Source organism: Streptomyces sp. NPDC048504 (genome assembly GCF_043200035.1).
GTDB lineage: Bacteria > Actinomycetota > Actinomycetes > Streptomycetales > Streptomycetaceae > Streptomyces.
The window spans coordinates 337,234-393,388 of sequence record NZ_JBICXA010000009.1 but is presented as its reverse complement, the minus strand read 5'-3'; the positions used below and the strand labels follow the sequence as shown (position 1 = coordinate 393,388).

Below are 56,155 nucleotides of genomic sequence, written 5' to 3'. Positions count from 1 at the left end.
CCGGCTGCGCCCGGCGCTGGAGGAGGCGCTGGCCACCACCCGTCGCCTGCACGGCACGGTGGAGGAGGTGCTACGACTGTCCCGATCCCCTGGCATGCCCGGCACTCGGGCCCCTTCCGTGCCGGTCGCACGGCTGCTGAGGGAGACCGAGAACCACTGGCACGGGCTGTTCGCCCGCGACGGCAGGCGGCTGCTGTGCACGACGGGTGACACGCCGGACGACGCCCGCGTCCCCGGTGCCCCGGTCGCCGAGATCCTCGGCATCCTGCTGGACAACGCGCGCGTGCACGGCCGAGGCACCGTCCACCTCACGGTCCGCGACCTCGGCAATGCCCTCGCCTTCGACGTCGCCGACGAGGGCGGGATCGAGACGACCCGGCCCTTCGAGCGCGGACACACCCGTGACGGGGAAGGAGAGGGCATCGGCCTCGCCCTGGCCCGGGACCTGACCGTCGCCCTCGGCGGCAGACTCTCGCTGACCAGCCGCCGCCCCACCACCTTCACCGTGCTGGTGCCGGTCCGTCAGGACGAGGCAGGGGACGGCAGCGACTGACGACGCCGGTACGACCGGAGCGATGGAGCTGTGGTGCCTGTGGGTCGCAGTGAACGGCCGATGCTCGCCCGGCGCTTGGTCGCCGTCCTCGCACGCTGTCCGCACCCCCACGCTCGAAAACGGCGGCCCCCTCGAACCACACCTGTCGGGCACGCCGGTGCGATATCACGGTCCCGCGCAGACGTCCGCGATACGGTTCCGCGGAAGATCACGCCACGGGAGGAGGCTCGGCACCCGTGCGTCCGGTGAACACAGCGGATGAGGCGGACACGAAGCGCATGGAGCATTCCGCGCTGCTTCGGGAGGTCGTCAGGTTCGGTGCCGTCGGCGGGCTGGGCGTCGGGGTGAATCTCGCCGTGTTCAACCTCAGCCGAGCGGTCACGTCGATGCCTGTGGTGCGATGCAGCGTCATCGCGACCAGCGTGGCGATGGTCTTCAACTACCTGGGTTTCCGGTATTTCGCCTATCGGCACCGGGACCCCCGGGGCCGTGCCGTGGAGTTCGGTCTCTTCTGTCTCTTCAGCGTCGTCGGCCTGGTCATCGAGAACGGGGTGCTGTACGTCGCGACGTACGACTTCGGCTGGGACTCGGCGCTTGAGAGCAACCTCTTCAAGATCGCGGGGATCGCGTGCGCGACCCTCTTCCGCTTCTGGTCCTACCGCACCTGGGTGTTCCGGGTGCAACGCTGAGGGCGGCCTCGTCGGGCCGCACCCGACGCCGCCGTCAGCGCAGCTGCGGGTGAGCGGGCGTCGGTGGAACGCCGGCGACGTGCCTCGGGGGAAGGCGGGACGGATGCCTTCACCACCGCAGGGCCGCCGAAGGTGCCGAAGCTGTCCGCCGACCAGTTCGCAGGGTGAGGGAAGGAGTTGGCCCTCGGATCCGCCGGACACGGCTGGTAGGACCAGCGGCGGGCCCTGGCAGTCTCCCGCGTGCCGGGCCATGGAGTGCGACGAACGTGTGGTTGAACTATCGCCCTTGCGGAGGCACTTGGTCCGTCTCCCTGGAAGGAGCACGGAGGGGCCGACTACTCCCGAGGGAGGAGACCAGCCCCTGATTCACGCGCGGGACATCAACTCAGGCCGAGGTCGGACAGTGCGGTCGTCCAGTCGGTGACGATCGCGTCCTGGGCGTCGGTGAGGGTGACGGTGCCGGCGCAGACGGCCTTCTTGAGCTTGTTCTCGACGGTGTCCTTGTTGGCGGCGGTCTTGGTGCCGTACTCCGGCTCGGGCCAGAGGTTCAGCGCGCTCTTGGGGGAGCCGCCGAGTTCGAGGGGAACGAAGTGGTCCTCCTCGTAGTCCGAGGTGCTGGTGTCGGTGTAGCCGTACTCGACGATCTGCGTCTTCTTCAGCGCGGTGGTGTACGAGCTGGACGGCCGGACGGTCGCGGTCCACCCGGAGACGCAGATCGTGGTGTCGATGGTGGACTGGGTGACGTCCGCGTTGAAGGCACCGGGCTGGCAGGTGGGGTCGGGGAGAGGGAGGTAGGCCTGGCTGCAGCTCTGCGCGTGCGCGGTGCCGGCCGCGACCGCGAGGCCGGCGGCGGCGAGGGCCAGGGAGGAGAGGGCGGTGACCAGGGAGCGGGATATTCGGGGCATGGGGGGATCTCCCGGAGCGGTGCCCGGCAAGGATTCCGGGCGGTCGTGAGCATGACAGCACCGGGATCATCTATGCGGGTAGAGCCTTTGCCGGGACCGAAGATCCCTTTGTTGAATGTTTTAGTACAACGGGACTGGCGGAGGGGAAGTCATGGCCCGCGCTTGGTTGTCGGCATCGCGCGCCGGGCCCGGTGACGGCCCCTTGTCACGTGAGCCCCATGACCACGTCGACGCATCTGCGGCCCTGCGCCATGGGCGCGAATGACGGCGGCCAGGCGACCCGTACGGACGCCCGCGTGCGGTACGTCCCCACCGGCCGAAGCCTCGTCGGCCTCGAACGGGCCAGGGCCGCAAGCGACTTCGTCCTGTCGGCCTGCCCGCCGCATACAGCGGAGGACGTGGCGCACGAGGTCCTCTCACACCCCTTCCGAGGCGTGTACGTCGAGGCCGACGCCATCGGCCCGGACCGCACCCAGCGCATCGCCGCCGCCTGCGCCGAGCGTGATGTACTCATGCTCGTACGGCCGCATACCACTGGCCTGCCGCACGGATCAGCACTCGACAACAGCCCGAAAAGATCAGTAGGCCACAGCCGCGCACCCCCAAGGCACAGCGGCGGCAAGGGGCGCCATCGGCAGACAGCCGCGGTCGGCCGCGGCCCGTCGCTCGGTGCCGGCGTCGACGACGGCCCGGTGCAGGGCCGCGAGCGCAGCTACGGCGGACAGCATGAGGAGGGTGGCGGCTGTGTGCCGGCGGACGCGTCGGCCCGCGAGGAACGGGGCCGGGGTGGAGCGGTCAGTCACCGTGATCTTGTCGTGCGGTGGGGGCGATGTAGGCGTACCCGGCACCCTCCAGCCGGACGAGTCTCCAGCCGCGGGCGTAGGACGGCGGACGGGTCGCGCCGGTGGTGAGGACGGCGATCGGCATCCGCTGGGCCGCCCGGGCGATGGCCGCGGCGTCGGTGTTGGCGTTGGGGCCGTTGGTGCTGGCGGAGCCGCACCCGGCGGAGAAGGCGATCGGGAGGGCCGACGGCCCGGTGAGCAGACACGGTGGGCGTACGCCCACCCGGCGCAGCGCGGTGGCGGTGCGTTCCCAGCCCTTGTGTGCGGCCGTGGTGCGCTGAACGGTGTGTGCCAGCACCGCGTACTGCACCGCCAGATGCCCGGCCAGACCCACCGCCACCAGCGTCACGGCGACCGGCCGCCAGGCCCTGCCCGGCGCGGTGACCAGCCAGACGAGCGCGTCAGCGACCGGGATGGCCAGCAGCGCGTAGGTGGGCAGCAGGAAGCGGGGCGCGGCGTAGCCGATGAGGAACAGATACGGGATCGCCGCCGTCACCGCGCAGGCCAACGGCAGCGCGGTGGACGGCGTACGCCGGCCCCGCACGGCCACTGCCAGCCCGATGGCCGCCAGCACCGGCAGGGCGAACCACCAGGCCGTCACCACGGGGTTCGGCATCGCACCGGTGCACGGGCGGCACAGCGAACGGCCGCCCAGGCTGCGCAGTTGGTCACCGATGGCGATGTGCCAGCCCAGACCGCCCTGGATGTCGGATCCCTCGGACAGCCGCTGACTCAGCCCACCGAAGCGGACGTACGCCTCGATCACCCATTCGGCCGCCCCGGCCACCAGGCCACACAGCAGAGCGATGAGCAGCCGCGCATGCCGCCACCGGCGAAGAACCACCAGGACGAAGAGCAGCGGCAAGGTCACCCACACCGCGTCCGTGGGCCGCATCCACGCCATCAGCAGGGCACTTGCCCCCAGCCCCCACACCGGACCACGCCGGGTGCGGTCGGTCTGGGCCTGAAGGAAGCAGCCGACCCCTGCCAGGGCGCCGACCGCCACCCAGTAGTTGGGCATGGCCTGGGGACCGTAGAAGACGGTCACCCACAGGCTCGCGAACAGGGCGCCGCCCAGCGCGAGCACCCGGACCGGGAACAGGCCGCGCCAGGCGCGCAGCGCCAGGAACAGCCCGAGACCCGACAGCAAAGCCAGGTAGACCCGCAGGAGCGGGGTGGACGACGACCATCCGGCGACCGGGGCCACCAGCAGCGAGATGCCACGGGCGCGCGGGGCACTGAAGAACGATGCCGGGGCGTGCGAGCTGACCTGGCTGACGTACACCGACTCGTCCCAGCCCAGCCCCATCCCCGGTCGTACGACCACCAGTTGGGCCAGGATGAACGCGCCCGCGACCCCCGCCAGCCACCACTGGCCCTTGCGGCCCCGTCCCGTGGGCGGGCCGAGCGGCTCTTGGCCGCCGATGCGGTCGAGGGGCACGGTGTGCACGGGTCTGGTCATCGTCCGTCCCTCGCCCCTGACGGTGTGTAGGCTGGCCCTTACCCTACAGGCTGTAGGGTCATCTGCAGGAGCTGGGCCAAACATGGTCAAACTAGCTCGCACGCATCCGGAGCGCACCGCGGAGGTCGACGAGGTTCGGCCGCGCCGGGGATGGATCGTGCTGCGGCTGTCCCTGGTCGGAATCGTCGCCGACAAGGCCACCCTGATACTTCAGGCCCGCGACGGAGGCCAGGCCGAGATGCGGCTGCCCGCCGACGGTTACGGCGACCGGTTCCAGGTACGGATTCCGCTGGGCGCCCTCGCTACCGCGTGCACCGCACGGGATTGGACCTGGGACCTCTATCTGGACGCGGGGACGGAGGAGGAGCCGCTGCGGCTGGGCAGGCATCAGGACGGCATCGGCGGCGGGAAGAACGTCTTCCTCTGTCCGGCGCAGCATGCGGCCGGGGTGCGGGTGCAGCTGTACTGCACGGTCTCGGACAACGTGTCGATCGCCTGCGCGCGGGAGGAGAAGCGGTGAGACCAGCCGCCATGCCGGCTCCAGCGCCCCCGACTCCGCCCGGTGTGACGCCCCTTCGGCGAACAGGACGGCTTGAGCGCGACTTCCTCGACGCACCGTGGGCCACCGGCGGCCCCTGGCACCGGTCGATATCCAGCAGGGCGCGGCGGCTGTGTCCCCGTCGGCCCGGCGCGGGCCGTCCTCCGGCGACTTCGCGAGGGGGACCTGGTCCAGCCCGCCGCCGACGACCGCCGTGCCTGGGAACCCCTACGATCCGCAGCCGGGCGAACAGCCCAGGTCATGCAGCGGATCCTCTTGTCCTCCCCCGCCGACTCGGCCTCTCCTCCGTCCCCGTCCACGCCGGTGACCCCGGCCTCCCTCCGAGGTGAACCTCCACGGTGCCCGCACACCTCTCGCCCTCGAACCTCCGACAGCACACGCCCACGGACCGCGTTCCCTCCCCGACCGGGCCACCGCGCCCACGCACACGGCTCCGAGGGGCCGCGGCGTCGGCCACGGTCTGGTACCTCCGGTTGCTGGCCGTGCTCAACCTGGCCGCCGTGGTCTCTCTGTCGTTCCGCGACGAGGTCCAGGAGCACAACGTCGGTGAGTACTTCACCCCGTACCTGGCCACCGCCGGGCTCATCTCGGCGGCGCTGGCACTCTTCCTCGCCATGGTGATGCGGCGCCGCAAACGGGCCGCGTGGATCTTCAACCTGCTGCTGGCCGGCGGGCTCTTCGCGCTCTACACGCTGGCCATGACCCAGGAGGCGTACCGCGAGCACGTCACCAACTGGGGTTCCCTGCTGCTCACCGGTCTGTTCGTGGCCGCGCTGCTGGTCGGGCGGGGGGAGTTCACGGCCATCGGGGACCGCTCCAACCCGAAGCTGGCCTTCGCCGCGGGAGCGGGCGGTCTCCTCGTCAGTGGCACGATCGGCACGCTGCTGGTCGCCGCCACCAACAAGCTGCCCGGCGCCACGCCGACCGACGAGATCGCCTACACCCTGCTGCGCGGTATCAGCGTCGGTCCGCTCGCCGACCGCGTCGACGCCGTGCACGCACCGCGCTGGGTCGACGTCCTCGTCAACATCCTGATCGCCGCGACCTTCCTGCTCGTCCTGTACGCCTGCTTCCGTGCCCCGCGCGGTCGCGCCCTGCTCGGCGAGGACGACGAACAGCGGCTGCGCGCCCTGCTGGCCCGGCACGGTGAGCGGGACTCCCTCGGCTACTTCGCCCTGCGCCGCGACAAGGCCGCCATCTTCTCGCCCAGCGGCAAGGCGGCCGTCACCTACCGGGTGGTCGGCGGCGTCAGCCTGGCCTCCGGCGACCCCATCGGCGATCCCGAGGCATGGCCCGGTGCCATCGACGCCTGGCTGGAAGAGGCCCGCCGGCATGCCTGGACCCCGGCGGTGATGGGCGCGAGCGAGGAGGCCGGCACCATCTACGCCCGGCATGGGCTCGATGCCCTGGAGCTGGGCGACGAGGCCATCGTGGAGATCGCCGACTTCACCCTCGAAGGACGTGCCATGCGAGTCGTACGGCAGGCGCACAACCGGGTGCGCCGGGCCGGATACACGGTGCGCATCAGGCGCCACGAGGACATCGCGGACGACGAGATGGCGCTGCTGATCGACAAGGCCGACCACTGGCGCGACGGACCGACCGAACGCGGCTTCTCCATGGCGCTGGGACGGCTCGGCGACCCCGGCGACGGCCGCTGCGTGATGCTGGAATGCCGCGACGCCGACGGCGAACCGCGCGCCCTGCTCAGCTTCGTCCCCTGGGGCGAGCACGGCCTCTCCCTGGACCTGATGCGCCGGCAACGCGCCTGCGAGAACGGCCTGATGGAGTTCATGGTCGTAGAACTGCTGCTGCGTGCCGAGGAGTTGGGCGTACCGCGGGTGTCGCTGAATTTCGCCATGTTCCGCTCGGTCTTCGAACGCGGCGCGCGCCTCGGCGCGGGCCCGGTACTGCGGCTGTGGCGCTCGATGCTCACCTTCTTCTCCCGCTGGTGGCAGATCGAGTCGCTCTACCGCGCCAACGCCAAGTACCGGCCCGTGTGGGAGCCCCGCTTCCTGCTGTTCGCCAAGAGCGGCGACATCCCCCGCATCGGCCTGGCCAGCGCCCGCGCCGAGGGCTTCCTCACCCCGCCACCCCTGCCCGCCCTCCGGCGCCGCGGGCGTTCCTCCGCTGCGGACACGGCCTAGGACACCGCGGGGGCCGCGGGCCGGAGTCTGGCGACGACCCGGTTGGCGGCCGTCTTCTGCAACAGCCCGTAGGCGAGCACCGGCAGCAGCAGGTGGGGCTTGTCGGGCAGCGAGGCCGTGATCAGTACCGCGCTCGCGCTGCTGTTGTTCATGCCGCAGGCCAGGGTCAGCGACGAGGCCACCGGGGCGTCCAGCCGCAGGACGCGGGCGGCCAGCCGGCCCAGCACGAAGGACAGCACGCACACCAGGGCGGCCACGGCGAGGGCGGCGGTGAACAGCAGCGGACGCGGGTGGGCCAGGAAGGAGCCGAGGGCGCCGCTGGCGTTGACGTAGGTCAGGACCAGCGAGCCGGCCAGGGCCGCGGGCACCACGGCCCGCAGGAGACGGGCCTGCCACGACGGCGGCAGCACGAGCGCGCACAGGAGACCTGCGGCGCAGGGCAGGACCACGGTGGCGAGGGTGAATCCGCTCTGGGCGGAGCCGCTCGTGCTGGTGAGTGTCTGTGCGTAGCCGCCGCTGAGCAGCGGTGCCAGGGCCGCCAGCAGGAGTGGTGTGGTGAGGGGACTGAGCAGGGTGGAGGCGAGGACGAGTCCGACCATGGTCGGCTGGTCCCCCTCGCCCTTGCTGGTCCATACGGTGGCTCCGGCGGCCACGGGCATGGCCACGATCAGGATCATCGCGGTGAGCAGTCCACTGCCGCCGTCGGAGTCGGGGGTGCCGCGCAGCAGGAAGGCGACGAACGGCACGACGAGCAGCGGAATCGCCAGATGCAGGGCGAGGCCGGCCAGCATGGCCTTGGGGCGCCGCAGCACGCGGCCGAGCGCGCGGACGGGTACCTGGAGCCCGGCCGAGAACAGCACCAGGGACAGCAGGAGCGAGGTGGTGCGCAGCGTCAGGTGGGCCGGTCCGCCGAGCGGCACGGCGTGCGGGCGGCGCAGCCACAGGCCCGCCCCCGGCAGGAGCAGCGCGGTGACGTAGGAGACGAGGACGGCGCGGCCGAGCCGACGGCGCAGCCAGTTCGTCGCACGGTCAACAGGTGAGTGGGAAACAGCGGGAGGGTTCACGGCGGCCTTCTTCCGTCACGAGGTCAGGGGCGGGACGGGACGCCGATATACGCAGGTGGGACAGGTGGATGTACATGAGGGCATCCTTCTCGGACGGTACGTGTGGGGCGGGTGATCAGCACGCGCAGTCAGGATGCGTTCAGGTATCCACTGGCACGGTCGTGTCTCATGACCTACGAACTGTCCGACACACCGGAAGCCGAACGGGACGCCAACGGCCCCAGCCGGCACGCACACCGCCTTCGCCTGAACAAAGTCCCCGAGATCACCGTCTACTTCTGGATCATCAAGGTCCTGTGCACGACGGTCGGCGAGACCGCGGCCGACCTGCTCAACGAGAAGGCCGGGCTCGGCCTGACCGGCGTCTCGGTGCTGATGAGCGCGCTGCTCGCGGTCGTCCTGGTCGTCCAGTTCCGTACGACCGCCTACCGCGCGGGCGTGTACTGGCTCGCCGTCGCCCTGATCAGCGTGGTCGGCACCCTGATCAGCGACAACCTGACCGACAACATGGGCGTCGCCCTGGAGACCACCACCACGGTGTTCGGGATCATCCTCGCCGTCGTGTTCGTCGTCTGGTACCGGCGCGAGCGGACCCTGTCGATCCACAGCATCGACACCACCAGCCGCGAGGCCTTCTACTGGCTGGCCGTGCTGTTCACGTTCGCCCTCGGCACGGCGGCCGGAGACCTGGTCTCCGAGCGCATGAACCTCGGCTACTGGCTGTCCGCGGTCCTGTTCGCTCTCGCCATCGCCGCCGTGGGCATCGCCCACTTCACCCTCGGCCTGGACGCCGTGTGGAGCTTCTGGATCGCCTACATCCTCACCCGCCCCCTGGGCGCATCGATCGGCGACTACCTCTCCCAGCCGACCGGTGACGGCGGCCTCGGGCTCGGCACGGTCGTCACGAGCGTCCTCTTCCTGGCGGTCATCCTCGGCATGGTGGTGTATCTGACGGTGACCCGAAAGGACGTCATCGACCGCGAGCCCGTCGCGGGACAGGTGGCCTGAACAGCGCGGAGGCGTTCAGGAAGCGTTCAGGAATTGATCGACAGAGTCGGACATCACGGCTGTCTTCCGCGGCCGGACCATGCGTTGACAGGGCGCCTGTTTCCTTCACGGGAACGGGCGCCCTTCCACACCCCCGACACAGAACACAGGAGTGTCCGTCACCTTGGAGATTCCGGAAGCCCTCACCGACACCTGGATCATGAAGATCGCGGCGACGACCCTGGGCGAGACGGCTTCGTGGTCACCCTGGTCGTGCAGTTGCGCTCCCGGCGCTACCACCCGTTCTTCTACTGGACGGTCATCCTGTCGACCAGCACGGCCGGTACCACGATGTCCGACTTCATGAACCGCGACGCCGGCACCAAGTACCTTGCGAACGGCGCCACTTCACCGGGCTGGGGACCGCAGGGCCTCGACCTCGGCACGCCGGGTTCGTCGGCCGTACTCCTGACGGTCCTGATCGGTCTGATGGCGTACGCCCATGTCCAGGAGCGTCGGCGCCCCGCCCCGTCTCCGTCGTAGCCTCCGCGGTTCGGCGGGCGCGGCTGAGGCACTCGGCGGCCGGGCTGACCGGCCCGGCGGGTGGGCCGTGGATCGCTGCTTCCCCGGCAGGCGCCGAGTTCCCCGTTCGGCTGCTCCTCACCGGTTCAGGGGCCTACGTGGTGACCTCGATGCGTGCGGTGCTGATCGTCATGGGTGTGCCGGTCACGGCGATGAGGTACATGCGTCGGTTCGCGCCGGGCAGGGCGCGGTGGCCGCCGGCCGGTCGTACGACGTACACGGCCGTGCTGTGCGGGGCGAGGGTGGCGGGGCCCGAGGTGACGGTCCACCAGTCGGAGGCGCCCTGGCCGAGGCGGCTGGCGAAGTGCGGGGTGAGGGCGGTGCCGGTGGTGTTGGCCGCGCGCACCGTGACGGAGGTGACGGCGGGGTGGGATCGGCCGGTGAGGTGAGTGGTGAGGGCCATACGCAGGGGCGGCGGGCTGGCTGCGGCGATGCAGGCGCACAGCAGCGCCGGGGTCACCAGCGCCAGCGCCACGGCGGCCTTCGCGGGGCGGCCGATGAGGCGAGGGATACGTGGTTGCCAGGCATGGGCCAGGGCCGAGGAAGGGACCGTCGCGGCGGCGGCCAGCCACAGCGGGGTCATCATCAGGAAGTAGCCGTCCTGGGAGCGGGTGGCGAGGTAGAAGGACAGCCAGGGCAGGACGGTCAGCGCCGTTCCCAGGCGGCGGGCGAACAGCAGGGTCGCGGCGAGCAGGCCGACGAGGAGCAGCTCGCTGGCGTAGGAGTAGTAGTCGAGGCGGCTGCTGCCGTCGGTGAAGTAGTAGGAGATGCCCATCAGGCCCTGGCCGTGCAGGATCGCCTTCTGGGTGAGGGGCAGCAGCAGTCCGTGCAGCCAGGCGGAGAAGCCCTGGGCGGCGAAGTAGGCGTTGATGCCCGCCCACGTCAGTGCGGCGACCCCGGCGAAACGGGCCAGCACGGCGGCCGCGGGACGGGCCCCGAGTTCGCCGCGCCGTACCGCGTACAGGCCGATCAGCAGGAACGGGGCGTAGAACCAGGCCAGTTGCTGGGTGGCACAGGCGGCACCCAGGCACACGGCCCGCAGCACGCCGCTCCGTCCCAGGCGTCCGCCCGCTCCGGTGGTCGGCCAGTAGACCGTCACCGGGATCAGCAGGGCCAGGGCGACGATCGCCGGGTAGCCGGAGCGGGCGTAGCCGGGGAGGATGCCGAAACCGAGGCACACGGCGGTGGCCGCCGACCGCCACGGGGCGGGCAGCAGCAGCCACAGCGTGACCGTTCCGGCGATCAGCGCCCCCGTGGTGACGAGGGTGGCGGCTGCCGGAGTGTGCAGCAGGGCGTGGACCGGCGCGGCGAGCAGGGCGGTCAGCGGTGGATAGCCGTACGTGTAGTCCGCCGAGCCGGACATCGTCTTGGTCAGGCCGGAATGGGGCGTGCCGAACAGCCAGGGCCAGGGCTGTCCGTAGACGGGGCGGCCGTGCGCGATCTGGTTCGCGGCCTGTGCGGTCAGTACGCCCTCGTCGGTGCCGATGTGGTTCAGCCAGTAACCGCAGACCACCAGGGCCACCGCGAGGACGAGAACTCCGGCGTCCACCCGGACCAGGGCTCGTCGGCCTCGTACGGCCAGCGCGAGCACCCCGCACACGAGGATCCCGGCGTAGCAGACGGAGATGACCGCGGCGACGGGCGGATCGGAGAGCATCGCCTGGGTCCAGGCCGAGCGCGTGCCGATGAACAGGCTGATCGTGCCGATCAGCGTCATGCCCCGGTGCCATTGCTGGGGGCTGTCAGAGTCGCCGGAAACCCGCGGCCGGCCGGCGACGGGCGGGCGCGTGTAGCGCCGCCACACTCCCGTGTCGACGGTATGAGCGGCCATGTCCACCTTCTCCATACTCAGCTACTACATCATGTAGAAGGAAGGTTGGCACTCCAGGTTCGTCCGAATGAGGTGAGAGCGTCATAAGAAAGTGGCCCGGTGTTCAGGAGCGGTCGAATCCGCCATGGATCAGTCGGGCGTCTCTTCTTGGGGAAAACCAGGCCTGCTTGGTGAAGACCCGACCGCTCATTCCGGACGTGTTCACACATGCGCCGCATCCGGTACACAAGGCGCGACTCTGATGAGCGCGGCACCCGCCGCCCGCCCCGAACACCCGGGAGAGACCAGATGTCCAGACGCCACGTCAGGCCCGCAGCCGTCCTCGCCGCCACCGGAGTCCTCGCCGGGGTGACCGCCGCCCAGCCCGCCGCGTTCGCGGCCTCCCACCACCCGGCCGCCACCCGGCACGTCCTGCTGGTGTCGGTCGACGGGCTGCACCAGTCGGACCTGGCCTGGTACGTCGCCCGGCACCCGAAGTCCGCGCTGGCCCGACTGGTCGGCGGCGGTGTGGAGTTCACCCACGCCGCCACGACCACGCCGTCCGACTCCTTTCCCGGCATGGTCGCCCAGGCGACCGGCGGCAGCCCCGGCACCACGGGCGTCTACTACGACGACACCTACAACGCCGCGCTCCTCCCGGCGGGAACCACCAGTTGCAAGGGCGTCAAGCCCGGAGTCGAGGTGGACCTCACCGAGGACCTGGACAGGAACCAGGCCTCCATCGACGCCGGCCAGGGTCTCGCGGGCCTGCCGGACAGCATCCTGTCGATGACCGGCCACCCGGAGAGCCTGATCAACGCGTCGAAGCTGCCCGTCGACCCCAAGACCTGCAAGCCGGTGTACCCGCACTCCTACCTCAAGGTGAACACGATCTTCGAGGTGGCCCGTCAGGCAGGTCTGCGCACCGCCTGGTCGGACAAGCACGCCGCCTACGAGATCCTCGACGGCCCCTCGGGCACCGGCGTCCAGGACCTGTTCACCCCGGAGATCAACAGCGACGCCCTCGGCTACGCCGCCGGCAACGACTGGACCACGGACAACAAGGCCACCGAGCAGTACGACGGCTACAAGGTGAAGGCCGTCCTCAACGAGATCGACGGCTACGACCACAGCCGCACCCACAAGGTCGGCACCCCGGCGATCTTCGGCCTCAACTTCCAGTCGGTCTCCACCGCGCAGAAGCTGCCCGCCTCGGACGGCCTCACCGGCGGCTACACCGCCAAGAACGTCCCGGGCCCGCTGCTGGTGAAGAACCTCGACTTCGTCAACACGGAGATCGGCGCCCTGACCGCCGAGATCGGCAAACGGCACCTCTCCGGCAGCACCACCGTCATCCTCTCCGCCAAGCACGGCCAGTCGCCCACCGACCCCGCCGCCCTCACCCGCGTCGCCGACGGCCCGCTCCTTGACGGCCTCAACGCCGCCTGGAAGAAGCTCCACCCCGGCGCCGCCGACCTGGTGACCCACGCCGTGGACGACGACGCCATGCTGCTGTGGCTCTCCGACCGCTCCCCGGCCGCCACGGCCTTCGCCAAGAAGTACCTGCTCGCGCAGAACGGCACCGGCACCGACATCAACGCCAGTCCCAAGGCCTACACCCACAGCGGGCTCAGCAAGGTCTACGCCGGCAAGGCCGCCGCCGACTACTTCCACGTCAAGGCCGGCGACGCCCGGGTCCCGGACCTGTTCGGTGTCGCGCAGTACGGCGTCGTCTACACCGGCGGCACCAAGAAGATCGCCGAGCACGGCGGCGGCCACTCCGACGACCTCGCCGTACCCCTCGTCGTGTCCGGCGCCTCCGTCCCGGCCGGTGTGCGCGACTCCGCGCACGTGCAGACCAAGCAGATCGCCCCGACGATCCTGAACCTTCTCGGCCTCGACCCCCGCTCCCTGCAGGCCGTCCGCGAAGAACACACCACCGTGCTGCCGGTCCGCTGACCCGTTCGGCGGGGAAAGCCGTACGGCCGCCCAACTGGCAGTCAGCTGGGCGGCCTTGGGCATGGCACACGCTCAGCCGTTCGGCCCGGCCGGGGTCGTGGTCGTCTTGAAGCCCTCGGTCTTGTTGGCCTGGACGGCGAAGTCATTGGTGAAGGTCTTGCTCAGGTCCACCGACCCCTTCACGTTGCCGACCAGCTTCTCCGTCGCCAGAGAGGTCCTCGGGCCGCCGGCCGGCATGAGACCGTCCGGGAGGAACTGGCCCTTGTCCTCGTTCAGGGCCGCGATGTAGTCGGCCTTGGTCACCAGTTGGTTCTGCACGAACGACTGCGGCAGCTTGTTCGCGATGTCGGCCGCGCTGTGGGTGCTGATCCAGTGCATGGTGGCGACGAGCGCGTCGACGACCTTCTGCACCGTGGCCTTGTGGGAGTCCACCCAGTCGGTGCGGGCGAGCACACTGGCGGCGGGATAGGCGCCGCCCATCGCCGCCGTGGCGCCGGAGGTGGTGGCCAGGTCGATCGCCGACGTGCCGACGCCCTTCTTCTGGATCGCGGCCACCGTCGGCTGCGTCGTCATCACGCAGTCGACCTTGCCGTTCTGCAGCGCGGCGATGGCGGTGGAGCCCGCGCCGACCCCGATCCGGTGGAACTGGCTGGTCTTCATGCCCTTCTTGGCGGCCAGGAACTGGGTGAGGGTGTCGGTGCCCGACCCCAGGTCGGTCACACCGAGGGTCTTCCCCTTGAAGTCGGCGGCCGAGTGGACGCCCGACTTGGCGGTGCACATCTCGCGCTCGCCCGGCGCGCCGGAGAGCTGCACGACGTCCTCTACGGCCTTGCCCTTCGCCTGGAACTCGATCGTGTGGTTGTACCAGGCGCCCGCCATGTCCACCTGCCCCGAGGCCATGGCCTCCTCGGCGCCCACGCCACCGTCCTGCTCGGTGCTCAGCTGCACGTCGACGCCGTACTTCTTGTAGAAGCCGAGCTGCTGGGCGAGCTGGTACGGCAGGTAGATCTGCTTGTCGAGGCCGCCGGCCATGAGCTTGACGGTCGGCGTGGAGCCCGAACCGCCGGTCGAGGCCGACGAGTTGCCGGAACAGGCGCTGGTGGCGCCGAGGGCGAGAACGGTGAGCAGAGACGCGGCGACGGCGACGGGTCGTCTGGACATGGCTGACCACATTCCTTTGCTGAGGGAGTTCTGGGGGTGAAGTAAGGGGTGCGGGGGAGGAGGCGTCAGATGGTGTTGGCGGCCTCGGACGGGGCCGGCGGACGCCAGGACAGCAGCCGGTGTTCGAGCTTGCCGATCAGCCACTCGGCGCCGAGCACGATGACCGAGATCACGAGCATCGTGGCGAACACACCGTTCGGGTCGAAGTTGTTCTGCGCGGTCTTGATGACCAGGCCGAGGCCGCTCTGCGCGCCGAGCACCTCGCCGACCAGCGCGCCGACGATGGCGAAGCCGAAGGCGCTGTGCAGGCTGGCGATGATCCAGGTGAGCGCGGAGGGCACGGTGACATGCCGGATGATCTGCAGCTGCGAGGCGCCCAGGACCCTGGTGTTGGCGAGGATGTTGCGGTCGACCTCGCGGACGCCCTGGAAGGCGTTGAAGAAGACGATGAAGAACACCAGCACCGCGGCGAGCAGGATCTTCGGCAGCACGCCGATGCCGAACGCGACGATGAAGATCGAGCCGAGGACGATACGCGGGATCGCGTTGACCATCTTGATGTAGGGGCCGAGCACGTCGGCGAGGAAGCGGCTCTGACCGAGAGCGACGCCGAAGACCACTCCGGTGACGGCCCCGAGGGCGAAGCCGACGAGCGCCTCCTGGATCGTTGTCCAGATGTTCGAGTAGAAGGACCCGAACTCGGTGCCGTGCCGGAAGAGGTCGACCAGCCGCTTGGCGATGCCGGACGGCTGCCCGAAGAAGAACGGGTCGACGATCCCCCAGGCGGTGAAGGCCTGCCAGCCGCCGAGGACGAAGACCGCGAGCCCGATGCGCCCCGCCCACACCAGCGCGGTGCGCCGCCGGACGGCGCTCCTGGCGGCAGCCGCGGCCGAGACCTGCGAGCCGTTCGCGGCCAGGGCGGTGGAAACAGCGGACGTCGTACTCATGCCGTACCTCCTGCGGTGCGTGCGTAGGCGCGCTCCACCTCCTCGCGCAGGCAGTCCCAGATCTGGTGCTGGAGTTCGATGAAGCGGGGCTGGAAGCGGATCTCCTGGACGGCGCCGCGCGGGCGCGGCAGGTCGATGTCGAAGACCGCCTTGACCGAGCCGGGGCTGGACGTCATGACGACGACCCGGTCGGCGAGCGCCACGGCCTCGTCGAGGTCGTGGGTGATGAAGATGACCGACGGACGGATCTGCTCCCACAGGCCGAGGAGTTCGGTCGACATGATCGCCTTGGTCTGCACGTCCAGGGCGCCGAACGGCTCGTCCATGATCAGGATCTTGGGTTCGTTGATCAGCGCCGCGGCCATCGCCACGCGCTTGCGCATGCCGCCGGAGAGCTGGTGCGGGTAGCGGTCCTCGAACCCCGTCAGGCCCACCCGGCGCAGCCAGTCGCGTGCCGAGGCCTGGGCCTGCTGCTTGGGTACCCGGCGGAAGACGGGGCCCATCAGGACGTTGCCGAGAACGGTCTTCCAGGGCAGCAGCGCGTCGGTCTGGAACATGAAGCTGACGCCGTCGGTGACGCCGTCCACCTCGCGGCCGCCGACCTTGACCGAGCCCTCGCTGGGCCGGTCGAGCCCCGACACCATGCTCAGCGTCGTCGACTTGCCGCAGCCGGTCGGGCCCACCACGGCACAGAACTGGCCCGGCTCCACGGTGAACGAGACGTCCTGGAGTGCCGTGAACACCTCACCCGCGGGAGTCAGAAATCGTTTGGTGAGCCCTGAGATCTCGACTCGGGCGCTGTCCTGGCCGGTCGTCTCGGCGACGGGGCCCGTCGCGACGTCGTTTCGCGAAGCCATCTGAGGCTGTCTCCTTCCCCTCTCGGAGGTCCTCGGAGGTCGAGGAAGGCAGACGCTAGAGGCCGTGCGGTGTTACGTCGCTGTTTCAGACGTATCCCGCGTTAGTCGTGTTAACAGGGGTTCTGCGCATTCTGCTCAGCGGTTCGGGGGGTGGGCAGAATGTCCGCGGTGGGACACAATCACGCCACCACGGGTACGGCGAAGGGGCCGGGCCCGGCAGCACGACAAGGGCAAAGACACCTGTGACGCCCATCCGCATCCGGATCGGCCGCGGCGGGAAGGGGAGGCTCTCCGCGCGGATCCTGGCCAATCAGCTCGCCATCCTGGCCCTCACCGGAGCCATCGGCTTCGTCCTGTTCGCGTTCGCCCAACGGGCCGAGATCGACCGCGCCTACGAGCAGCGGGCACTGGACATCGCGCAGACCACGGCCGCCGACCCGCAGATCCGGCAGGCCATGGCGCACGGGGGCGGCGACGGCATCGTGCAGACCGTCGCCGAACGGATGCGGAAGGCGTCCGGGGCGTCGTACGTGGTCGTGATCGACCTGCGCGGCATCCGCCACTCGCACCCCGACCCGGCGCTGATCGGCGAGCCGGTGGGCGATCCGATCGTGGTGCTGGACAACCGTCCTCACGTCGGCTCCGACCAGGGCGCGACCGGGCGGTCCGCCAACGGCAAGGCTCCGCTGTACGGGCCCACGGGCAAGCTGGTCGGCGAAGTCTCGGCCGGCATCCCGGAACGCGATGTGCTCGGCGAGCTGTGGCGGGAGCTGCCCACCTTCGGCCTGTACAGCGCGATCGCCGTCGCACTCGGCTCGGCCGCCGCGTTCCTGCTGGCCAGGCGGCTGAAGCGGTCCACCTTCGGGCTTGAACTGGAGGAGATCGCCGGACTGTTCCAGGATCGCGAGGCCATGCTCCACGGCATCCGGGAGGGCGTGCTCGCCTTCGCTCCCGACGGCCGGATCACCGTGGTCAACGACGAGGCCCGCACTCTGCTCGGCCTCGGCACGGCGCTCGGCAGCCGGCTCGACGAGGTGCTGCCCGACGGGCGGCTGCGCCGCGCCCTGGACGGCACCCTGACAGGCACCGACCTCAACGTGCTGACCGACGACCACTGCCTGGTGGTCAACCGGATGCCGGTGACGCTGCACGGCCGCGAACTGGGCGCGGTGGTCACCGTGCGCGACCGCACCGAGCTGATCGGGCTGTTGCGCGAACTGGACTCGGTGCGCGGGCTGACCGATGCCCTGCGTGCCCAGCAGCACGAGTTCACCAACCGCATGCACACCGTGGCCGGGCTGCTGGACATCGGCGACCACGACGCCGCCTTCGAGTACGCCGTCGACTCGGCCGGCGCCGACCAGGCGCTGACCGAGTCCGTGCGCGAACGGATCGGCAACGCGCTGCTCGTGGGGCTGATCGTCGCCAAGACCACGGTGGCCGCGGAACGTGGGGTACGGATGGTGCTCAGTGAGGACTCCGCGCTCGGCGAGGACCCGCCGCATCTGCGTCGGCTGCTGACCATCGTCGGCAACCTGCTGGACAACGCGATCGACGCGGCGTCCGGCGGACCGCCCCCGGCAGGCGGCCGGGAGGTATTGCTCTCGCTGGTCGAGGCCGTCGACCTGGTGATGGTGCGGGTCGCCGACAGTGGCCCGGGGATTCCGCCGGGCGCCACCGAGTCGATCTTCGAGGACGGCTGGTCGACCCGGCCCGACCGGGGCACCGCCCGGCGCGGGCTGGGCCTGGCCCTCGTCCACCGGCTGACCCAGCGGCACGGCGGGACGATCACGGTCAGCGAGGGGCCGGGCGCGGTCTTCACCGTCGTACTGCCCCTGCCGGACGCCACTCCCGTACCACGCGACGCACAGTTCACAACGGCCTCGCCGACAAGAGGTGACCGCGGATGATCCGGACCCTGGTGGTGGACGACGACTTCCGGGTCAGTCACATCCACTGCGACTACGCGTCCCGCATCGAGGACTTCGAGGTGGTCGGCCGGGCGGCGACCGTGGCCGAGACGTTGGACGCGGTGCGCACCCTCCACCCCGACCTGCTGCTGCTCGACGTCTTCCTGCCCGACGGCAGCGGACTCGACGTGCTGCGGCGGCTCAGCTCGGACGAGGGCGGAGCCCGCCCCGACGTCATCATGATCACCGCCGACCGGGACATCACCTCGGTACGGACCGCCATGAAGCTCGGCGCCGTGGGCTACCTGGTCAAGCCGTTCGGCTCCGCCGACCTGGCCGAACGGCTCACCGCCTACCGTGAACTCCAGCACCGAGTAGCCGCGTTGGGCCTCGCCCCACGCACCGACCAGGCCGACGTGGACGCCCTCTTCAGCGCCGCCCGGCCGCCGGCCGTCCCCCGGGTCCCGGCCAAGGGGCACTCCGCACCGACCCTCGCCCTCCTGCACCAGGTCCTGCGCACCGCCCACGACCCGCTGTCCGCAGCCCAGGCCGCCGAACTCACCGGCGTCTCCCGCGCCACGGCCCAGCGGTATCTCTCCTATCTCGTACGGGAGGGCATGGTCCGGCTCGAACTCCGCTATGGAGCCACCGGCCGCCCCGAACACCGCTACCGGATCGCCCGATGAGCCTTTGGGGTGAGCCTCTTCCATCGACCCCGGTTCCGGCCTGGAGTGCGAATCGTCTCCGGCGTTCCCGCGAAGTGGACAGTGCCGCAGCGCACTCGGCCCTCGAAGGCCGTACTGAACGGAGCCAGGCTCCCCGACTGTCGGAAGAAGCCCGGCGAGCCGAGCCGGCGGATGCGGCGGAACCCGCCGTTCAATCCTGCTGGCCGAGGGGAGTTACTCGGACTCTTCCGCCGTGACGTCACGGCTGTTGATCGCGTCGGCGATGGCGTAGGCGATGCGGACGAAGGACTCCGCCTGCTGCGCCGACAGGTCCCGCGCGGAGGTCTCCTCCAGGGTCTGCCACATGGCCGCGATGGGCTCGCGCATGGCACGGCCCTTGTCGGTGAGGTGGACGACCATGACGCGCCGGTCGTGTTCGGCCGGCTCGCGCACGAGCAGGCCGGCGTCCTGCATGCGGCGCAGGGACTTGGAGACCGTGGAGTGGTCCAGACCGACGCTTTCGAGCAGCTCGGACTGGGTCTGGCCGTCCCGGTCGAGGAGTTGCATCAGCAACAGTTCCTGACCGGGATGCAGGTCCACCTCGCGGAGCATGGCGGCGGCGCGGGCGCGGTGAGCGCGGGCGAGCTGGAAGATCGCGTAGCTCATCGGACCCTCGCTGGCCGTGGAGGGGGTGCGGTGGGTGGGCGCAGACATGAATGAGGTTCCTCAGACGGTGTGGGTGGGGTAGTCGGTGTAGCCGGCCACTCCGCCGCCGTAGAAGGTCGCCGGGTCGGGGGTGTTCAGCGGCGCGTCAGAGCGTAGCCGCTCGACCAGGTCCGGGTTGGCGAGCGCGAGGGCGCCGACGGAGACGAGGTCGGCCGTGCCGTGGTCGATGTCCTTGGCACGGGTGGGCAGGTCGGTGCCGGCCCGGTTGAGGATGAGCGTGGTCGGCCACAGCGCGCGCAGGGTGCCCAGCAGCTCCTCGTCGCCCGCGTGCATCACGTGGAGGTAGGCGAGGCCGAGCGGACCGAGGGCGCGCAGGAGCGCCGGATACAGCTCGGCGGTGTCGGACTCGGCGATGTCGTTGAAGGGGTTACCGGGGGAGATGCGCAGGCCGGTGCGGTCGGCGCCGATCTCGTCGGCCACCGCGGTGGCGACCTCGACGGCGAAGCGGATGCGGTTGTCGATGGAGCCGCCGTACTGGTCGGTGCGCTGGTTGGTGTTGTCGGCGAGGAACTGGTGCACGAGGTAGCCGTTGGCGCCGTGGATCTCCACGCCGTCGGCGCCTGCCGCGACGGCCGCCGCCGCGGCGCGGCGGAAGTCGTCAACGGTCGCCACGACCTCCTGCGTCGACAGCGCACGCGGCGTCGGCATCTCCTGGGGCCCGGACGCGGTGAACATCGCGCCCTGCGGCTGGACCGCCGAGGGGGCGACCGGCTGACGGCCGTGAGGGGTGTTGTCGGGGTGGGAGATGCGTCCGGTATGCATCAGCTGGATGACGATCCGGCCGTCGGCCGCGTGCACGGCGTCGGTGACCTTGCGCCACCCGGCGATCTGATCGTCGTTGTGGACGCCGGGGGTGAGGAGGTAGCCCTGGCCGTCGGCGTTGGGCTGAGTGCCCTCGGTGATGATGAGCGCGTGCGAGGCCCGCTGGGCGTAGTACTCGGCGTTCAGCTCGGTCGGTACGCCTTCGGGGGTGGAACGGTCACGGGTCATGGGGGCCATGACCAGGCGGTGCGGGAGAGAGATGTCACCGACGGTGGTCGGTGTCCACAGGGCGTTCAGCATGAGTGGTCCTTCGGTGCGGTGGTGATCGGAACAGGAGGAAAAGGCGGGCGTGATCAGTCGAGGGTGAGGACGAGCTTGCCCCGGACATGCCCGGCGTCGCTGACCTGCTGGGCCGTGGCGGCCTGATCGAGCGGGTAGGCGGTGACGGTGGTGACGAGCTTGCCGGTCGCGGCGTCCTGGGCCAGCTCGGCGAGGCGGGCGGGCGAGCGTTCCCGGCCACCGCTGGAGAAGGTGATGCCGAGCTGGTGCGCGCGGAAGTCGGCGATGGTGACGATGCGCTCGGTGCCGCCGCGCAGGGCGATGGAGTCCTCCAGGGCTCCCTTCCCGGCCAGGTCGAACACCGCGTCCACGCCGTCGGGGGCGAGCGCCCGGACCCGCTCGACCAGGCCCTCGCCGTAGACCGTCGCGGTGGCGCCGAGCGAGGTGAGGTAGTCCTGGTTGGCGGGGCCGGCGGTGGCGATGACACGCGCTCCGCGGGCCGTGGCGAGCTGGACCGCCAGGGTGCCGACCGCTCCGGCCGCGCCGTGCATCAGTACGGTCTCCCCGGCGGCGACGCCCAGCAGGTCCAGGACCCGCTCGGCCGTCTCGCCCGCCACCGGCAGCGCGACCGCGTGCTGCCAGTCGAGGCCCGCGGGCTTGGGGGCCACGGTGGTGGCCAGCGCGTACTGGGCGTACGAGCCGGTGTCCGACCAGCCCAGCACCTCGTCGCCCACCTGCACGTCCTGGACGCCCTCACCCAGGGCGTCCACCACGCCGGCGAGCTCGGCACCGGGGACGGCGGGGAGCGGCGTGGGGAACGCGGCCTCCATCGCCCCGGAGCGGATCTTGCCGTCCAGCGCGTTCAGCCCGGCCGCCCTGACGCGGACGCGGATCTGCCCGGGGCCGGGCTGCGGGACCTCGATGTCCGCCTCGCGCAGCACGTCCGTGCCTCCGAAACGGTCGAACAGGATGGCTTTCATGACGACTCCTCTCGTGTCGCCACCCATTTAGGTGGCTGGACACATAACTACCGTAACAGCAAACATGTGGCTAGCCAAGTATTTGCCGTCGCTCGGGCTGCGCAAAGAGCGGTCGTGGTCGCGCCGGTCTCTTCGGGGCGGCGGTCGACGTGGGAGGCGCCCCGCCGGAGTGCACCTTCCGCGGCCAAGGGCTACCTCGACTGGAAGCTGGAAGACGGGCCGGGCGGCCCCTGGTCGGCGGTGCGCGGCTTCCTCCTGGCCCAGGGCCCAGGGCTCAGGGCGGCTCGCGGTTGGCCGTCGGACAGCCTCCAGCTCCGCGTCCTTCTCCTCCAGTCGAGCCAACGGCTCGGTGTCCGGCTGTTCCGGCAGGAGGCCTGGCGCCCCGTACGGCCCGGTCTGGTTGTGAAGTTCCCTGCTGACGAGCGGTCGTTCAGGGCCGGTACCGCCACCTGTCCGCTTCCTGTGCTTGCGTGACGACCTCACGGTCCAGCAGGTTTCGCCCTTCGACGGCCGACGTGACCCGGGTCGCCCTTCTCGCGGGGAATGTGGCCGCGTGACTGAACGGCTCCTGGGCCATGAGGGGGGGCCGTAGTGCGTCGTCGGCCATTCCGCGTGAGTCCTGTACGCGTGGCCCTCCGTACTGGGCGAGCGGCGCGGCGGCCCGGAGGTGTCGCGGTACGTCGCGCCGGCCCGCGCCGAGGACCTCAGCCAGCCTGATCTGCGCCGGCCGCTTGTCCGAGGCGGGCGTGGGCGTCGATTTCCCCATGTGGGGCGGAGGCTTCCACGGGTTCGGCATGTCGGTGGGCCACGCGGCTGTGTCGTGTGCCTCCAACGCGATCCGCGAGGAGTTCATCCGGCGGGCTCTCGACAAGTGAGCGGTGCGACAACGCGCAGACCGCGAAGGCGGCCATCTCCTCCCGACGGGCAAGGCGCCTCCGCCGCGTTGCGTCACGCGTCGGACCTCGCTTCGCGGGCCGCGAAGGCGGCCGGGGTGAGGCCGGTGCGGTCGCGGAAGAAGCGGCCGAAGTTCGCGGGGTCGGTGAAGCCGAGGTGGACGGCCACCGTCCGGGCATCCCACCGGGCAGCTCCCAGCAGGCGCCGGGCTTCGAGGAGGCGCCGCTCGTCGATGAGTTCACGCACCCCCTTGCCGGTGGCGTCCCGGGCTGCACGGCTGAGGGTGCGGACCGAGCAGCCGAGCAGCTCGGCGTAGTCCGCGGCCTGGTGCAGCTCGCGGAAGTGCAGTTCCAGGGCGTCCAGGAAGCGTCCGTACCGGTCGGTGCGGCCCGTGCCGGCCGCGGCCGTGCCATCGAGGGCAATGTCCGGGGAGTTGGCCAGGCGCAGCAGCAGAGATTCGAGCAGGCTGCGACGCAGGGCGTGGTGGACGTCGAGGGGGCGGCGTCCCAGTGCGCGGTGTTCGTCCAGGAGCTGGAGTGCCGTCTGCTGGAGCCAGGCGGTGTCGTCGGGGTGCGGGCTGAGCACGGCGGGGGCCTCGTGCGCGGTGAGCGGGGCCAGGAGACGGGCGAGGTCGGGCCGCAGCACGTCCGGTTCGAACAGGATGAACGGGCCGCGGGCCGCGCCGGGCGGATGCCAGCACTGCGCGTGCCCAGGACGCACCCACAGCCACTGGCCGGGGGCGACCGTCCGAGTGACGTAGTCGACGTCATGCCGCAGCTCACCCTCCGTGACCGCGATGAGGTAGTGGAAGGTGGCACGGCCCGGACGGGGCGGGTTCCACGGCCAGTCGTCGTGCTGGCCGAAGAAGTCCTCGACGGTACTCACCTCAAGGCCGTAGGGAGTACCGACCGGGGGCTGGAAACCGTACCGCGGAACCGCAGCTGGTCCGGCCCGCCTGCTCGGCCCGGAGTGTCGCTTGTCGACCATCACGTGTCCGCAGCCTACCGCCCTCCCTGTCGGGTTCGAGGGAAGGATGGGACGTGCTGCCGCGACCACCCTCTTGAGGAAGGCACCGCCCCATGAACGGAACGGACCTGCACAAGACCGCCGTCGACTGCGCCGAAGGGCTTCCCGGAGCAGCGCTGGAGCATCCCTTCGGCCCCGACTGGGAGGTCTTCAAGGTGCGCGGCAAGGTGTTCATGCTGATGACCGAGGTCCCGGGGCGTTCCGTAGTGATCCTCAAGGCGGACCCCGGTGAGGCCCAAGCCCTGCGGGAGCAGTACAGCCACATCACCCCGGGCTACCACATGAACAAGAAGCACTGGATCACGCTGGAGGGCGGGGAAGGCGTCGACGAGGAGCTCGTCAGGGAGCTCCTCACCGACTCCTACCTGCTCGTCGTCGCTCAACTCCCCCGGGCCGAGCGGCCCGTCGACCCGCACACCTACGGCACCGGCGCACGGGCGGCCCGGTGAGCGCGGCCGGTGACCGGCTCCAGGACACCGCCCGCCGGGCGGCCCTGGCCCTCCCCGACGTCAGCCACGGGTACCCCTTCACCCCGGGACTCGACGTGTACAAGGTCGCGGGCAAGGTGTTCCTGATCGTCACCGACGACCCGGACGACCAGATCATCACGGTCAAGTGCGAACCCGAACACGCCCGCGCTCACGTAGGCGGCTACGCCTCGATCACACCGGGCCGCTATCTCGACAAACGGCACTGGATCTCCCTCGGTCCTGGTCCTGGCATCACCGAGCGACTGGTCACCGACGCGGTCGAGAACTCCTACGACCTGGTCACCAAGCGGCTGCCGCGACGCGACCGCCCCGGTGCCCGATGAGCGCCGCGAGCTTCCCCGAGAGCGGCTGAGCCCCCGCCTGTCAGTGTCCCGTGCAAGGCTCGTCACATCCGCAGACGCCCGCCTCCCACCACTCGAGAGACCGATGGAACCGACCGAAGCGACCCTGCCGCTCTTCGACGAGGAGCCCTCCCGGCCCCTCGCCGACCGCCTGCGCCCCACCCGGCTGGACGATGTCGTCGGGCAGGACCACATCCTTGCCCCAGATGCTCCACTGGGCCGCGCTGTCGCCCAGCAGCACCTCGGCTCCGCCATCCTGTGGGGGCCGCCCGGCGTCGGGAAGACCACCATCGCCCGGCTCCTCGCCGACGGCAGCAACCTGGCCTTCGAGCCGGTGTCGGCCACCTTCTCCGGCGTGACCGAGCTACGGAAAGTGTTCGCCGCCGCACGCAGCCGACGGGGCATCGGCCAGGGCACCCTGCTGTTCGTCGACGAGATCCACCGCTTCAACCGCGCCCAGCAGGACAGCTTCCTGCCCTACGTCGAGGACGGCACCGTCACCCTGATCGGCGCCACCACGGAGAACCCGAGCTTCGAACTCAACGGCGCTCTCCTCTCCCGCACCCAGGTCCTCGTCCTCAAACGCCTCGACGAAGCCGCCCTGTCCACGCTCCTCGACCGCGCCGAGCAGCTCACCGGCCAGCGTCTGCCCCTGGACGACGACGCCCGCCGCGCACTGATCGCCATGGCCGACGGTGACGGCCGCTACCTCCTCAACATGGCCGAACAGCTCCAAGCCCTCCCGGTCACCGAAACCACCCTGGACACCGCCGGGCTCGCCCATCACATCCAGCAGCGCGCCCCGCTGTACGACAAGGCGCAGGAGGGCCACTACAACCTGATCTCCGCGCTGCACAAGTCGATGCGCGGCTCCGACCCGGACGCGGCCCTGTACTGGCTCGCCCGCATGCTCGACGGCGGCGAGGACCCGCTGTTCGTCGCCCGCCGCCTGGTCCGCTTCGCGAACGAGGACGTCGGCATGGCAGACCCGCACGCCGTCCAGCAGGCGCTCGCCGCCTGGGACGTGTACGAGCGACTCGGCTCCCCCGAGGGCGAGTTGGCGATCGCCCAGGCCGTCGTCTACCTCGCCACCGCCCCCAAGTCCATCGCCGTCTACCGCGGCTTCAACGCCGCACACCGCGCTGCCCGGCACACCGGCTCACTCATGCCGCCCGCCCACATCCTCAACGCCCCGACCCGGCTGATGAAAGACCTCGGCTACGGCAAGGACTACCAGTACGACCCGGACACGGCCGACGGCTTCTCCGGCGCCGACTACCTCCCCGACGGCATGGACCGCGAGACGTACTACCAGCCCACCCGCAACGGCTACGAAGCCCAGATCACCGAGCGCCTGCGCCACTGGGCCGCTCTGCGCGCCCGCCGGCAACGCGGCTGACCACCCGGCCTCCGTTGGATCCGGAGCTCGCGCCCGTCGAGGAGGCGCTGGGTGCTGTTTTCCGACCCTGTCGGAAGTCGGGAGGACGGGAGGTCGTCGCTTTCAGCATGGAGCACCAGGGGTAGTGAGCGTCGAGGGCCGTCTTCAAGTGGGCGCGGCCCGTAGCGGAGCGGGCCGAGTAGAGGACCTCCAGTTCGTGGGGCGGTATACGCGCTTGTCCAGCAGTAGGCTGATGTCCAGAGCGCCCACGGCCACCAGTTCGCGGGCCTCGCCGAGTGCCCGCAGGCCCCGGTAGCGGGCCCTGGCTGCCCGCAGCGCGGTTGTGGGTGTCGCGGCGGGTGGACGGCATGGCGGCGTCGGTCCTTGCGCCGGATTACCGGCGGATCGTGGCGGTGCTGGAGTCGGAAGCCGGCCGGGAGGGCATGCGCTGCCGGCAACTGGCCGCAGCCCTGGGGCTGGAGGCCGTCCCGGCGAGGTGGAGGGGCTGCGTCACCTGGTGCGTGACTACGAGACGCTGCCGTCCAACAGCCAGGCCGGAACCGGTGGCAGCGGCCGCACCACCCGCCACTCCGCCTCCGTCATGCGGAGCCATGACTCGGGATGTGGTCCGGTCCGTCCGCCGCGATGCCGGACCTGTGCGCGAGGCAGTCACACGACAGGGACGCCGAGTTGGAGTCCACGCGCGCGGATGCGAAAGACTGCGGTAGCAGGGCCTCCTGGTGATCGGTTTGGTTCGCAACCCCGAACTGTCAAGAGGCCCTGCTGTCATGCATCGGCCCTCACGCGATCACCCGATCAGGAGTTCCGTTCGACCAGGCCAGTCCTGTGACCGACAAGCGGATGACGTCTCAGCACAGACAAGGATCCGTACCCCACCCCAGGCCCGAGATGTCGCCGTCCCTCAGCGCGCCGGAGTAGGCCTGTACCTCGTCCACGGCGCCATGCAGGTACTCGCCCCAGCCGTCGTCGGACCTGGCCCTGCCGATCTGGAGGGCACCGGTGCTGTGCCAGCCGTTGGGGAGGCTCGCGGTCGCCTGGGCGTTGGTGTAGCCGTCGAGATAGAGCTTGATCGTGTCGGTGGCGTCGTCGTAGACCACGGCGAGGCGATGGCCTTGGCCCTCGCCCCCGTCCGCGCCCACGATCTGGGACACCACCTTCTCGGGGGCTCCGGCCTCGTCCTTCTCCGGCATCACCAGTTGCCAGGCGTGCGTGGACGGCTCGTAGCGCACCTTGAAGGCGTCGGTGTGCTCGCCTGCCTGCGAGAGTACGGCCATCGGGTGGGCGGGCTCGGAGTCGGCGAGGCGTACGACGACGCCGAGAGTGAAACTGTCCCCGGTGTCCACGACGGGCCCGTCGGCAGCGGCGTACCCGCTCTCGCCGTCCAGCAGGAGATGCCCGTCACCGACGAGTGGCGGCGGCACGTAGGTGCAGTCCGGGTCGATGTCCGGGATACAGGAACTGTCGGAGCCCCGGTAGATCGAAGCCCCCGCGCCGAGCCGCAGCGGCGCGCCGTCCGACTGCTCGGGGCTCACACCGTCCGTCGCGTTCTCCAGCGACCAGTGGCCGAGCAGCTTCGGCTTGCGGTAAGCCAGTTCGGCTACCTCGTCCGGCACCACGACCCGGTCGTGAACCTGTACGTCACCGATGTCCCCGTGCCACTGGTCCCCATAGCCGGCAGCCCCGAGGGCGCGCCCGATCTGGAAAGCGCCGGCCGCCTCGGCGGGAGTCGCGTCGGCCGCGGTCCCGGCCTCGTGGCCGTTGACGTACAGCCGCGCCTTTCCGGTCTCGGCGTCGTACAGCCCCAGCAGATGGGCCCACTCGCCGGTCTCGGGGGCGCCGCCGGACACCTGCGCGCCGCCGATCGCGAACGACCAGGCGGGCCCGGAGTCCTGGTGGCGCAGCCCGAGGCCGAAGCCGGGCGCCCCGTCGGCGTCCTGGCTGACGACGGTCATGTTCCGGTCGGTTTCGGCGGGCCGTACCCACGCGCTCACCGCGAAGGTCTTACGGATGTCGGTCGCCGGGGCGTCCGGGGTGAGAAAGGCGTCGTCGCTGCCGTCGAGGCCGACCGTGGTGGTGGCCGTGGTGCCGGTGGGCGCCGGGCCGCCGAAGGTCACGCCGGTCCCGGCACGGGCGGCGGTGCCGGTCTCGGCGGCGGCCGAGCTGGAGTCCGCCGGGTCGTCCAGCTTCCAGCGGGCGACGGGAGCGTGGCCGGCCTTCACGTTGAAGTCGTAACGCGACTCCCCGCTGCTTCGGCCCGACCGGTCGATCGCGCGGACCGTCAGCGACTTGGGTCCCTCGGAGAGCGGCAGGTACGGAATGGTCACGGCCGCGCCCGGCCGTTCCGCGGAGACGGTGCCGTAAGGGCCGCCCGTGAAGCCGTACGTGTACGACACCACGTCGTCGGAAGGCGAGTCCATGGTGAAGTGGCCGTAGACGCCCACTCCGTCCACCCAGAACACGTCCTCCGGGTTGGGGTATTCGGGAGAGGTGATCGTCGCCTTCTCCGGGCTCACGTCGTCGTACACGAAGGAGCAGACCGAGCCGTCACCCTCGTCGCTCCAGGGGGAGGTCGCCTTGCCGTCGTTCGCGCGGACATGCCAGGAGACGACGGTGTTCGCTGGGATGTCGTTCGGCATCGTCCAGTACTGGCGCGACCCCGAGGAGAGAGTGATGGTGGTGTAGGTACGCTGCTGTTCCACTCCGGCCGCGTCCGTCCACCAGGCTTCGAACTCGCCACTGAGCGGGCTGGATTCGGAGGGCTGGTTGTCCTCCTCCGGGTCGTACAGCACCGCACTGAGCCTGGGCGGCGTCGAAACGTAGGGCGTGTTGTCACCGGTCGCGCACGGCTTGCCTCCCGACTGGAGGTCTTGGACAAGCGGCTGATTCGGCGGCAGGTTGTCCACCGCGTACGCCGTCCCGGCAGCCGTGGCCAACAGCGCCGCCGCACAGCTCCCCACCACCGTGCGTCTGCGTCTGCCTGTCCTTGTGAACCTGGTCAAGTGGCCCTCCCCTGTGAGTACTTGATGCTCGTGGATCACACGAGTGCCTGAAGCTAACAGAGCCCACTGACAGCACGGAAAGGGTTTCCTGGCCTCCTGGCCGACCTGTTCCAGAACCTCGGTGTCGTCGAAGCGGAACAAACAACAACGCCGGGGAGGCTCGGCAGGGGCACGGAAGTGCGGTTGCTGTTCGTGTTCGACCATCATCTCGTTGGACAGGGAATCCGCTCAATCCGCTGCTCGCTGGTTTGGCGGTTTCGGCGTACTGCTGACGGAGACGGGAATGCGGTTCCGCGCTTTGGTCAGCAGGCGCTCGATTTCGTGGTGCGAAGTCGCTGGTGTCGAGTCGCGGAAGCGAACGCGAGACGAAACGAACGGTCATCAAGGAAGAGAACGATACGGAGCGTGCGCGAATCGCTGCCGATATTGAGCGTGAGCGGATTCGGCGTGGCGGGACAGGGCAAGAGGAATTTCCTGACCCCTCATGCCGCACAGCGGTACCCAGGCAGTCGAGGCCACGTCCGCGCGGCCCCACGGCTCGACGGCGCCCAGGGGTGCGGCCGCCGCCCCGCGGGAGCGCCCTGCCGATTGCCTGTCTGTTCCGCTTGCTTGGAGTGCACGCCAAGGCCATAGCGTTGCGGGCATGCCGGTATCGCCAGGGTCTCGCCGGTGTCCCGGAAAGCTGCCTGACCTCTATACCGGCTGCATGGGCATGAGTTTCTTCTGAACCGAACCCCCGACGCGTCGACGCGTCATCCCGCACGACCAACGAGAAAGACGGAAAGTGGTAGACAGTCAATTCACAACGCACGCGGAACTTTTCGATCTGAGCGGAAAGCGCGCGCTCGTCACCGGTGGCACCAGAGGCATCGGGATGATGATCGCGCGTGGCCTTCTCCAGGCGGGCGTCCGCGTGGTCATCAGCTCACGCAACGCGGAAGCGTGCGCTCAGGCACAGGAACAGCTGTCCACATTCGGTGAGGTGCGGGCCATCCCCGCCGACCTGTCCCGCCACGACGAGTGTCGGCGACTGTCCGACCTCGTCACCGCCGACTCGGAGCGTCTCGACATCCTCGTCAACAACGCGGGCGCCCTGTGGGACGAGCCGCTGGCGACGTTCCCGGACGCGGCCTGGGACACGGTCGTCGACCTCAACCTGAAGTCGCCGTTCTGGCTGGTCCAGGAACTGCTGCCCGCACTTCGCAAGGCGGGCACCGCCGACGATCCGGCGCGGATCATCAACATCGGCAGCATCGCGGCCATCCACATCCCGCAGCGGCCCAACTACTCGTACTCCAGCAGCAAGGCCGCGCTGCATCAACTCACCAGAGTGCTCGCCAAGGAACTGGGACCGCAGCACGTCACCGTGAACGCCGTGGCACCGGGACCGTTCCCGTCGGCGATGATGGCTGCAACCCTCGATGAGTTCGGCGAGGCGATCGCGGCGTCGGCCCCACTACGCCGGATCGGCCGCGACGACGACATGGCGGGTGTCGCCGTGTTCCTCGCCAGCCGGGCAGGCGCATACCTGACGGGCGCCGTGATCCCCGTCGACGGCGGCATCGCCACAACCGCGTAGGCCGCCTAGGGGGCGTGTCGAAGCACCCGAACCCGCGGCCTTCGGCCATTTTGTCGAGCAGGCCCATCTGTGCGGCACAGCACGGTCGCCGGGGACCGGGGGGACTCCCGGAGCGGCTTCAAGTCCGCCGGGGGAGTGGTGTCGGTGTGGACGGACCAGTTCCGCACCCTCCGTCAGCTGACGGAGGGTGCTCAGGGTCAGCGGTTCTGGTCGGGCTTCTGTGCGGTCCTGCCCGCCGGGGCAGTGCGGAGCATGGCCTTGTAGAGGGCGTCGTGCTCGGGCGGCGAGGGCAGGGGGGCTCGCGCCGGGGCTTCGAAGGACTGGATCATCAGCGCGACGACGCGTCGCCAGGCATCGGGAGCGGCATCGCCGCAGGCGTTGACGACGCCGAGGTTCGCCATGTGCAGCAGCACCAGATCCGAGGGGTCGAAGTCCTCGCGCAGCCGGCCCGTGTCCTTGGCGCGGCCGATGAGCTCCACCATGCCCTCGTACGCCTCGTTGCGGCGTTCCTCCATGGCCCTGGCGGTGGGAAAGGTCATGGTCAGGACGTCGGCGAAGCCGTTGTCGGCGGCCTGCATCGCGCAGGCGGCCTCGATGTAGCCGGCGAAGCCGTGCCAGGGGTCGGGGTCTTCGAGGGCGGTGGCGACCGCGTCGGCGTAGGCGTCCATGCGGTCGGAGAAGACGGCGGCGACCAGCTCCTCCTTCGTGGGGAAGTGACGGAAGACGGTGGCGATCCCGACGCCCGTTTCGCGCGCCACGGAGGCCATGGACGCGCCCAGGCCGTCGCGTCCGAACACGGTGCGCGCGGCGGCGAGGATCCGGCCGCGGTTGCGCTCGACGTCGCTGCGCACAGGCTGGGCGCCGGGGGCGTCGGGGTGTCGGTGGCCGGGGTTCATGACGGGCAGTCTAGCAATCGGAAAGGCCTATCCATTTCCTGTGCTACGGTGGTCGCACCGAAATGGAAAGGGCTATCCGTATCGGAATCACGAAACGGATAGCCCTTTCCATAACGTCCCGTCCTCTTGACGCGTCCGTCGCCTAGACGGCGTTCTGCGAAAGGATCGCTGTGACCAGCATCGCCATCATCGGAGCCGGCCCCCAGCTGGGCCTGGCCATCGCCCGCACCTTCGGCTCCCAGGGCTACGACGTCGCCCTGATCTCCCGGAACCGCGCCAAGCTCGACGATCTCGTTGGCACGCTCACCGCTGAGGGCATCACCGCTGCCGCGTTCCCCGCGGACGTACTCGATCGCGACGCCCTCGCTCAAGCCCTCAAAGACGCCGCCGCGCAGTTCGGCGGCATCGACGTCCTGGAGTACTCCCCGGTGGGCACCATGGGCTCCACCGTGCTGACCACGCCGATCGAGACCGAACCCGCCCATGTGCAACACGAGGTCGAGTTCCAGCTCTACGGCGCCATCGCCGCCACCCGCGCAGTCCTGCCGGCGATGCGCGAGGCCGGCGCCGGCACCCTGCTCTACACCACCGGCGCGGGCTCGATCGACCCCGTCCCACAGGTCGGCAACGTCAACGCCGCCGCTGCCGCGCTGCGGAACTGGGTGCTCAACCTGCACAAGGAACTGGACGGCACCGGTGTGCAGGCAGCCCATGTCGGCATCGACGTGTCGATCGGCACGCCGGCCGTCCCCGGATTCCCGACCGCCCAGCCCGAGGAAATCTCCCCGGTCTACTGGGACCTGCACACCACCAAGCGCGACCAGGCCGAACTCGTCTTCAGCCGCTGAGGCCGCGCCTGGTCCCTGGTGTTCTGTCGGCTTCACGCCTGGGCGAGCAGCGGGTCGTACGGGGTCGAGCGGCGGCGGCCTGACATGAAGGACAGGAAGTCCTTGACGAACGCGCTGCGGGTGTACGCGCCGCCGGTAATGGTGTCGGTGCCGGTGGTGTCGCGGTGGAACGCCGTCCGGAACAGGGCCCGGTACTCGTCCGCGTCGATGCGCTGGTCGCCGTCCTTGTCGGTGACGTCGAAGAGGACCTCCGCCACTCTGATCAGCGCGGGTCCGGCCAGGGACGGGGCGGCCGCGGCGTACTCCTGGGCGCTGACCCGGCCGTCGCCGTCGGTGTCGAGGGCGCTCTGGAGTTCCCGCCACCAGTCGGCGTAGGCGTTGTAGAGCCTGGTCTCCTCGGGCTCGTCGAGGTCGAGGCGGGTGGACAGTTCGCGGGCCATGGCGGCGAGGTCCGGCCAGTCCAGGCAGCCGTCGCCGGTCTGGTCCAGCACCTCCCGGAAGAACTCCTCCGCGTCGCGCCGCATCCCTCCGGGTGCGGTGGGCTCGGGTCCCGGTTCCGGGGCGAAGGGCGTGACGAGCCGGAGGAAGGCTCCGGCTCGCCTCATCTTCTGGTGCAGGGCGCGGACGGTCCGCGCGCGGGGGTCGTCGCTGTCGGGGGAGAGTGACAGCAGGTCGGCGATGTTCTCGGCGCGGATCCAGCCGTCGGGCAGGAAGCGGGCCAGGCCGACGGTCAGGTAGGCGCTCTGCATCAGCGTCTGGGCGCCGGGCAGTTCGGGCAGTCCCGCCCGGCGGCGGAACGGCTCGGGCAGCGAGGCCACGGTGATGGCTCCGATGACCGGACCGCCGACCGCGCGGCCGAGTGCCCACAGGGTGGGCAGACCGTTCAGCAGTGGCGGAGCGGGAAGGTGGTCGAAGAGCTTGTAGAGGATGATGCGCATCGCCTCCGTGTTCTCCAGCTCCTCCTCCACCACCCGGTCGTAGTACCGCCAGAACTCGTGGAGCGTGGCGGGTAGTTGACCGGCTTCGTCCCCCAAGGCGCCCAGGAACGCCTGGAATTCGGCGTACAGCCTCTCCATGGCCCGTTGTTCCAGGGGCTGTCCGCTCAGCCGGAACATGGTGACGGTGCTCTCGAACAGCGTCGCCACCACCCAGGCGCGCGCCGCGGGGTCCAGCGCGTCGTACGGCCGGTCGTGGGCGTCGGTCCCGTTCAGCCGCGCGTGCAGCCGGTTGAGCCGCGCCGCCTCCCGCTGCCGTACGTCGTCGTCGGCGCCGAACATGCGCTGCAGGCTCAGGAAGGTGTTGTACAGCCTGCGCCAGGGGTGGGCCACGAACGTGGAGCTGTCGATCAGGGCGGCGCCGATCTGCGGATGCGCGGCCTCCAGTACGGTCGCCCGCACCACGGCCAGGGCCCAGCGAGGATCGCTGAAGGACTCGTCGAACTGCGAGCCCGGGCCGAACACCGGCGCCAAGTCTCCAGCCGGGCGCGGCTGTTGGGGGATGCCGGAACCTGTGTCGGTCACGATCGAGGTTCTCCGTTCAGGATGGGAACGACGCCGCCGAAACGGCGTTCGCGCTGCCGGTAGGTGTGCAGGCACTCCAGGAAGTGCGGCGCGCGGAAGTCGGGCCACAGCACCGGCGGGAAGACCCACTCGGCGTACGCGACCTGCCAGAGCATGAAGTTGGAGATGCGCTGTTCACCCGAGGTACGGATCACCAGGTCCACATCGGGGGTGTCCGGGAAGGGCAGATGGGCGGCGAAGGTCTGCTCGGTCACGCCGTCGGCCGGCACGCCGTCGCGGATCAGCGACCGCGCGGCCTCGACGATGTCCCGGCGCCCGCCGTGATCGAAGGCGACGGTCAGCGTGAGACCGCGGTTGCCGGCAGTCAGCGTCATCAGGTCGGCGAAGTCCCGGGCCAGCGCCGGGGGGATGCGGGGATCGGTGACACCGAGGAAGCGACAGCGGATGCCCCGCGCGTGCAGCAGCGGAGCGTGCTTGCGCACCACCCGGCGCACCAGCCGCATGAGGAAATCGACCTCGGCGCTCGGGCGCCCCCAGTTCTCGGTCGAGAACGCGTACATGCTCAGCCACTCGACTCCGGCCGCCCGCGCCGCCTCGATGACGTCGATCGCGGTCGTCTCCGCGGCACGGTGCCCGGACGTACGCGGCAACGACCGCTGAGCCGCCCACCGCCCGTTCCCGTCCATCACGCACGCGACATGCCGCGGCACCGCGCGCGGCCCCTCGCCGCCCGCCCGCCCGGCGCCGGCACCAGAACCCCCGACGGCCTGCCGAACTGTCACGCCCACCCCCCGACAGCGCAGCTCATCGAGCTGATCCGATCACCCCGACCGGTGATCACCTCAACCAGCGTGTCAGCGACCGGGGTTGTGCCAGGTGGGAGTTCGGTGACTTCACCCTTGGCACTTCCGTCCGAATCGGGTCCCCGGCTGAGCGGCCCAAGAGCGTGATCCCCGCCCCGGTCGAGCCGGGGCGGGGATCGGGGCGGAGTCTCCGGTCAGGGTGGTCAGTCGAGTTGGGTGACCTTCGGGGTGTCGCCGGCCGACGCGGCGTCCGCCGGGGGCAGGGCCGTGGGATAGACACGGATGCCGCTGATCGCTCCGTTGGTGTATTCGCCGTAGGCGCCGGAGGACTGTTTGCGGCCGATCTCCAGGGGACCGGTGGCGTTCCAGGGGGTGTAGGTCCAGTCCCTGGTGCCCGTCAGCCTGCCGTTGACGTACAGGCGGATCTCCTTGGCGCCGGCGTCGTAGACGCCGAGCAGGTGGGTCCACTGGCTCGCGGTCGCCTTGCTGCCGTAGACCGCTCGCCAGGCGGCGGCGGTCGTGTCGGTGCTGTGCCGGCCGAAGGCCCAGGACTGGGTGCCCGCGGAGTAGTACAGCTGGAAGCCGTTGTTCACCGAGTAACCGGAGGATGCCCCGGCGTTCACGCCGGGGAGGAATCCGGCTTCCCGCGCAGCGGGGCAGGAGAAGCCGAATCGCCGCCGGGCGATTCGGCGTCCAGCACGCGAGAGTTGAGGGCGACCTCGATGAAGTGCAGGATCTCGGCGTTGAGGGACCGCCGGTCGGCAGCGGCGCGAGCGGTCAGCCGCGCATGAAGTGCGTCGGGGAGTCTGAGGTTCAGTTTGACCATACCCTCAGAATAGGGCCATCATGGGGCCATGGCGACAGTGAAGGAAGCCGAGGACACCGGGCGCGCCCGGTGGACTTTCCGGCTTCGTGTGTCGTCCACCGCGCTCGCCGCCCTTGAAGCGGAACGGGCGCGCTGCCGATGGATCTGGAATGAGAGCTGCGCCAAGTCCCAGCAGGCCCACGTGTGGAACAAGAGCCGCCCTGAAGGCGTGGACAAGCGAACGTGTGGCCCTGCTCAACTCGACAAGATGCTGACCGGGGCGCGCACCGCGAACGCGTGGCTGCGTGAGGGCAGCTCGGTACCGCAGCAGCAGATCATCCGCGACTTCGCCAAGTCCCGTGCCAAAGCGCAGAAGGACATCAGGGCCCGGCTGCCACAGCGGCAGCGCGCGGGGATGCCGAAGTACAAGAAGAAGCACGAGGCCGACCCGAGCCTGAACTACACACAGCGCGGCTTCCGCCTCAAGGACGGGCTCCTGTACCTGGCCGGGGGCATCGCGCTGACCGTGGTGTGGTCGCGGGAACTGCCCGGGCCGCCCAGTTCGGTACGGGTGTTCCGGGACGGTATCGGCCATTGGTATTGCTCCTTCGTTGTTCCCGCCGAGGTCCAGCCGCTGCCCGGGACCGGTTCGGTGATCGGCATCGACTGGGGCGTGACGGAGACCGCGACCACCACATCCGACGCGCACGACCTCCCCCACGCCGAGCACGGCAAGAAGGCGCGGCAGAAGCTGACCCGGTACGACCGGATGATGGCCCGCCGCAAGCCCAAGAAGGGGCAGGCCGCCTCCAAGGGCTACCGCGGGGCGAAGAGGCTGCGGGCCAAGACGTACAAGAAGGCCGCCCGGCAGTGTGAGGACGCCGGCCGCAAGTGGGCCAAGAAGGTGGTCCGCGACCACGACGCCCTCGCGGTCGAGGACTTCAAGCCGAAGTTCCTCGCCAAGTCCACCATGGCCAAGAAGGCAGCCGACACCGCCATCGGCGCCACCAAGCAGGCCCTGATCCAGATGAGCCGCAAGCACGGCCGCGCCGTGCACCTGGTACACCCCGCGCACACCACGATGGACTGCGCGCACTGCGGAGCGAGAGCCAAGCACGCACTGCCGCTGGGGATGCGCACCTACACCTGCACCGCATGCGGAGTCTCCACCCCCAGGGACAAGAACTCCGCACGCGTCATGCTCGTCCGGGCTGGTCTCAACCCGGCTGGTGCCGATGGCAGAAGACCTCCTGGGGCGCCGCTCCAGGAGGCGGCCTGAGCCAGGAATCCCCCTTGTTTACGAGGGGGAGGATTCAATACCAGGTCTTCGTCGACGAAGCGCGCTCCTGGTCGGGCATCCAATGGTTCAGGAACGGGATTGACATCACGGACGAAATGAAGGACTACCGGCCATGACGAAGTTTCCCGGCGCCGAGGTCGGCCGTTCGTTGGCCGCGGCACTCAACGCCGAACTCGGCGCGGATTCCCCACACCGGTTCCAGGCTCCCCAGGAACGGCCGGGCACCTTGGCGTTCATTACCGACGGCCGCGCGAAGGTGAACGTGATCACCGGTAGCGACGCGTACGCTCTCTCGTTCCTCCGGGACAAATGGGGCTGGGCCCACGGAGGTACCCAGGACCGGCACCAGCTAGTGGAGGCGGCCCGGGCCTGGCTCGCCGGGACCGGACTGGAGGAGATGGCCGCGCGTTGGCCCTTCGTGGAGTTCTCGGAGCTGCAACTGGCCTATGAGCGGGGCGACGCGCTGGAGACGCAGTGGCGGATCATCCGCCGTGACGCTACGGAGTACTACCGCGACGTGGTCGAACTCGCCGCGGAGAATCCCACGGTGCGCAGGTTCTTCCCGGGCCTGGGGCACGACTTCCTCTTCATGCCGAACCCGTTCACCCGCGACATGCTGGCGTCGGTGACCTTCCAGAGACCGGGGCACTTCCGGCTCTACGCCCCCGGCCACCCCGACCCCCTCGACGAGGGCCCCCCGTCCACCGTGATCACCAAGCTCGCGGAACTGCTCGAAAACCTGGAAGACTGACGTCATGGCGTATCTGATCATCGGCCTGATGGCCGTGTTCGCCGGTGTCCGGGCCCTCGGGCTGCGGCGCCGGCAGTTGAGCGCGGCAGCGGCGCCGTCCTCGTCGGTGATCCTGCGGCCGGCGGTGCTGGCCGGTCTCGCCGGTCTTGCCTTCGCGGGCGGGGTCTTTCTGCTGTTGGGCGGGATCGTGGTGCTGGCCCAGGGCTGACTGTGAAGGGGTGAACAGGCGGCGCGGCACACCCGTACCCCCTGTCGTGACCCACCAGACACCGCAGTCAACACCCCGAGCCCACACCGCCCGCCTGCGCCGCAGCGCCGCACTCGCCCTGCTCCCGCTGGCCGTGGCCTGCGGCGGGGGCGAGGACAGAGCCGAAGAGAGGCGGAAGGCGACTCCGACCGCAGTGACCGCCGCCCCCGAGGCCGGAGTTGTCGCCCCCGCCAAGGTCGAGGTGATCGCCGGGCTGACCGGGTGCACCGCCGAGATCCGGATCGAGGCGGAGGAGTTGCGCGAGGGCCAGTGCCGGACCGAGCAGGGCGAGTACCGGATCACCACGTTCCCCGAGGAGCGCTTCAAGGAGACCTGGCTCGACACCGCCGCGATGTACGGCGGCAAGTACCTCGTCGGCACCCGCTGGGTCGTCAGCGCGTCGCCGGAGCTGCTGGACGGGTTCCGTTCCCGACTCGGCGGGACCGTGCGGGAGTTGCGTCCCGTCGCGCCCACGACGGCGCCCTGAGTCACCCCTCCGTCCTGAGGTGGGCCAGTACCTCCTCCAGCGGCAGGTCGTAGGCGTCCTTGTCGTCCGTCCACCGGCGCAGCACCGCCGCCGCGCCCTGCGCCATGTCCGCCGGCAGTCCCGCCGTGCGCAGGGTGGCCGCGATCTCCTCCAACTCCGGTGCCCAGCGCCAGGCGCGGGCGGCGACGCTGGGGAGCTGGTCGGTCTCGGCGAGGATGTTGGACGTCAACGAGCGTGCCTCGCGGGCGAGTTCGGCGGCCACGCCGTGGTGCGCGGCGAGGGCGTGCGACACGGCGGCCAGGACCCGCGCCGACTTCTGGTACGAGGCGTACGCCATCTTCAGCGCCGACGCGGCACCGAGTGAGGCGTTCAGAGGGCGGGCCATGACGTGCGTGTCCCTGAACGCCCTTGCCACCCGGGCGACTTGCTCTGCGTCGCCGCTCAGGTACAGGCGCGGGGCGCTGCCCGGGCCGGGCGGGCCGCCGACGATCGCGCCGTCCAGCATCAACACACCGCGATCCGCGCACGCCGCCGCGATACGCCTCGTACGGTCCGGGCTGATGGCGTTGGCCTCGACGTACACGCCCCGGAAGGGGTGGGTGAGGACCTCTCGCGCCACGTCCTCCGCCGCGTGCGGCGGGCAGACCGAGAGCACGAAGTCGCTTGCGGCCAGGGCGGATTCGAGGGACTTGGCGGGCTCCAGGCCTGCCTCGCGGGCACGTTGGAGGCTGGCGGGGCTTCGGCCCGTCGGGACGTACAGGACTCGGGTGGCCGTACGGGTCGCCTCGCCGCCGACTTTCGCGCCCATGGCGCCGGGATGCAGCAGCGTGAAGGTGGTCGTCATGGGCCTCACGGTACGGACTTGATGTTGTTGGGAGTCGCGAGGGCGAGTGTGGGGCATAGGAGAGGGGCATAGGAGATATGAGCCTCGGGAGGGCGCCATGAACCGACAGATCCGCGTTCGCGTCAGTCGCCGGCCCATCACGCCTCGCGACGACACCATCGACCGCAGGACGCCGTCGGGGCGGATCCTGCCCTACTGACACCCCGCCTCCTGCTCCACTGACACCCCTCCGGCGTCGCTCTCACAGCGGCGACTGCCACCGGACCGTCGTGCCGCCACCGTCGCCGTCACCGGTCCCTCCGTCGTCGTACACCCTCAGTCCCACGGCGTCCCTGCCGTCCGGCAGGGGCGTCGTCGTGTCGATGGTGATCTCCAGGCGGGACACGTCGGCGCGGCCGGACGCGGCGGTGAGGGCGCGGCGGAGCGCGGCGAGGAGGTGGGTCGCCACCTGGTCGGGGACCACCGTGTCCACCGGGCCCACGAAGTGGGTCGAGGGCTGGAAGCCCAGGACGGCGGAGGCGGCGGCCGTCTCGCGAAGTACCTTGCCCCGTACGCTCGTCGGGGCCTCCGCCGGAGGTTGCTGCAGGGCGAAGATCGCGGTGCGGACCTCCTGGATCGTCGACTGGAGTTCGTCCACCGCGCGGCCGAGGAGCTCGTGGGCCGGGTCCGTGTCCTCGGTTCTGCGCTGCGTGGACTCCAGCAACATGCCCGTGGCGAACAGGCGTTGGACGACCAGGTCGTGCAGATCGCGGGCGATGCGGTCGCGGTCCTCGTACACCGCGAGGCGTTCACGGCTGTGCTGCGCGTCGGCCAGGACCAGCGCGAGCGCGGCCTGGGACGCGAACTGCGTTGCCAGCAGGCGTTCTACGGCCGTGTAGGGGCGGTCGCCCGGGCGGCGGGGGAGAGCCAGGGTGCCGATGAGGCGGCCGTCCGCCTGGAGCGGGAGCATCATGCTCGGGCCGAACCGGTGCCGTACATGCGTCGTCATGCGCGGGTCGGTCGCCGAGTCGTCGATGAACACCGGTTCACCGCCCAGGAGTTGGACGAGGACGGGGCTGCCGGGCTCGATGGTCGTACCGACGATGTCGCCCGGGTCCTCGTAGGTGGACGCGGTGACGATCTCCATGCCGCCCGCCGCCGTGCGCTGCAGGATCACGCCCGCGGCGGCGTCGGCGAGAGCCCGCGCGCCCTCCGCGACCGTCTTCAGCGCGTCGGCCGCGGTCTCGCCGGTGAGCAGTGCGGTGGTGACGGCCGCCGCGCCCTCGATCCAGCGTTCGCGCTGCCGGGCCGTCTCGTAGAGGCGGGCGTTGCCGATCGCGATGCCGGCCTGGGCGGCGAGCACGTGCAGGAGCTGCTCGTCCTCGGCGGTGAAGGGGGCGTCGTGCCGCTTGCCGGCGAGGTGGAGGTGGCCGAACACCTCGTCGTGGACGTGGATCGGCACGCTGAGCACCCCCGCGGGCGGCGGCTCGGCACCGCCCGTACGGATCTCGGTGAGCCCGTCCTGCCCGGGGTCCGTGGTCCCGAGCGCCGCGTACCGCGCGCCGGTCAGCTCGGCCGCGCCGTCCACGATGTGCTGGAGCGTGGTGCGCAGTTCGAGCTCGGAACCGACGCTCAGGACGGCTTCGAGGAGGCGCGAGAGGTCGGGGACGCCGTCGTCCACCTCGGCCGGGCCGGGGCTCAGGTGGTGGCCAGCGGGTCCAGGACCAGCGGCTCGATCTTGCCCTCCAGCATGTAGCCCAGACCCTGTACGGCACACACGTCCGGCCGCTCGGCGATGTGCACCGGCATCCCGGTCGCCGTACGCAGCATCTGGTCGAAGCCGGGGAGCAGCGCGCTGCCGCCGACCATCATGATGCCGCGGTCGGCGAGGTCGGCCACCAGGTCGGGCGGGCAGTTGCGCAGCACCCGGCCGATCCCGTCGAGCACGGCGGTCAGCGGGGTCTCGATCGCGTCCCGTACGGCCGCGGTGTCGACCCGTACGGAACGCGCGAGGCCGCTCGCCACGTCCCGCCCGTGGATCTCGGTGGTGGTCGGGCCGTGCGGGGTGAGACCGTTGCCGGACAGGGCGACCTGCAGCGGCCGTACGGACTGGCTCGGCAGCATCAACTCGTGCTCGTGGCGCAGGTGTTGGACGATCGCGTGGTCCACGGCCTCGCCGCCCACCGGGATGCGCTCGGCGGTGACGATCGAGCCGAGGGAGAGCACGGCGACCTGCGTCGCGGCGGCCCCGCACACCATGATCATGGTGGCCTCGGGCCGCTCGACGGGCAGCCCGCAGCCCACGGCGGCGGCGATCAGCGTGTCGACCAGCTCCACCCGGCGCGCCCCGAGCCCGACCAGCGTCTCGATCGCGGCCCGCTGCGCCAGCGGATCGGCGTCGTGCGGGGTGCAGGCGGCGGCCCGCAGCCGGGGCTTGCGGCGCAGCGCGCGGCGGACCTTGTCGCCGATCAGGTGCCGCAGCATGCGCTGCGCCATCTCGATGTCGACGACCGTGCCGCCGGAGACGGGCCGGACGACCCGGATGTAGTCGGGCGTACGGCCCGTCATCTTCTCCGCGAACTCTCCTACGGCGATGAGCGCGCCGGTCCGGGTGTTCACGGCGGCGGCGGACGGCTGGTCGACGACGAGCCCGGCGCCCTTGACGTAGACGCGGGTACGGGCGGCACCCAGGTCGACGGCGAAATGGCAGCGTCGCAACTGCTCCAGACTGACGGTCATGGCAGGTTCTCCCGAGAGCGCGGACCGGGGCTTCGCCGGGTGGCGGGCCTCTTTCGCATCGTGCGGGGGTGAGGGAGCGGGCGCGCCTTGTGGTGGGCCGGGCGGGGTGCCGCTGAATGGGGGTATTTGTCCGCAATGCCAGAGTTAAAGAGTGCGTAAAGGGCAGTGGGGGCGTCCTCGTGACGCCGCGTTGGCGGGAAACCGCCGGGGCGTCAATCCGCCAGCTCCATTCAACTCCCTTGCGCCACAAGGCACACGACACTCTTCGCAGCACTCGACGACTCCGCGATTCGACGAAGAGGGGCGTGCATGAGCAGAGGACCAGTCAGACGCGGGGCGGTACTGCTGTCGGCCGGGCTCGTGGTCGCACTGCTGCCGGCGGTACAGGCACAGGCGGCCACCGCCACCCCGGCCACGAACACCACCCCCACCGCGAGCCCCACCCGCACCGTCACCCTCGTCACCGGCGACAAGGTCACCGTCACCGACCTCGCGGGCGGCCGGAAGACCGTGAGCGTCGAGCGCCCCCAGGGCGCCACCGGAGCCGTCCGCACCCAGACGGCCAACGGCGACATCACCGTCGTACCGGACGAGGCGCTCCCCTATCTGCGGACGGGCACCCTCGACCGCCGCCTCTTCGACGTGAGCGAGCTGATACGGCAGGGGCTCGCCGACCAGAAGACCGACGAGCTGCCGCTGATCGTGACGTACGACAAGGGGGCGCAGGCCGTGACCCCGCGCGGCGCCGAGCGGACGCGGACCCTCGCGAGTGTGCGCGGGGCCGCCGTCGACGCGGACAAGGGGCGCGGGTTCTGGGGGGCGTTCACCCGGCAGGACGGGGTGCGGAAGGTCTGGCTGGACGGGCGGGTGACCGCCGACATGGCCGAGAGCAACGCGCAGATCGGTACGGCACACGCCTGGGAGGCCGGGCTGACCGGCAAGGGCGTCACAGTCGCCGTACTGGACACGGGAGTTGACCTTTCCCACCCCGACCTCGCCCAACGGGTCTCCGTCACCAAGAGCTTCATCGACGGCGAGGACGTCGCCGACCGCAACGGACACGGCACCCACGTCACCTCCACCGTCGGCGGGAGCGGGGCCGCATCCGACGGGCAGGAGAAGGGAGTTGCTCCGGACGCCACCCTCGCCGTGGGCAAGGTGCTCAGCGACCAGGGGTCCGGGAGCGAGTCGCAGATCATCGCCGGGATGGAGTGGGCCGCGCGGGACGTGCACGCCAAAGTCGTGTCCATGAGCCTCGGTTCGACCGAACCCAGCGACGGCACCGACCCCATGGCCCAAGCCGTGAACACCCTGTCCCAGGAAACCGGCGCCCTCTTCGTCATCGCCGCAGGCAACACCGGCACCCCCTCGTCCATCGGTTCACCCGGCGCCGCCGACTCCGCGCTCACCGTCGGTGCCGTCGACGCGGACGACCAGGCCGCCTACTTCACCAGCGCCGGGCCGCGCCACGGCGACAACGCGCTCAAGCCCGACCTCTCCGCCCCCGGCGTCGACATCCTCGCCGCGCGCTCCCAACTCGTCGACGGCAGTGGGTACTACACATCCATGAGCGGTACGTCGATGGCGACACCGCATGTGGCGGGGGCGGCCGCGCTGCTCGCCCAGGAACATCCCGACTGGACCGGCGCGGAGATCAAGGACGCGTTGATGTCCACGTCGAAGCAACTCGACTCGTCCGTCTATGAGTTGGGGGCCGGTCGGGTGAACGTGCCCGATGCCGTCGACGCCCGCGTCACCGCCACCGGCAGCGCCGACCTCGGCTTCTACAGCTGGCCGTACGACGGCAACAAGCCGGTCACCAAGACCCTCGCCTACGCCAACTCATCCGACGAAGCCATCCAGTTGAGCCTTGTGGCCCAGGGAGCCCCGGCCGGTGTCGCCACCCTTGCCGACTCCACCCTCACCGTGCCCGCGCACGGCACCGCCTCCACCACAGTGACCGGCGACGGTGCGAAGGCCGAGGTCGGGAACACCAGCGGGCAGATCGTCGCCTCCGTGGACGGAACTCCCGTAGCCCATACGGCATTCGGGCTGGTCAAGGAGGACGAGCGGTACACGCTCACCGTGCACGTGAAGGACCGGGACGGGACTGCCACGGCCGCCGACCTGGTGGTGCAGCGGCTGGCGCAGGGCTACGACCCCTACCCGGAGGCTGTCGGCGACTCCGGGACGCTCAAACTCCGCCTCCAGCCGGGGACTTACAGCCTGACCTCCTTCCTCGACGTGCGCGGCAGCCGCGGTGCCGACTCGCTCGGGCTCGGTTTCCTCGCGGCACCTCAGATCACCCTCGACCGGGACCGCGAGGTCACCCTGGACGGGCGGCGGCTCAGGGAGGTCAGCGCGAAGGTTCAACGGCGCACGGAGACACGGCAGTTGGTCATGGAGTACGACCGGGACGCGAACGGCTCCGATCTCTTCGACGCCGTTCAGGTGCCGGTGACGTACGACAGCGTGTTCGCCGCCCCGACGGACAAGGTCACCCAGGGCAGCTTCGAGTACCGGACCGTGTGGCGGCTCGGCAAGCCCCTGTTGGAGGTCAAGGGGATCGGCGAGGCCGTCGTGCAGTCGGGCGGCACGCTCATCGAGGGGCACAGCCGACTGCCGTTGGTGGATGTCGGGGACGGTCCCATCACCAGTGCCGTCCGGGGACGCGCGGTGCTCGCCCACCTCGCCGACGGCGACGGTGCCGATCCGGTCGCGCTCGCGCAGGCCGCCCAAGACGCGGGAGCCAAGGCGCTGTTCGTGACGGACGACGTGGCCGGGCGGCTCAGCGCCTGGTGGGGAGCGGACGACGGTTCCGACCGCACGCTCCAGATCGCCTCGGTGAACGCGGCCGACGCGGCACGGCTGCGGGCGGCGAAGACGGTCGACATGACGGGGACGCGCAACACGCCCTACACGTACGACCTTTCGGCCGGACACCAAGGGGCGATCCCGGACGCCGATCTGACCTACGCGCCCAGCCGCCGTCAACTCGCCGTCCTGGACACGAAGTTCCACGCGGTGAAGCCGGTGAGCGGCGGGGAGTTCCGCTACTCGATCACCGATGCCTTCCCCATCGGGCTCGGCTTCCGGGAGCGCATCGACTATCCGGCCGAGCGGACGGACTACGTGTCGACCGGTCCCGGGCAGCGCTGGTCGGAGTCCGTGACGGTCGGGGACGGCACGCTGGAGGAACGCAGCGGGCTGGTGCAGTACACGGGCGGGACGCATCGCACCCTCGACTGGTTCAAGCCCGTGTGGCATCCGTGGCTCGGCACCGGGCTCGGCTGGGGACAGCAACGGTCGGGAAACCAGCTGCAGTTCAACACCCCGGGCTGGGGCGACTCCGGGCCCGACCACACCGGATTCGGCGATGCGTGGAGCGCCGACAGCGGCATGACCCAGACCACCGAGGTGTACCGGGACGGCACCCTGGTCGACCGGCGTACCAGCTCCGGCGCCTACGACTGGGACGCCCCCGCCGACGAACACACCTACAAGGTCGTCACCGACACCGCCCTCGACCCCGACCGCTGGGAACTCTCCACCGAGGGCCACGCCGAGTGGACCTTCAACTCGGCGGCCACGCCTGCCGATCGGTGGACCTTCCTGCCCCTCCTCAACCTCGCCTTCGACGTCGACACCGACCTCGCGGGCGATGTGCGGGGCGGCGGCCGGGTACCGGTCGGGATCAGCGCCTCGTACGTGGCGGGCGCGCCGGACACCGGGACGATCGTCGGCGGCACGCTCCAAGTGTCGTACGACGACGGGAAGTCGTGGCGGTCCGTACAACTCGGCGGGGCGGGCGCGACGTGGCACGGGACGCTGACCGTGCCGAGCGGCACCCGGTACATCTCGCTGCGGGCCTCCGCGAGTGACGACCAGGGGGGTTCGGTCACACAGGAGATCATCCGGGCGGTGGGAGTCCGGTAGGCCGGCCGGCGTCCGGCACTTCAGACGGGCGGCGCCGTCTCCTTGGGAGGGGAGACGGCGCCGTCGCTCACACCGGCCGCGTCCGGATCACGCCCAACTCCGCCAAGTCCTGCGGCCGGATGTGGAGTTGGTCAGCCGTCGACTCCGTCTCCTCCGGTGGCCGTTTCAGGATCGCGGCGGCCAGCTCCGGGGCGATCACCGAGAAATAACTGTCCGGTGTGGCCCAGGTGTTGCCCGGCGCGGCCAGCGCCAGCGCACCGCCGGAGCCGCCCTCGCCGATCAGCAACGTGGTGAGCGGCGTCCGGGCGGAGGCCACCGCGCCGAACAGGTCGGCGATCGCCGCGCCCGCGCCCTGCCGTTCCGCCTCGGCGTCGTTCGCCGCACCCGGGGTGTCCACCAGCGTCAGCACCGGGATACCGAGCCGGTCCGCGAGCCGGATCAGCCGGGCGGCGGTGCGATAACCGGCTGGCCGGGTCGCCGTCCCGGCCTGCGCGGCATACGCGATCGTCCGCCCCTCCCGCTCCCCGAACCCACACAGCATGCCCGCGTCGATGCCCCCGCACCGGTCACCGCTGATCGCGAGCCGGTGGGTGAAGTAGCTGTCCAAGTAGCGGTCGGCGCGCGGGCGTTGGGGGGAACGGGCGCGCTGCACGGCCTCCCAGCCGGTGCCCGGGAAGTCGGCCGCGACACGCTGCACGACCTCTCGCGCGGGCACTGGTGGGCCGGCCGGGGTGTGCTGAGTCGACCGGTCGCGCTGCTCTGCTTTCCGCCCGGTTCCCGGGAGATCGGCCTCGGTGTGGCGGGCCGGTCCGGAGTCTTGCACTGCGTCTCGCGCGGTCGGCGGGAGGCCGGGCTCGGTGTGGCGGGCCGGTCCGGAGTCTTGCACTGCGTCTCGCGCGGTCGGCGGGAGGCCGGGCTCGGTGTGGCGGGCCGGTCCGGAGTCTTGCGCTCCGTCCCGTCCGGTGCCCGGGAGGCCGGGCTCGGCGTGCCGGGCCGGTCCGGATTCCTGCGCTCCGTCCCGTCCGGTGCCCGGGAGGCCGGCTTCAGCGTGCCGGGCCGGTCCGGAGTCCCGCACCGCGTCTCGCGCGGTCGCCGGCGGGCCAGTCGGCGTGTGCTGAGCTGACCGGTCCAGCGCCGCGGGCACCGGCGCTTGTCCCGCCCACGGCGTGGTCAGCAGCCGTAGCCACCTCCCCAGGGTTTCCTTCAACTGCTCGGGTTCTACGACCGCGTCGGCCGCGCCCGCCGCCACCTGGGCCTCCGCCGTGTACGCCGTCGGGTCCGCGCCCGGGGGTCGGACGCGGGAGCCCGCGAAGCCGACCTGGGCGCCGGGCAGGGCCAGGATCACATCGGCGCCCGCGCCGAGCGTGGCCCAGCCGCCGCCCGTGGTCGGGTCGCGCAGTACCGCGATCTGGGGCAGCCCGGCCTCCCGGGTGAGCGCCGACTGGCGTGCCACGCGCTGGAGTTGGGTGAGGGCGACCATGCCCTCCTGCATCCGGCTGCCCCCGGTGGCGACCAACGGCACGACCGGCAACCGGTGTTCACGGGCGTACGTGTACGCCGCCTCAAGACGGTCCCCGGTGCGTTCGCCCAGCGAACCGCCGAGGTAGCCGAACTCGAAGGCGATCAGCACCGCTTGGGTGCCCGACACCGTCGCCGTGCCGCAGATCACCGACTCCGACTCACCCGTGCGGTCGGCGGCGCGGGCGCGCGAGGCGTCGTAGCCCTGCCAGGCGAGAGGGCCGTCGGGCTTGGACTCCCGTGCGGGGTAGGGGAGTTCGGTGAAGGTGGTGTCGTCCGTGACGAGGGCCAGGGTCTCGCGCGCGGTCAGGCGTTCAGTCACGGGTCAGGGCCCGCTTCAGGATCTTCCCCATGTCGTTGCGGGGCAGCGCGGAGATGTGGTGGACGACGCGCGGGCGCTTGTGCGGGGCGAGGCGGCTCGCCACATGGTCGGCCAACTCGGCTAGTTCCGGCGGGGATTGGGGGTCCGTCGGCACGATCCAGGCCACGACCCGCTCGCCCAGGTCGGGGTCCGGTTCGCCGGTGACGGCGGCCTCGCGGACCCCGGGGTGTTCGAGGAGCGCGTTCTCGATCTCGCCCGCGCCGATCTTGTAACCCCCGCTCTTGATCAGGTCGGTGGCCTTGCGGCCGACGATCCTGACATAGCCGTCGGGGTCGCGCACGGCCATGTCGCCGGTGCGGAACCAGCCGTCGGCGGTGAAGGCGGCGGCGGTCGCGTCGGGCCGGTTGAGGTACTCGGTGAAGAGGTTTGGGCCGCGCACCTGGATCTCGCCGACGCTCTCACCGTCGTAGGAGGGGAGGGGTGTGCCGTCCTCCTCGACGAGCCGCAACTCCACGCCGGGCAGCGGGACTCCCACCGTCCCGGCGCGCGGCTCGCCGTCCGCACGGACACTCGTGTTCATGAGGGTCTCCGTCATGCCGTAGCGCTCGATCACGCGGCGGCCGGTCGCCGACGTGATGCGTTCGTGGTCGTGGACCGGGAGCGCGGCCGAGCCGGAGACCAACAGGCGTGCGCGGCCGAGGGACTTGGCGAGTCCGGGGTCGTCGGGGAGGGTCTCGGCGATGCGGTGGTACATCGTCGGCACGCCGAACAGCATCGTCGCGCCGTCGTTCAACTCCCGTGCCACGCCCTCCGTGCTGAACCTGCCGAGGTGCCGCACCGAGCCGCCGCGCCGCAGCGGGCCCAGGATGCCCAGCACCAGCCCGTGCACATGGAACAGCGGCAGCCCGTGCACGAGGACGTCGTCGCCGGTCCACTGCCAGGCGTCCGCGAGGGCGTCCAGGGTGGAGGCGATCGCCCGGCGCGGGATGACGGCGCCCTTGGGCGGGCCGGTGGTGCCGGAGGTGTAGACGACGAGGGCGGGATCCTCGTCGTCGGGCGAGACGTCGGGACCGTCCACTCCGGCAGCCCGCACCTCGACGTCGACGCGCTCCAAGTGCCGTAGAGGAGGCGGAAGTTCGTCACCCGGAGCCGCCAGCACGAGCGTCGGGGCGCTGTCCGCCAGGATGTGGCCGAGTTCCTTCTCGCCCGACTTCGGGTTGAGGGGGACGGCCGCGACTCCCGCCCGCAGTACGGCGATCACGGCGACGGCCGTCTCCAGCGAGGGGGTGGCCCAGACGGCGACCCGGCCGGTGCCCGCGCACCGGGCCGCGAGGGCGTCCGCCGCCGCGCCCAGCTCCGCGTACGTCAGGGACCGGTCACCGAACCGGAGAGCGGGCTGCTCGCCCGGGTTGGTCAGGGCCGGGAAGAGGGTGGACACGCGGCGCACTCCTTAGCCGTCGGGGCAACGGTCCCCAGGTGCCGGGGACACCCCCGTTCCTACACCACGTCCGCCACCACACAGCTGACGTTGTCCGGACCCCCGGCCTCGTTCGCCGCGTCGACCAGGGACCGTACCGCCTCCTCCGGTTCCGGGCTCGCGGTGAGGAGTTCGCGGATCCGGTGCTCCGGGACGACCGCGGTCAGGCCGTCCGAGCACAGGAGGTAGCGGTCCCCGCGGTGGGTGTCGTGGAGCTTCAGATCGGGGGTGCCGTTCGTCAACGCCTTGAGCAGCATGGCGCGTTGGGGGTGGGAGCCGGCCTCCTCCGGCGTCAGCCGGCCCTCGTCGATCAGTGACTGGACGACCGAGTGGTCGTGCGTGATCCGGAACAGCCCGCCGTCGCGCAGCAGATACGCGCGCGAGTCCCCGATGTGCACGAGCGCCAGCTTCGAGCCCGTCCACAGCAGCGCGGTCAGGGTCGTGCCGTTCTCGGCGGGATCGGCCACGTCACGGACCGCGTCGGTGGCGCCCCGTACCGCCTCCTCCAGGAGGTTGAGCACATTGCCCGCCGGCACTTCTTCCGTGTCCAGGAAACGCAGCGCCTCCACCGCCGCGCCGCTCGCGGGCGCGCCCGCCGGGCCGAACCCGTCGGCGACCGCGAGCAGCCGCGTGCCCGCGTACGCGGTGTCCTGGTTGGAGGGACGGACCAGGCCGCGGTCCGAGTGGGCGGCGTAACGCAGTTCCAGCATGGTGGTGTCCTTTCCCGGTGCGGCCGTGGCGGCCGCGAGATGGTCGACGAGGAACCCGGCGAGATCCCGCCGCACCGCCGTCTCCGCCTCGACCCGGGCCCAGAAGGCACGGATCTCGCGGGCGGCGGCGGCCGGTTCGAGAGCACACACCGCACGGATCCCGGCCAGCGGCATGCCCAGCCGCCGCAGCCACGCGACCAGCCGCGCCCGCTCCAGCTGTGCCACCGCGTAGTACCGGTATCCGCTGTCGGGATCCACCCGCGCCGGCCGCAGCAGCTCCAGCTCGTCGTACAGCCGCAACGCCTTCGGCGACAGCCTGCACGCCCGCGCGAAGGCCCCGATCGTCAGCATGTTCCCCGTACCGCCCATGTGCGCCTCGACCTCTTCTCGGTTCCGTCACCGATGCTGGGGCTTCACCAAAGGGGAAGGTCAATCCGGTTGCCGCGGTTGCGGGGCGGCCGGTTAACCTGCGGATCTGTCCGCAGTCCGTACGACGATGGAGGCTCCGTGCCCCGAATCGCGCTCGCCACCTACGACCCCGGAGCCAAGCCCAGCAAGGACCGTGACCTCCCGGTGCTGGTGGAGGCGTTGCGGGCGGCCGGGGCCGAGGCGGTCGGGCTGCCGTGGGACGACGCCGGGGCCGACTGGGGAGCGTACGACCTCGTGCTCATCCGCTCCACCTGGGACTACAGCTGGCGCCCGGCCGAGTTCATGGCGTGGGCCGAGCGGACCGCGAAGGCGACGCGGCTCGCGAACCCGGTGCGGGTCGTGCGGTGGAACACCGACAAGCGGTACCTCGGCGACCTCGCGGCGGCCGGCGTGCCCGTCGTGCCGACCCGCTATCTCGCCCCCGGCGACCCGGCCGACCTCCCCGACGACCACGAGTACGTCGTCAAGCCGACCTCCGGCGCGGGCGCCCGCTTCGCCGCCCGCTACACGCCCGACCAGCACGAGACCGCCGTACGACAGCTGGAGCGCATGCATGCGGAGGGGCTGACCGCGATGGTGCAGCCGTATCTGACGAACGTGGACGTCAGCGGGGAGCGGGCGCTGCTGTTCTTCGGCGGGCGGTTCGTGCACGCTTCGCGGAAGGGGGCCGTGCTGGCGCGCGGGACGGCGTACGACGACGACAAGGTGTCCCACCCCGACCTGGAGCCGTGGACCGCGACCGAGGCCGAACTCTCCGTCGCCGAGCGGGCGTTGGCCGCCGTACCGGACGCACCGGAGCTGCTGTACGCGCGCGTGGACCTCGTGGACGGGCCGGACGGACAGCCGTGTGTGATGGAGCTGGAACTCGTCGAGCCGAACCTCTTTCTCGATCTGCATCCGGAGTCCTCGCTGGCCGCGGTGGTCGAGGCGGTTCTCGGGGCGGCCGCCAGTCGCTGATCGTCAGTCGTTGACCGCCGTTCGCTGGAGGAGGCCCCAGGTGAACTCGGCCGCGCACTGGCGGCGTACGCCCTGCGCGTCCGGGGCGGTGAAGGCGAGGCCCCAGCGGGTGGGGGCCGTGCCCTCCAGGGGGCGGGCGGGGGCGAAGGCGCGGGCCGCCTCGTCGACCGTGCAGGACCAGGGGGTCAGGTCGTCGAGGGTGTGGAGGGGCGGGGGTGTGGCGCCGGGGGCGCGGACCAGCCATTCGTTCCACACGGCGCCGTTCGGCGCGGTGAGCACCTCGAAGCGGAGGTCGGGCCAGAGGGGGACCGGCCACTGCCAGGCCTCGCAGTCGAGGTCGCCGATCCTGCGCTTCGTGGTCGACTCGGGGGTGCCGAGGATCGAGCGGTACCGGGAGGCGGCGGCCCGGCCGCGCGGGGAGTGCAGCATCGCCTGCCAGCGCTTGTTGGCCTCGCGCATGTCGGCGATCGAGACGCCCAGCTCATGACGGGCGTTCTCGACCAGGTCCGGGTTGTGGTCCGCCATGCGGCGCAGCAGGACCAGTTGGAAGTCGAGGGGGCCGAAGGGGCTCGCGGGGCGTTTCGTCTCGGGCATGCGATCCATCGTCGCGCACGGCACTGACATCGGGCCTGGCACCGGGGGTGCGGCCGTCGGCGAGGAAGAGCACCGAGTTGACGTAACGGGGCCCGCGCGCGAAGGGCAGGACCCGGCGCAGCAGCCCCTGGGAGACGACGTACGAGGTCCGGGCCTGGTGCTCCTCCAGGGGGAAGGCCGCGAGCCGGACCCAGTCCCTGTCCCTGTCCGGGAGGACCCAGCCCTCGTAGCCGAGCAGCGACAGATAGCTCACCACCGGGGCGATCGGCTGGATACGGGACTCCAGTTCGACGAAGAGCGCGGGGCGGTCGCGGGTCAGGAGGCCGGTCGCGCCGTGCAGGACGGCTAGTTCGCTGCCGTCGACGTCGATCTTGATGAATCCGACCTCCCGCAGCCCCAGCCCGTCGAGCGTGACGCACTGGACGTGCACGGCGCGGGCGTGGATGTCCCGGCGGACCAGCGACGACACCCCCCGGTCGCCCTCGTCGCCCGGCGGCAGCCACAGACGGGCCGTGCCGGGACGGTCGGAGGCGGCGGCCGGGACCACCCGGGCGTGCGCGGGGGCGGCAGCGGCGAGGAGCCGTGCCAGGTGCGGAACGGGTTCCACGGTCACCACCTCGCGCGCGTGTCTCCAGAGCCGGTGCGTCCAGGGGCCGTACCAGCCGCCCACGTCGACCGCCGTGCCGCAGTCGGGCGGCAACAGGTCGGCCAGACGGGCCAGTTCGGGCTCGAAGCGGGGGTAGACGGCGCGGGCGGTGGCGGCGACCAGGCGGGTGGGGAGGAGGGGCGCGAGGCGGGCGGTGAGGGTGCGGGGAGCGGGCTTCCCAGGGCTTGTGGGGGTCATGGGGCCATCCGTTTGAGGAGTTCCAAGTGCTCGGCGTCGTCGGTCACTTGCTCCCCGGACGAGGGCAGCAGTTGCGGGATGCCGTCGACGATGGGGTAACGGCGGCGTAGGCGCGGGTTGTAGAGCGCGTCCGTGGGGAGCAGGTGCAGCGGGCCCTTGTCGAGCGGGCAGGCCAGGATCTTCAGCAGGGGGTCGTCCGGATTCATGGGGGTGTCAACTCCTTGGCCTCGACCGGTGGTTGAGGCGCGTCGTCGTGCTTCGGCATGGTCAGCAGCACGGTGACCGCCAGGAGGGTGCCCCCGATCCGCAGGGCCAGCCGCAGCGGGTCGTGCGGCAGGGCCTCGCCGAACGCGAGCGTGCCGAGCACCGCCGTGAACAGACTGGTCACCGTCGTGCACACCGGCACGATCAGCGAGGCCCGGCAACGCTGCAGCGCCGCCTGGGACATGACCAGGCCGAACGCGCCGGTGAAGAGGAGGAGGTAGGGGTACGGGGACCGGAGCAGACCGACTACCGCCCCTCCCAGGTCACTTGTCGTCAGGTAGCTCGACACGCCCTTGATGGCGAGCGAGCTGACCCCGTACAACAGGCCCACCGCCACGCCGTATTCGACGCCCGTGGTGGGCAGCCGGTGGCGGTGGCCGGCGCTGCGCTCGGTGGACCGGTACAGCCAGACGCCGGCGGCGAGCGAGGGCACGCAGACCAACAGGATCAACGGGTAGGGCGCGTTGCGGCTGACGTGGTCCGAGCCTTCCTTGAGGGACAGCACGACCATCAGCAGGGCGACGAGGATCGCGCCGAGCGCGTACCGTTCGCGGCCGCTGGTCTCCTCGCCGAGCATGCGGGCGGACAGCAGCACGAGCAGCACCAGGCCGGACACGAAGATGCCCTGCGCGGCGGCGATCGGCAGCGTCCGGTACACGGCGAGCTGCGCGCCGAACCCGGAGGCCAGCGCGAGGGAACCGCCGATCCACAACGGGCTGCCCAGCACCAGCCGCAGGAGCCTTGCCGGTTGACGGACCGTCACCTCGGGCAGGGCCGCGAGCGCCCGTTTCTCCAGGACGAAGCCGGTGCTGTACAGCACGTTCGCCAACAGGGCCGCCGCCACTCCCCACCACACGGCCGCGCCCCCTACGTCTTCCGCGCGTGCAGCAGCAGGATCGACGCCAACTGCGGTCTGGCACAGGCCAGTCGGTCGAGGGGGCGGAGCGGTCGCGGTACGCCGTGGAAGGGCGCGCCCTTGAGCCCTACGACCTCGAAGCCGGCCGCCGACACGAACTCCCGTAACGCACGCGGGGTGTAGAGCCGCAGATGCCCTACGACCTCCTTGCCCGGGCGGCCGTGGATCGCGCGCAGGCTCACCTCTGAGAACACGGGCTGGACGCCGGCGAGCAGCAGGGCGCGGTTGTACCAGGCGGCCAAGTTCGGGGTGGACAGCATGAGATGGCCTCCCGGGCGCAGCACGCGGCGGATCTCGGCGAGCGCGGTGTCCGGGTCGACGAGATGCTCGATGACCTCGCTGAACAGGACGGCGTCGGCGGCGTCTGTGCGGAGCGGCAGTGCGGTGAGTTCGCCTCGGACCGTGTACGGGAGGTGGGTACGAGCGCGGGTCAGGGCGTCCTGGGACCAGTCGACGCCGATGACGCGGTGGCCGGTGAGGAGGGGTGCGGCGGTGGCGGCGGCCGTCGCGTCGCCGCAGCCGATGTCGAGGATAGTGCGGGGGTTCTCGGTGGCCGGGCCCAGCGCGGTGGCGAGGATGCGGGCCTGGCGGAGCGTGCGGGAGGGGCCGGAGGCGACGGGGACGGCGGGGTTCTCGTAGAAGTCGCGGAGGTCGGGGCGCACCTGGTTCGGGGGAGTGGTGGTCGTCATGTCGGGTGCTCCTCCGTCGTGTGCAGGTAGTGCTCGAACAGGTCGCGGAGGTGGGCTCCGTCGCCGGGGCCGAGGAGGGTGCGGGACCAGCGCAGGGCAACGTGCAGTTTTCCCGCGGTGGACGCCGTCGTCACGGTGAGGCCGCGGGGCATGCGGGCGGGGGCGGAGAACCAGACCGCGTGCGCGCGGCCCGCCGGGTCGCCGAAGTCCAGGGTGTAGGGGATGCGGCCGATGTTGCTGAGGAGGGTGGTCGAGGTCCAGGGGGCGGCTGCCCGGCGCAGGCCTCGGGTGAGGGTGGCTCGCCAGGCGACGGGGACGACCGGGGCCGTCAACAGGGTTGCTCCGTGGCCCAGTTGGGGGCGGGGGAGGGCCTTGAGGGCGCGGGTCCTGGTTGCCGTGCGGTGGAGCAGTCCGGCCATGCGATGGTCGGGGGCGGTGGTCAACTCGTCCGGGGCGAAGGTGACTTCGACGAGTCTCGTGCCGTTGCCGATGGGCATGTCCGTGCCGCGGGGGCGGTCGTCCACGGGCATCGTGATGCGCAGCGGGCGGGGGTGTGCGCCGTGTTCGCGGTTCCAGTGGGCGATCATCAGGGCCGTGGTGACCATGAGTTGGTCGTTCACCGTGTACGGGGAGCCCTTGGGGCGGTGCGGGACCGGGAGTTCGGTGAGGAGCAGGCCGTTGCCGCCGGGGGTCGGGGCGGGGGTGCCGGGGGCGACTCGGGCGGGTGGGGTCCATACGGAGGGGGTGTCCGTGGGGGGTTCCGGGGTGTCCGGGGGGCGGGTCGGTGGGGCGGTCGGGGAATTGTCCTTGCCGCCGTACAGCTCCGCTGCGGTGGCGAGGATGCGGAGGCAGGCGGGGCCGTCCAGGGCGGTGTGGTTGACCGTGAGGACGAGGGCGGTTCCGTGGGGGAGTTCGATTGCTTCGAGGCGGATGGGTGGGGATGCGGTGAGGGGTGGGGTGTGGGTGAGGGAGCGCGTGCGGGCGTGTTTGAGGGCGTCTCGGGTGGGGGGCGGGAAGGTGACCACCTCCAGGTCGGGGGTGTCGGTCAGCTCCCATTCGTAGCGGCGGCGGTACCAGGGGCCGGGGGCCTCGCGCATGAGGATGCGGGGGTGGTGGTGCAGGGCCTCGGTGAATGCCGTGCGGAGGCGTTCCGCGTTTACGGGGCCCGGGAGGTGGACCTCTATGTGGACGGTTTCCGGTTCGGCGGACTGGTGGCAGTGGCGGGCGATTTCGTCGACTGTGGGGAAGGGGATGCGGGTGGGGGTGTTGGTGCGGGGAGGTTGGTCGAGTGTGGTCATTGGGGGTCGTCCTTTTGGTGCGGGCCGGTGGGGGCTGGTCGCGCAGTTCCCCGCGCCCCTAGCGGGTCTTCGCCGTGGGGCGTCGGGCCGTTGCCGGTCTCCGGTCCGGTGGGGGCTGAGCGCGCCGTTCCCCGCGCCCCTGAAGGGGCGCCGTTGTCTGCCTCCGGTTCCGAGCCGCCAATGTCACGGCCCCGCGCCCCTGTCGGGGCGCTCCACTCCCGGACGCTTACCAGTGCCGCGAACAAGCCGATCAGTGCGAGGAGTTGGGCCGTGCGGCTGAACGCTCCCTCGCCTGCGCCTACTGGCTCGCCCGCGCCCGTTGCCGCCGCGATGCCTGCCCCCGCCAGTGCCACGAACGCGATCGGGACCAGCAGTGCGTGTCTGCGGTAGGCGAGCAGGGCCAATGC

The 56,155-nt window shown here is 70.9% G+C and carries 52 protein-coding genes and 1 pseudogene (2 of these 53 running past the window's edge); 22 read left to right on the top strand and 31 right to left on the bottom strand.

What is annotated here, in order from left to right; genetic code table 11:
• On the top strand, positions 1 to 553 hold the 3' portion of the coding sequence (locus tag ACGFY9_RS24460) for a sensor histidine kinase (protein WP_393757334.1). It extends 758 nt beyond the left edge of the window; the window shows 553 of its 1,311 coding nt (coding positions 759-1,311); the start codon falls outside the window, past its left edge; the stop codon is at positions 551 to 553.
• 278 nt (positions 554 to 831) lie between these two features.
• Positions 832 to 1,230, top strand: a pseudogene (locus ACGFY9_RS24455) (GtrA family protein); the annotation flags it as partial.
• 392 nt (positions 1,231 to 1,622) lie between these two features.
• Here the strand turns inward: ACGFY9_RS24455 and ACGFY9_RS24450 are convergent.
• The 3 genes from ACGFY9_RS24450 to ACGFY9_RS24440 form a co-directional block, all read right to left on the bottom strand.
• Positions 1,623 to 2,147: a hypothetical protein gene (locus ACGFY9_RS24450; protein ID WP_393757332.1), complete on the bottom strand. Its 525-nt coding sequence runs from the start codon at positions 2,145 to 2,147 to the stop codon at positions 1,623 to 1,625.
• A gap of 578 nt (positions 2,148 to 2,725) precedes the next feature.
• On the bottom strand, positions 2,726 to 2,950 hold the full coding sequence (locus ACGFY9_RS24445) for a hypothetical protein (RefSeq protein ID WP_393757330.1): 225 nt from the start codon (positions 2,948 to 2,950) through the stop codon (positions 2,726 to 2,728).
• Positions 2,943 to 4,451: a hypothetical protein gene (locus ACGFY9_RS24440; protein ID WP_393757329.1), complete on the bottom strand. Its 1,509-nt coding sequence runs from the start codon at positions 4,449 to 4,451 to the stop codon at positions 2,943 to 2,945. Before ACGFY9_RS24440 ends, ACGFY9_RS24445 begins: the two co-directional genes overlap by 8 nt.
• Before the next feature lie 82 nt (positions 4,452 to 4,533).
• Between ACGFY9_RS24440 and ACGFY9_RS24435 the strand changes: the two genes are divergently transcribed.
• Together ACGFY9_RS24435 and ACGFY9_RS24430 are read left to right on the top strand one after the other, a co-directional pair.
• Complete coding sequence (locus ACGFY9_RS24435) at positions 4,534 to 4,971, top strand: hypothetical protein (protein WP_393757327.1); 438 nt, start codon at positions 4,534 to 4,536, stop codon at positions 4,969 to 4,971.
• 377 nt (positions 4,972 to 5,348) lie between these two features.
• A complete protein-coding gene (locus ACGFY9_RS24430) occupies positions 5,349 to 7,157 on the top strand; it encodes a phosphatidylglycerol lysyltransferase domain-containing protein (RefSeq protein WP_393757325.1) in 1,809 nt (602 codons plus the stop codon).
• Here the strand turns inward: ACGFY9_RS24430 and ACGFY9_RS24425 are convergent.
• A complete protein-coding gene (locus ACGFY9_RS24425; protein WP_393757323.1) occupies positions 7,154 to 8,221 on the bottom strand; it encodes a sodium-dependent transporter in 1,068 nt (355 codons plus the stop codon). The genes ACGFY9_RS24430 and ACGFY9_RS24425 overlap by 4 nt on opposite strands.
• A 168-nt stretch (positions 8,222 to 8,389) precedes the next feature.
• Here ACGFY9_RS24425 and ACGFY9_RS24420 point away from each other — a divergent pair, with 168 nt between their 5' ends.
• Positions 8,390 to 9,229 (top strand): hypothetical protein, encoded by an 840-nt coding sequence (locus ACGFY9_RS24420; protein WP_393757321.1) that lies wholly within the window; start codon positions 8,390 to 8,392, stop codon positions 9,227 to 9,229.
• A gap of 237 nt (positions 9,230 to 9,466) precedes the next feature.
• Complete coding sequence (locus ACGFY9_RS24415; protein ID WP_393757319.1) at positions 9,467 to 9,751, top strand: hypothetical protein; 285 nt, start codon at positions 9,467 to 9,469, stop codon at positions 9,749 to 9,751.
• A gap of 133 nt (positions 9,752 to 9,884) precedes the next feature.
• On the opposite strand, the gene ACGFY9_RS24410 is transcribed toward ACGFY9_RS24415, so the two are convergent.
• Complete coding sequence (locus tag ACGFY9_RS24410; RefSeq protein WP_393757317.1) at positions 9,885 to 11,621, bottom strand: hypothetical protein; 1,737 nt, start codon at positions 11,619 to 11,621, stop codon at positions 9,885 to 9,887.
• Positions 11,622 to 11,909: 288 nt separating this feature from the next.
• Between ACGFY9_RS24410 and ACGFY9_RS24405 the strand changes: the two genes are divergently transcribed.
• A complete protein-coding gene (locus tag ACGFY9_RS24405) occupies positions 11,910 to 13,559 on the top strand; it encodes an alkaline phosphatase family protein (protein ID WP_393757315.1) in 1,650 nt (549 codons plus the stop codon).
• Positions 13,560 to 13,631: 72 nt separating this feature from the next.
• Here ACGFY9_RS24405 and ACGFY9_RS24400 read toward each other — a convergent pair whose 3' ends face one another.
• The 3 genes from ACGFY9_RS24400 to ACGFY9_RS24390 form a co-directional block, all read right to left on the bottom strand.
• Positions 13,632 to 14,720, bottom strand: a complete 1,089-nt coding sequence (locus tag ACGFY9_RS24400; protein WP_393757313.1) for an ABC transporter substrate-binding protein — start codon at positions 14,718 to 14,720, stop codon at positions 13,632 to 13,634.
• Between the two features lie 65 nt (positions 14,721 to 14,785).
• Positions 14,786 to 15,667 (bottom strand): ABC transporter permease, encoded by an 882-nt coding sequence (locus ACGFY9_RS24395; RefSeq protein ID WP_393757311.1) that lies wholly within the window; start codon positions 15,665 to 15,667, stop codon positions 14,786 to 14,788.
• Positions 15,664 to 16,524, bottom strand: coding sequence for an ABC transporter ATP-binding protein (locus tag ACGFY9_RS24390; RefSeq protein WP_393757310.1), 861 nt, complete (start codon positions 16,522 to 16,524; stop codon positions 15,664 to 15,666). Before ACGFY9_RS24390 ends, ACGFY9_RS24395 begins: the two co-directional genes overlap by 4 nt.
• Positions 16,525 to 16,766: 242 nt before the next feature.
• On the opposite strand from ACGFY9_RS24390, the gene ACGFY9_RS24385 reads away from it, so the two are divergent.
• Both ACGFY9_RS24385 and ACGFY9_RS24380 read left to right on the top strand, forming a co-directional pair.
• A complete protein-coding gene (locus tag ACGFY9_RS24385; RefSeq protein WP_393757308.1) occupies positions 16,767 to 18,434 on the top strand; it encodes an ATP-binding protein in 1,668 nt (555 codons plus the stop codon).
• Entirely contained in the window at positions 18,431 to 19,120 is a 690-nt protein-coding gene (locus tag ACGFY9_RS24380; RefSeq protein ID WP_359616436.1) for a response regulator, read from the top strand. Before ACGFY9_RS24385 ends, ACGFY9_RS24380 begins: the two co-directional genes overlap by 4 nt.
• Positions 19,121 to 19,333: 213 nt before the next feature.
• Here the strand turns inward: ACGFY9_RS24380 and ACGFY9_RS24375 are convergent, their stop codons facing one another.
• From ACGFY9_RS24375 to ACGFY9_RS24365, 3 genes are read right to left on the bottom strand one after another with little or no spacing between them, the layout of a single operon-like run.
• The gene (locus ACGFY9_RS24375; RefSeq protein ID WP_393757305.1) at positions 19,334 to 19,813 is read right to left on the bottom strand and encodes a MarR family winged helix-turn-helix transcriptional regulator; all 480 of its coding nucleotides are present in this window, start codon (positions 19,811 to 19,813) and stop codon (positions 19,334 to 19,336) included.
• A gap of 12 nt (positions 19,814 to 19,825) precedes the next feature.
• Complete coding sequence (locus ACGFY9_RS24370; protein ID WP_393757303.1) at positions 19,826 to 20,887, bottom strand: alkene reductase; 1,062 nt, start codon at positions 20,885 to 20,887, stop codon at positions 19,826 to 19,828.
• A gap of 53 nt (positions 20,888 to 20,940) precedes the next feature.
• Positions 20,941 to 21,846 (bottom strand): NADP-dependent oxidoreductase, encoded by a 906-nt coding sequence (locus ACGFY9_RS24365; RefSeq protein ID WP_393757301.1) that lies wholly within the window; start codon positions 21,844 to 21,846, stop codon positions 20,941 to 20,943.
• A gap of 114 nt (positions 21,847 to 21,960) precedes the next feature.
• On the opposite strand from ACGFY9_RS24365, the gene ACGFY9_RS24360 reads away from it, so the two are divergent.
• Both ACGFY9_RS24360 and ACGFY9_RS24355 read left to right on the top strand, forming a co-directional pair.
• The gene (locus ACGFY9_RS24360; protein ID WP_393757299.1) at positions 21,961 to 22,320 is read left to right on the top strand and encodes a hypothetical protein; all 360 of its coding nucleotides are present in this window, start codon (positions 21,961 to 21,963) and stop codon (positions 22,318 to 22,320) included.
• Positions 22,321 to 22,592: 272 nt separating this feature from the next.
• Positions 22,593 to 22,721: a hypothetical protein gene (locus tag ACGFY9_RS24355; protein WP_393757298.1), complete on the top strand. Its 129-nt coding sequence runs from the start codon at positions 22,593 to 22,595 to the stop codon at positions 22,719 to 22,721.
• Between the two features lie 73 nt (positions 22,722 to 22,794).
• On the opposite strand, the gene ACGFY9_RS24350 is transcribed toward ACGFY9_RS24355, so the two are convergent.
• Positions 22,795 to 23,625, bottom strand: a complete 831-nt coding sequence (locus ACGFY9_RS24350; protein ID WP_393757296.1) for a helix-turn-helix domain-containing protein — start codon at positions 23,623 to 23,625, stop codon at positions 22,795 to 22,797.
• Between the two features lie 194 nt (positions 23,626 to 23,819).
• Here ACGFY9_RS24350 and ACGFY9_RS24345 point away from each other — a divergent pair, with 194 nt between their 5' ends.
• The 3 genes from ACGFY9_RS24345 to ACGFY9_RS24335 all read left to right on the top strand — a co-directional run bounded on the left by ACGFY9_RS24345 (position 23,820) and on the right by ACGFY9_RS24335 (position 25,997).
• Positions 23,820 to 24,215, top strand: coding sequence for an MmcQ/YjbR family DNA-binding protein (locus ACGFY9_RS24345; protein ID WP_393757294.1), 396 nt, complete (start codon positions 23,820 to 23,822; stop codon positions 24,213 to 24,215).
• Positions 24,212 to 24,580 carry an MmcQ/YjbR family DNA-binding protein gene (locus ACGFY9_RS24340; RefSeq protein ID WP_393757292.1) on the top strand — a complete coding sequence of 123 codons (369 nt, stop codon included), beginning with the start codon at positions 24,212 to 24,214 and terminating at the stop codon, positions 24,578 to 24,580. Before ACGFY9_RS24345 ends, ACGFY9_RS24340 begins: the two co-directional genes overlap by 4 nt.
• A 103-nt stretch (positions 24,581 to 24,683) precedes the next feature.
• Entirely contained in the window at positions 24,684 to 25,997 is a 1,314-nt protein-coding gene (locus tag ACGFY9_RS24335) for a replication-associated recombination protein A (protein WP_393757290.1), read from the top strand.
• An 848-nt stretch (positions 25,998 to 26,845) separates the two neighbouring features.
• Here the strand turns inward: ACGFY9_RS24335 and ACGFY9_RS24330 are convergent.
• A complete protein-coding gene (locus tag ACGFY9_RS24330; protein WP_393757434.1) occupies positions 26,846 to 28,957 on the bottom strand; it encodes a LamG-like jellyroll fold domain-containing protein in 2,112 nt (703 codons plus the stop codon).
• A gap of 823 nt (positions 28,958 to 29,780) precedes the next feature.
• Here ACGFY9_RS24330 and ACGFY9_RS24325 point away from each other — a divergent pair.
• Positions 29,781 to 30,575 (top strand): SDR family oxidoreductase, encoded by a 795-nt coding sequence (locus ACGFY9_RS24325; RefSeq protein WP_393757288.1) that lies wholly within the window; start codon positions 29,781 to 29,783, stop codon positions 30,573 to 30,575.
• 197 nt (positions 30,576 to 30,772) lie between these two features.
• Here ACGFY9_RS24325 and ACGFY9_RS24320 read toward each other — a convergent pair whose 3' ends face one another.
• Positions 30,773 to 31,471: a TetR/AcrR family transcriptional regulator gene (locus ACGFY9_RS24320; protein WP_393757286.1), complete on the bottom strand. Its 699-nt coding sequence runs from the start codon at positions 31,469 to 31,471 to the stop codon at positions 30,773 to 30,775.
• A 170-nt stretch (positions 31,472 to 31,641) separates the two neighbouring features.
• Between ACGFY9_RS24320 and ACGFY9_RS24315 the strand changes: the two genes are divergently transcribed.
• Entirely contained in the window at positions 31,642 to 32,319 is a 678-nt protein-coding gene (locus ACGFY9_RS24315; protein ID WP_393757284.1) for an SDR family NAD(P)-dependent oxidoreductase, read from the top strand.
• 32 nt (positions 32,320 to 32,351) lie between these two features.
• Here the strand turns inward: ACGFY9_RS24315 and ACGFY9_RS24310 are convergent, their stop codons facing one another.
• The 4 genes from ACGFY9_RS24310 to ACGFY9_RS24295 form a co-directional block, all read right to left on the bottom strand.
• Entirely contained in the window at positions 32,352 to 33,839 is a 1,488-nt protein-coding gene (locus ACGFY9_RS24310) for an oxygenase MpaB family protein (protein WP_393757282.1), read from the bottom strand.
• Complete coding sequence (gene uppS / locus ACGFY9_RS24305; RefSeq protein WP_393757432.1) at positions 33,836 to 34,549, bottom strand: polyprenyl diphosphate synthase; 714 nt, start codon at positions 34,547 to 34,549, stop codon at positions 33,836 to 33,838. The genes ACGFY9_RS24310 and uppS overlap by 4 nt, the downstream gene beginning before the upstream one ends.
• Positions 34,550 to 34,845: 296 nt before the next feature.
• Positions 34,846 to 35,265, bottom strand: a complete 420-nt coding sequence (locus ACGFY9_RS24300; protein WP_393757280.1) for a LamG domain-containing protein — start codon at positions 35,263 to 35,265, stop codon at positions 34,846 to 34,848.
• A complete protein-coding gene (locus ACGFY9_RS24295; RefSeq protein WP_393757278.1) occupies positions 35,262 to 35,468 on the bottom strand; it encodes a toxin-antitoxin system HicB family antitoxin in 207 nt (68 codons plus the stop codon). Before ACGFY9_RS24295 ends, ACGFY9_RS24300 begins: the two co-directional genes overlap by 4 nt.
• Positions 35,469 to 35,496: 28 nt before the next feature.
• On the opposite strand from ACGFY9_RS24295, the gene ACGFY9_RS24290 reads away from it, so the two are divergent.
• The 4 genes from ACGFY9_RS24290 to ACGFY9_RS24275 all read left to right on the top strand — a co-directional run bounded on the left by ACGFY9_RS24290 (position 35,497) and on the right by ACGFY9_RS24275 (position 38,232).
• On the top strand, positions 35,497 to 36,726 hold the full coding sequence (locus ACGFY9_RS24290) for an RNA-guided endonuclease InsQ/TnpB family protein (protein WP_393757276.1): 1,230 nt from the start codon (positions 35,497 to 35,499) through the stop codon (positions 36,724 to 36,726).
• Positions 36,727 to 36,859: 133 nt separating this feature from the next.
• Positions 36,860 to 37,498 carry a hypothetical protein gene (locus ACGFY9_RS24285; protein WP_393757274.1) on the top strand — a complete coding sequence of 213 codons (639 nt, stop codon included), beginning with the start codon at positions 36,860 to 36,862 and terminating at the stop codon, positions 37,496 to 37,498.
• Between the two features lie 4 nt (positions 37,499 to 37,502).
• A complete protein-coding gene (locus tag ACGFY9_RS24280; RefSeq protein WP_393757272.1) occupies positions 37,503 to 37,706 on the top strand; it encodes a hypothetical protein in 204 nt (67 codons plus the stop codon).
• A gap of 46 nt (positions 37,707 to 37,752) precedes the next feature.
• Positions 37,753 to 38,232, top strand: a complete 480-nt coding sequence (locus ACGFY9_RS24275; RefSeq protein WP_393757430.1) for a hypothetical protein — start codon at positions 37,753 to 37,755, stop codon at positions 38,230 to 38,232.
• A gap of 1 nt (position 38,233) precedes the next feature.
• On the opposite strand, the gene ACGFY9_RS24270 is transcribed toward ACGFY9_RS24275, so the two are convergent.
• From ACGFY9_RS24270 to ACGFY9_RS24260, 3 genes are all read right to left on the bottom strand, one after another.
• Positions 38,234 to 39,076, bottom strand: coding sequence for a DUF1932 domain-containing protein (locus ACGFY9_RS24270; protein ID WP_393757270.1), 843 nt, complete (start codon positions 39,074 to 39,076; stop codon positions 38,234 to 38,236).
• Between the two features lie 241 nt (positions 39,077 to 39,317).
• The gene (locus ACGFY9_RS24265; RefSeq protein WP_393757268.1) at positions 39,318 to 40,736 is read right to left on the bottom strand and encodes a GAF domain-containing protein; all 1,419 of its coding nucleotides are present in this window, start codon (positions 40,734 to 40,736) and stop codon (positions 39,318 to 39,320) included.
• Positions 40,737 to 40,753: 17 nt separating this feature from the next.
• Positions 40,754 to 41,794 (bottom strand): rod shape-determining protein, encoded by a 1,041-nt coding sequence (locus tag ACGFY9_RS24260; protein ID WP_393757266.1) that lies wholly within the window; start codon positions 41,792 to 41,794, stop codon positions 40,754 to 40,756.
• A gap of 309 nt (positions 41,795 to 42,103) precedes the next feature.
• Between ACGFY9_RS24260 and ACGFY9_RS24255 the strand changes: the two genes are divergently transcribed.
• A complete protein-coding gene (locus tag ACGFY9_RS24255) occupies positions 42,104 to 45,730 on the top strand; it encodes a S8 family serine peptidase (protein WP_393757264.1) in 3,627 nt (1,208 codons plus the stop codon).
• 67 nt (positions 45,731 to 45,797) lie between these two features.
• Here the strand turns inward: ACGFY9_RS24255 and ACGFY9_RS24250 are convergent, their stop codons facing one another.
• The 3 genes from ACGFY9_RS24250 to ACGFY9_RS24240 are packed head-to-tail and all read right to left on the bottom strand — an operon-like array spanning position 45,798 to position 50,108.
• Positions 45,798 to 47,570 carry a carboxyl transferase domain-containing protein gene (locus ACGFY9_RS24250; RefSeq protein ID WP_393757262.1) on the bottom strand — a complete coding sequence of 591 codons (1,773 nt, stop codon included), beginning with the start codon at positions 47,568 to 47,570 and terminating at the stop codon, positions 45,798 to 45,800.
• A complete protein-coding gene (locus ACGFY9_RS24245; protein ID WP_393757260.1) occupies positions 47,563 to 49,008 on the bottom strand; it encodes an acyl-CoA synthetase in 1,446 nt (481 codons plus the stop codon). The genes ACGFY9_RS24250 and ACGFY9_RS24245 overlap by 8 nt, the downstream gene beginning before the upstream one ends.
• A gap of 59 nt (positions 49,009 to 49,067) precedes the next feature.
• Positions 49,068 to 50,108 (bottom strand): MerR family transcriptional regulator, encoded by a 1,041-nt coding sequence (locus tag ACGFY9_RS24240; RefSeq protein ID WP_393757258.1) that lies wholly within the window; start codon positions 50,106 to 50,108, stop codon positions 49,068 to 49,070.
• Positions 50,109 to 50,264: 156 nt separating this feature from the next.
• Here ACGFY9_RS24240 and ACGFY9_RS24235 point away from each other — a divergent pair, with 156 nt between their 5' ends.
• Complete coding sequence (locus ACGFY9_RS24235; RefSeq protein WP_393757256.1) at positions 50,265 to 51,143, top strand: RimK family alpha-L-glutamate ligase; 879 nt, start codon at positions 50,265 to 50,267, stop codon at positions 51,141 to 51,143.
• A 3-nt stretch (positions 51,144 to 51,146) separates the two neighbouring features.
• On the opposite strand, the gene ACGFY9_RS24230 is transcribed toward ACGFY9_RS24235, so the two are convergent.
• The 7 genes in view from ACGFY9_RS24230 to ACGFY9_RS24200 are tightly spaced (at most 23 nt apart) and all read right to left on the bottom strand, a layout consistent with a single transcriptional unit that may run on beyond the window.
• A complete protein-coding gene (locus ACGFY9_RS24230; RefSeq protein ID WP_393757255.1) occupies positions 51,147 to 51,737 on the bottom strand; it encodes a hypothetical protein in 591 nt (196 codons plus the stop codon).
• A complete protein-coding gene (locus tag ACGFY9_RS24225) occupies positions 51,625 to 52,581 on the bottom strand; it encodes an FkbM family methyltransferase (protein WP_393757253.1) in 957 nt (318 codons plus the stop codon). Before ACGFY9_RS24225 ends, ACGFY9_RS24230 begins: the two co-directional genes overlap by 113 nt.
• The gene (locus ACGFY9_RS24220; protein ID WP_019060261.1) at positions 52,578 to 52,787 is read right to left on the bottom strand and encodes a Trm112 family protein; all 210 of its coding nucleotides are present in this window, start codon (positions 52,785 to 52,787) and stop codon (positions 52,578 to 52,580) included. Before ACGFY9_RS24220 ends, ACGFY9_RS24225 begins: the two co-directional genes overlap by 4 nt.
• Positions 52,784 to 53,689 (bottom strand): hypothetical protein, encoded by a 906-nt coding sequence (locus ACGFY9_RS24215; RefSeq protein ID WP_393757429.1) that lies wholly within the window; start codon positions 53,687 to 53,689, stop codon positions 52,784 to 52,786. The genes ACGFY9_RS24220 and ACGFY9_RS24215 overlap by 4 nt, the downstream gene beginning before the upstream one ends.
• 23 nt (positions 53,690 to 53,712) lie before the next feature.
• Positions 53,713 to 54,450 (bottom strand): methyltransferase domain-containing protein, encoded by a 738-nt coding sequence (locus tag ACGFY9_RS24210; RefSeq protein ID WP_393757251.1) that lies wholly within the window; start codon positions 54,448 to 54,450, stop codon positions 53,713 to 53,715.
• Positions 54,447 to 55,748: a condensation protein gene (locus tag ACGFY9_RS24205; RefSeq protein WP_393757249.1), complete on the bottom strand. Its 1,302-nt coding sequence runs from the start codon at positions 55,746 to 55,748 to the stop codon at positions 54,447 to 54,449. The genes ACGFY9_RS24210 and ACGFY9_RS24205 overlap by 4 nt, the downstream gene beginning before the upstream one ends.
• A protein-coding gene (locus ACGFY9_RS24200; protein WP_393757427.1) for an alpha-(1->3)-arabinofuranosyltransferase family protein crosses the window boundary here: on the bottom strand, positions 55,745 to 56,155 show its 3' end. 3,918 nt of this gene lie beyond the right edge of the window; only the last 411 of its 4,329 coding nucleotides appear in the window; its start codon lies off the right edge, out of view; it ends in the stop codon at positions 55,745 to 55,747. The genes ACGFY9_RS24205 and ACGFY9_RS24200 overlap by 4 nt, the downstream gene beginning before the upstream one ends.

Bases quoted from the DNA above. Each gene is read 5' to 3' on its own strand.
- ACGFY9_RS24260 (WP_393757266.1), bottom strand. From the start codon at position 41,794: ATGACCGTCAGTCTGGAGCAGTTGCGACGCTGCCATTTCGCCGTCGAC.
- ACGFY9_RS24290 (WP_393757276.1), top strand. From the start codon at position 35,497: ATGGCGACAGTGAAGGAAGCCGAGGACACCGGGCGCGCCCGGTGGACT.
- ACGFY9_RS24295 (WP_393757278.1), bottom strand. From the start codon at position 35,468: ATGGTCAAACTGAACCTCAGACTCCCCGACGCACTTCATGCGCGGCTG.
- ACGFY9_RS24220 (WP_019060261.1), bottom strand. From the start codon at position 52,787: ATGAATCCGGACGACCCCCTGCTGAAGATCCTGGCCTGCCCGCTCGAC.
- ACGFY9_RS24345 (WP_393757294.1), top strand. From the start codon at position 23,820: ATGAACGGAACGGACCTGCACAAGACCGCCGTCGACTGCGCCGAAGGG.
- ACGFY9_RS24240 (WP_393757258.1), bottom strand. From the start codon at position 50,108: ATGCTGACGATCGGGGCCTTCGCGCGGGCGTGCAGGCTGTCGCCGAAG.
- ACGFY9_RS24405 (WP_393757315.1), top strand. From the start codon at position 11,910: ATGTCCAGACGCCACGTCAGGCCCGCAGCCGTCCTCGCCGCCACCGGA.
- ACGFY9_RS24380 (WP_359616436.1), top strand. From the start codon at position 18,431: ATGATCCGGACCCTGGTGGTGGACGACGACTTCCGGGTCAGTCACATC.
- ACGFY9_RS24390 (WP_393757310.1), bottom strand. From the start codon at position 16,524: ATGGCTTCGCGAAACGACGTCGCGACGGGCCCCGTCGCCGAGACGACC.
- ACGFY9_RS24255 (WP_393757264.1), top strand. From the start codon at position 42,104: ATGAGCAGAGGACCAGTCAGACGCGGGGCGGTACTGCTGTCGGCCGGG.
- ACGFY9_RS24395 (WP_393757311.1), bottom strand. From the start codon at position 15,667: ATGAGTACGACGTCCGCTGTTTCCACCGCCCTGGCCGCGAACGGCTCG.
- ACGFY9_RS24410 (WP_393757317.1), bottom strand. From the start codon at position 11,621: ATGGCCGCTCATACCGTCGACACGGGAGTGTGGCGGCGCTACACGCGC.
- ACGFY9_RS24365 (WP_393757301.1), bottom strand. From the start codon at position 21,846: ATGAAAGCCATCCTGTTCGACCGTTTCGGAGGCACGGACGTGCTGCGC.
- ACGFY9_RS24420 (WP_393757321.1), top strand. From the start codon at position 8,390: ATGACCTACGAACTGTCCGACACACCGGAAGCCGAACGGGACGCCAAC.
- ACGFY9_RS24435 (WP_393757327.1), top strand. From the start codon at position 4,534: ATGGTCAAACTAGCTCGCACGCATCCGGAGCGCACCGCGGAGGTCGAC.
- ACGFY9_RS24285 (WP_393757274.1), top strand. From the start codon at position 36,860: ATGACGAAGTTTCCCGGCGCCGAGGTCGGCCGTTCGTTGGCCGCGGCA.
- ACGFY9_RS24210 (WP_393757251.1), bottom strand. From the start codon at position 54,450: ATGACGACCACCACTCCCCCGAACCAGGTGCGCCCCGACCTCCGCGAC.
- ACGFY9_RS24335 (WP_393757290.1), top strand. From the start codon at position 24,684: ATGGAACCGACCGAAGCGACCCTGCCGCTCTTCGACGAGGAGCCCTCC.
- ACGFY9_RS24280 (WP_393757272.1), top strand. From the start codon at position 37,503: ATGGCGTATCTGATCATCGGCCTGATGGCCGTGTTCGCCGGTGTCCGG.
- ACGFY9_RS24230 (WP_393757255.1), bottom strand. From the start codon at position 51,737: ATGCCCGAGACGAAACGCCCCGCGAGCCCCTTCGGCCCCCTCGACTTC.
- ACGFY9_RS24320 (WP_393757286.1), bottom strand. From the start codon at position 31,471: ATGAACCCCGGCCACCGACACCCCGACGCCCCCGGCGCCCAGCCTGTG.
- ACGFY9_RS24205 (WP_393757249.1), bottom strand. From the start codon at position 55,748: ATGACCACACTCGACCAACCTCCCCGCACCAACACCCCCACCCGCATC.
- ACGFY9_RS24225 (WP_393757253.1), bottom strand. From the start codon at position 52,581: ATGACCCCCACAAGCCCTGGGAAGCCCGCTCCCCGCACCCTCACCGCC.
- ACGFY9_RS24375 (WP_393757305.1), bottom strand. From the start codon at position 19,813: ATGTCTGCGCCCACCCACCGCACCCCCTCCACGGCCAGCGAGGGTCCG.
- ACGFY9_RS24440 (WP_393757329.1), bottom strand. From the start codon at position 4,451: ATGACCAGACCCGTGCACACCGTGCCCCTCGACCGCATCGGCGGCCAA.
- ACGFY9_RS24400 (WP_393757313.1), bottom strand. From the start codon at position 14,720: ATGTCCAGACGACCCGTCGCCGTCGCCGCGTCTCTGCTCACCGTTCTC.
- ACGFY9_RS24270 (WP_393757270.1), bottom strand. From the start codon at position 39,076: ATGACGACCACCTTCACGCTGCTGCATCCCGGCGCCATGGGCGCGAAA.
- ACGFY9_RS24450 (WP_393757332.1), bottom strand. From the start codon at position 2,147: ATGCCCCGAATATCCCGCTCCCTGGTCACCGCCCTCTCCTCCCTGGCC.
- ACGFY9_RS24370 (WP_393757303.1), bottom strand. From the start codon at position 20,887: ATGCTGAACGCCCTGTGGACACCGACCACCGTCGGTGACATCTCTCTC.